This window comes from Kushneria sp. Sum13 (assembly GCF_052692355.1).
In genome coordinates this window covers 1889730-1947400 of record NZ_CP199847.1, presented here as the reverse complement: position 1 = coordinate 1947400, position 57671 = coordinate 1889730, and the positions used below count along the sequence as shown (strand labels likewise).

Genomic DNA, 57671 nt, shown 5'->3' with positions numbered 1-57671 from the left:
CAGTACCTTCCACATGCGGGTTTACTCCGGACAATTTTTTTAATTTTTTTGCCATCGCAGGTCATTGCTGCCGACACTGCCCGGGCTACGCATTATTACTCGCAAGAACGCAATGACATTGTGCCATTCGGATTAAGTTCAATGTCGTCAGAAGATTTTTTCAAACAGGTTTAACGCCCGAATCGTCACAACAGGATATAAAAAAGGGGCCGCCATCTCATGATGGCGGCCCCTTTTAAACAACGGCTGAAGCGGGGTATTTAATGCCGGAAATGGCGCATACCGGTAAAGACCATCGCCATGCCGGCCTCATCGGCGGCCTTGATGACTTCCTCATCGCGCATGGAACCACCCGGCTGAATTACCGCCGTAATGCCGGCTGCCGCGGCGTTATCGATGCCGTCACGAAACGGGAAGAAGGCATCCGATGCCATGACGCTGCCCTTGACCTCGAGACCTGCGTGCTCTGCCTTGATGCCTGCAATGCGTGCAGAGTTGACGCGGCTCATCTGCCCGGCACCCACACCTACGGTCTGGCCGTTGCGGGCATAGACAATGGCATTGGACTTGACGAATTTGGCAACCTTCCAGGCAAACAGCAGATCTTCAAGCTCTTCAGACGACGGCGCGCGCTGCGTCACCGTGCGAAGTTCCTGTTCAGTGACCATGCCATCATCGCGTGACTGCACAAGAAGGCCACCGGTGACGCGCTTGTAGTCAAAGCTCTCGCCACTGTTGTCAGGCCATGCGCCGCATTCCAGCAGACGCACGTTTTTCTTGTCGGCCACCGTCTGGCGTGCAGCGTCACTGATGGCCGGAGCAATGATGACTTCAACAAATTGACGCTCGACGATGGCGGCAGCCGTCTCATCATCGAGTTCGCGGTTAAAGGCAATGATGCCACCAAAGGCGGATTCGCTATCGGTAGCGAAAGCCAGTTCATAGGCACTTTTCAACTGACCGTCACGACTGATGCCGACGCCACAGGGATTGGCATGCTTGACGATGACACAGGCGGGCGCGTCAAAATTCTTGACGCATTCCAGTGCGGCGTCGGTGTCCGCCACGTTGTTATAGGACAGCTCCTTGCCCTGGAGTTGAACGGCGCTGGCAATACTGCCCGGTGCCGGCTCACGTTCGGTATAAAAGGCCGCCTGCTGGTGCGGATTTTCGCCGTAGCGCATCTGCTGACGCTTGTGGAACTGGGTCGACCAGGTGCGGGGCAGAGCAGGGGCTCCGGCATCACCGGTTTCGACGATGCCTCCCAGATAACTTGCGATGGCGGCATCGTAACCGGCGGTATGTTCAAAGGCCTTCACGGCCAGATCAAAGCGCAGGGCGCCATCGGTGCCACCTTCTGAGCCTTCCAGGGATTGCAGCACGCGAGTGTAGTCGGCTGGATCGACCACGATGGTGGTATAGGCGTGGTTCTTGGCGCAGGCACGCACCATGGTGGGACCACCGATATCGATATTTTCGATGGCGCGCTCCAGCGTGCACGCAGGGTCAGCCACGGTCTCCTCGAAGGGATAGAGGTTGACCACCACCATGTCGATCGGGGCAATGTCATGCTCTGCCATGACGGCATCATCCTGACCGCGACGGCCCAGAATGCCACCGTGGATGCGCGGGTGAAGGGTCTTGACCCGGCCATCCATGATTTCGGGGAACCCGGTATGTTCGGACACCTCGGTGACAGCAACGCCCTGCTCACTGAGAAGGCGCCATGTACCGCCGGTAGACAGGATCTCGACGCCAAGTGCTGCAAGGCGACGGGCGAAGTCCACAATGCCTTCCTTGTTGGAGACACTGATCAATACACGGCGAATCGGCAGGCAGGCGTTGGACATTGCAGTCTCGTCTTGATGAGTCATGAGGTTTCCGTGGCAGGCAGTTAAGCGTGTCGTGCGCAAACAGCGCATCAGGCTCAGATCAAATCGTACTGTTTCAGCTTCTTGCGCAGTGTTCCGCGATTGAGTCCCAGCATCTGTGAGGCCTGGGTCTGGTTGCCGCGGGTATGGCTCATGACCGAGCGCAGAAGCGGGGCTTCGACTTCGGCCATGACCATGTTGTAAAGGTCGGTTACGTTTTCACCATCAAGATGGGAAAAATAAAGCGACATGGCCTGGTCAACCGCCTCGCGCAGCGTCCGTGACTGTGACGGATGCTGGTGAAGCTGAATGGGGGTTTCACCCGGGTGATCAGACAATGGATGACTAGTCATGCGGCACGCGTTCCATCTATATGGGCGAACGGAGAATTTTCGGCGAAAAGCGCTTTCAGGTAGCGCTGCTGTTCATCGCAGTCTTCAAGGGTATTGAACTCGCGACGCCACTGTTCGCCCTGCTCTGCGCAGGCGAGGTACCATCCGATATGCTTGCGCGCGATGCGCACGCCCATGTGCTCGCCATAAAACGCATAAAGGGCTTCCAGATGGCCGGTCATGATGTCGGCGCGCTCAACGGCAGTCGGTGGTGGCAGAAGATTGCCGCTTTCAAGATAGTGCTCGATCTCGCGAAAGATCCAGGGATTGCCCTGTGCCGCACGGCCGACCATGACGGCATCGGCACCGGTATAGTCCAGCACCTGACGGGCCTTTTCGGGCCCGTCGATATCGCCATTGGCAAACACCGGTATGGAAAGCTCGGATTTGATCCGGGCGATGGTGTCGTACTCGGCCCGCCCCTGGTAGCGCTGCTCGCGGGTACGGCCATGAACGCTCAGTGCTGCAATGCCGGCGTTCTCGGCCATGCGCGCGATTGCCAGGGCATTACGGGTCTGGTCGCACCAGCCGGTACGAATCTTGAGCGTGACGGGAATGTCCACGGCGCTGACCACGCGTTCAAGAATATCGCCGACCAGGGCTTCATCGCGCATCAGGGCAGAACCCGCTGCCTTGTTGCAGACCTTCTTGGCCGGGCAGCCCATGTTGATGTCGATAATTTCAGCACCGTTATCGGCATTGACGCGAGCGGCGTCTGCCAGCATGTCAGCATCGCCGCCGGCAATCTGGACCGAACGCGGGCCGGGCTCGCCGCTGTGGTCCAGGCGCAGGCGTGACTTGGGCGTGTGCCACAGTCGCTTGTCGGCCGTCACCATCTCGGAAACCACCAGTCCTGCGCCCAGCGTCCTGCACAGCTGGCGAAAGGGGCGATCGGTGATTCCCGCCATGGGCGCAAGAATAACGCGCCCGGCCAGCCGGTGAGGGCCGATACAGGGCAGTCCGCTAACCATTGAAAGCTTTATCCGAAAAAGGGAGAGACATGATAGCGACCTGAGCGCCGATCTTGAAGGGCCAGGTCGCGTTGCTTCGCCGAAAGAACGGGCTTTAGCCGGCCTCACGCGGGCGATAGCCTTCCACACAAACCCAGCCCTCGCGCTCGCGGGGCTCGTTCATGTGAAGCCCCTGGTCGCGATAGGCCTCAACAATATCGTTGGCCTGGTGCGACAGAATGCCCGAGAGCGCCAGGCGTCCGCCTGCCACGACATATCCGGCAATCATGGGGGCAAGTTCCACCAGCGGCCCGGCCAGAATGTTGGCGACCACCACTTCAAAACGGTCGTCCGGAGCCTGTTCGGGCAGGTAGAGATCAAAATCCTGTTCAGCGATCTCATTGCGCCCGGCATTGTCCCGGCTGGCCAGCAGGGCCTGCGGATCAATATCGGTGCCTATGGCGTGGGCCGCGCCTAGCTTGAGCGCTGCGATGGCCAGGATGCCCGAGCCACAGCCGATATCAATCAGGCGCTTTTGTTCAAGCTCACCGGTCACGGCCAGCTCATCCAGCCACTGCAGGCACAGCGCCGTGGTTGGATGAGTACCGGTCCCAAAGGCCAGGCCCGGGTCGAGCATCAGATTGACCGCGTCGCTTTCCGGCGGATCAAACCAGCTGGGTACGATCCATAGGCGCTGGCCCATTTTCATGGGTTCAAAGCCGTCCATCCATTCGCGACTCCAGTCGCGATCTTCAAGCACTTCGTACTCGATCTCGGGGCAGGGCTCGTCACTGGCAACGCTTGCCCAGTGCTCGCGCACCCTTGCGATCATGTCGCTGACGCCTTCCAGATCGTCATAAAGCCCGGTCAAAACGGTCTGATTCCATAAGGGCGTGGTGCCGCGTTCGGGCTCAAATACCGGGTCGTCGACGGCGTCTTCAAGCGTAATGGCCTGAGCACCCTCGTCGGTCAGAAGCTCTTCGAGCAGTTCGGCGTGTTCCGGTGCGATGTGCGCCTTGAGTTGAAGCCAGGCCATAAGGCCTCCTGCAGGACGGGTGAGAGACAGTCATGACTGTCTAAAAGCATCAGGGGGCGATGCAATCGCCCCCTGATGGGTATCGTCGCTATCCGTGGGCGTTAGTGCAGGCCCAGTTTCTTTTCCAGATAGTGAATATTGACCCCGCCGCGCTGGAATTCGCTATCGCGGACCAGATCCTTTTGCAGATCGGTATTGGTCTTGATGCCTTCTACCAGCAGCTCGTCCAGCGCATTTTGCATGCGTGTCAGTGCGCTTTCACGGTTTTCACCCCAGGTGATCAGCTTGCCGATCAGGGAGTCGTAATTGGGGGGAACCGTATAGCCGGTATAAAGGTGCGAATCCATGCGCACACCCAGCCCGCCCGGGGCATGATAAAACGTGATCTTGCCGGGCGAGGGCATGAAAGTGCGAGAATCCTCGGCATTGATGCGACACTCAAAGGCGTGCCCATTGATGACCACATCTTCCTGTCGAATCGACAGGGGAATGCCGGAAGCAATCTTGAGCTGTTCCTTGACAATGTCGACGCCAGTGACCATCTCGGTGACCGGATGCTCCACCTGAACACGGGTGTTCATTTCGATGAAGAAAAACTCGCCGTTTTCATACAGGAACTCGAAGGTGCCGGCGCCGCGGTAGCCGATCTCGATGCATGCATCAACACAGGCCTTGAGCACGTTGGCACGCGCTGTTTCATCGATATGCGGGGCGGGGGCTTCCTCCAGCACTTTCTGATGGCGACGCTGCAGTGAACAGTCGCGGTCATAAAGGTGAATGGCATTGCCTTGACCATCGGCGAGTACCTGAACTTCGACGTGTCGAGGACGCTCGAGATACTTCTCCATGTAGACGACATCGCTGCCGAAGGCGGCATTGGCCTCCGATTTCGTCACCGCCACGGCCGAGACCAGCTGGGACTCTTCACGAACCACGCGCATGCCGCGACCGCCGCCGCCGGCTGCGGCCTTGATCATGACCGGGAAGCCGATGCGACGCCCGATTTCAAGAATTTCGGCATCGTCATCGGGCAGCGGGCCATCGGAACCCGGAACCGTGGGTACGCCAGCCTTTTTCATGGACTCGATGGCCGAGACCTTGTCCCCCATCAGGCGAATGACATCCGCCGTGGGGCCGACAAAGACAAACCCCGAGCGTTCGACCTGTTCGGCGAAATTGGCGTTCTCGGACAAAAAGCCATAACCCGGATGGATTGCCGTCGCATCGGTTACCTCGGCGGCTGAAATCAGCGCCGGGATGTTGAGATAGGACGCCGGGGAGGGGGCCGGGCCAATGCACACGGCTTCATCGGCAAGGCGCACATGAATCAGATCACGGTCAGCCTTTGAATGCACCGCCACCGTCTTGATACCGAGTTCCTTGCAGGCGCGCAGTATACGTAGTGCGATTTCGCCGCGATTGGCGATCAGTACCTTTTCCAGCATGCTGAAAATCCTGTCAGGCAATGATGATCATGGGCTGGTCAAATTCGACCGGCTCACCATCTTCAACAAGTACGGCATCGATCACGCCATCCTTGTCCGCTTCGATCTGGTTCATCATCTTCATGGCTTCAACGATGCAGATGGTGTCACCCTTTTTGACGCTCTGGCCGATCTCGACGAACGACTTGGCACCGGGTGCCGGTGAGCGATAGAAAGTGCCCACCATGGGCGAGAGTACCTGGTGACCGCTGGGTACGGCAGGAGCGGCTTCTTCGGTGGCAACCGGTGCGCTGCCGGGAGCGGCCTGCTGCGGCTGTGGCTGCTGGGGGTAATAGCCCATCGGTGCCTGAGGCATCATGATCTGGCCCTGCTGGCCGGGCAGATTGCGACTGATGCGGACGGACTCCTCGCCTTCCTGAATCTCGATTTCGCTGATGTTGGATTCTTCCAGCAGCTCGATGAGCTTCTTGACCTTGCGAATGTCCATGGCAGTACCTGTTGATAGATCGGGTCTCGTCTGGCACAGGACCCGGAAAGTAAACTCTGTTGTCAGGCAGCGTATGTGCCTTCAAACACCTCATGGTTAACCTGAAGGTCAACCGGCAAGATAGCGACATGATCTCAGACGATCACGTCGCCGCAAATGTGTTGGGGGAGTTTGCCGAAAAAAGCGAACGGTGTCCAGAAAGTCGCCAGATGATACGGGCGAAATTCGGTCAGCCGTTTTCTGCGACCTGCTTGAGCAGATTGCGCATTTGCTGGTGGCCGATTTCACCCTGCGTGCGCTGGGCGCGCATTTCCTGTCCCTTGCTGAAAAACAGCAGCGCCGGCGGACCAAAAAGGTGATAGCGCTTGAGCAGCGCGCGCGCCTCCGGACCGTTATCCGTGACATCCAGACGGATCATGGCAAATGCCTGCAGCTGCCGGCGTATCTCCGGGTCCCCCAGTACGTCGCGCTCAAAATGACGACAGCTGATACACCAGTCAGCATAGACGTCAATCATGACTGGTTTATCAGCATCGCTGATGACACGGTCAAACGCCTGGCGGGTCGTCACGGTAGTCATGTCGGGGGCGGCTGCGTCACTGCTGTCTGATGTGGCACTGCTGTCTAATGTGGCACGCTGACCTGCCAGCGGCATCCACGGATCATCATGACCCATGGCGGCCCCGATCAGACACAGCCCACCCCAGAGTAGAACCATCAGGGCCAGTGCCTGGCGAAGACGCGGCCAGAGCGCCGGTTCAGTGCGTGACAGTCCTCCCATTCCCGCCCCGGTCAGTACGGCCAGACTGCCCCAAAGCGCAAGCGACAGCGTTGAGGGCACCAGACGGTCAAGCAGCCACAGGGCAACGCCTGCCAGCGCCACGGCAAACAGCCGTCGAATGCTCTCCATCCAAGGGCCGCTGCGCGGCAGCCAGCCGGCGCCGAGCGTGGCGACCAGCATCAGGGGAATGCCCATGCCAATGCCAAGGGCCAATAGGGCCAGCATGCCGGCCAGTGGGTCTGCTCCCGCCGAGAGATAGACCAGAACGCCGGCCAGGGGCGCAGAAATGCATGGAGAGACGATCAGGGTCGAGAGCGCGCCTGCTAGCGCAGCCCCCGGCAGACCGGCCTGGCGAAGCCGGTCCTGCCAGGCGCCGATGCGCTGTTGAAAACGCCCACCGGTGGGAAGTTGCCAGACATCCAGCAGCCACAGGGCAAACAGAATGAACAGGGCGGCAAAGGGGATCAGCACCCATGGCGACTGCAGCCGTGCCTGCAGGTTGAGGCTGGCGCCGAAAATTCCCATTAGTGTGCCCAGCGCGGCATAGGTCAGCGACATACCCGCCACGTAGGCCGCTGACAGCATCAGGGCGCGGCGCTTGTTGGCGTTCTGGCCGACCACCAGGGTCGTCACGATGGGCAGCATCGGCAGGACGCAGGGGGTAAAGGCAAGCCCCAGCCCTGCGAGCAGGAAAATGCCCATCATGATCACAAGGCTGGACTGGCCGGGCAGCGTTGACACCTCTGCCCTGGGCCCTTGATCAGAGTTGGGCTTTTGATCAGAGGGCGCCGTGTCGGTGACTGGGACCGGACCGTTGGGCGTCCGCGCGCCGATAAAGCGCTCGGGCGTGGTGCCGGGCGCTGCCTCAAGATGACGTGTCTCGGGGGAGTAGCAAAGGCCGGCCTCGGCGCAGCCCTGAAAACTGATGCTAATCGGCACCGACGCATCGTCAGGCAGCGGGTCTTTCAGCGTCGCCGTGATTATCAGCGGGTGATGAAAGACCTCAACATCTCCCAGAAACTCATCATGAATGGGCTCGCCGCGTGGAATGTCGGCTGCGCTCAGCGCAATATCTGCCCGCTCACTCTGGAGATCAAAACGGTGGCGATAGAGATAGTAGGTTTCGGCACTATCAAATCCCACCTTGATCGTATTGCCTTCACGCCATGCTCTGTAGGTAAATGCCTGATCAACCGGCAGGAAGTCGCCGTTGCCCGAAGCATCGTCGGACGATGTCTGCCAGGGCGATGCAGAGGTCGTGGCGCTGTCCACACGACTGGCGCCTTCGACGGCAGCATCATCATTGGACGAGGAAAAGAAATTACTGGCCGGCGCTGTGCCTGACAGCATGGCTCCCAGCAGGGTGACCATTAAAAAAAACAGGGCGCGCGACATCATGAACTCCGCAGCGCTGGCATATCAAAATGCCGAGAGTGAAAGAAAAAAGTGCCTGAATAAAACATGTCGCGGCGCAACGGCGCCGCGACATGCAGGTATGAAGACATTTTTTCAGCGAAGGGGTTCGCCAATCAGTCTTTCAGAGGCCACGCGATCATGTTGGTGATCAGTGGTTGTCCTTCTGGTAGGCATCGATGGATTTTTCGATGGCCTTGATGGCAGCGGCCTTGTCGCCCCAGGTGTCGATCTTGACCCACTTGCCCTTTTCGAGATCCTTGTAGTTCTCGAAGAAGTGCGCAATCTGCTGGCGCAGCAGTTCGGGCAGGTCAGTAACTTCCTCGACATCGTCGTAGGCTGCAGAAAGCTTCTGATGCGGTACGCAGATGAGCTTGGCATCTTCGCCGGCTTCATCGGTCATGTGCAGGATGCCCACCGGACGTGCACGAATAACACAGCCAGGCTGCACCGGATAGGGCGTGACAACCAGGGCGTCCAGCGGATCCCCGTCATCGGCCAGCGTGTTGGGGATGAAGCCGTAGTTGGCCGGGTAGAACATCGGAGTCGGCATGAAGCGATCGACCAGCAGCGCGTCGAGATCCTTGTCGATTTCATACTTGATCGGCGTATGGTTGGCAGGAATTTCAATCGCCACGAACAGATCGTGGGGAACATCCTTGCCGGCGGGGATCTTGTCGAAACTCATCGATCGAGTCCTTGCGTTTGCGGGTTGAAAATTCGAGAGTGAAAATCGTGGAAAATTATACGAACCAGGCAGGACGATTACCAATCCGGTTGATCGGTAGCTCCCGATCCGCACAATACGACAAATCCGTTGCCTCGTAAAAAGGATGCCAGTGACGTGCAAAATGGCCTGTCTTTAAGTTTCGGACATGCGTTCGTGGCGCCTGATCAACGTCGTCATCGTTCATCGATGTCGGTCCAGATTCCCGATAACCCCCGCCAGCTCGAGATCAAGGGGGCCTGTGCGATCATCGCGGATTCTACCTGGCGTAACGCCATCGCCCGTCAGGCCGGCGATATTTCGGTTCGTGGCTTTCTGGCCGATTACTATTCCACACCTGATCACTGGGACATCAAGACGTCGGCAACACGAGTACTGCGGGCACTCAACGGCTGGTGTTACAGCCAGAGCCGCTACGTCCAGGGCGGCAGTTATATCAGTTCCCTGTCCGCCATTGTCTTCCGTGGCCGGGACAGTTTTCTGTTTCATATGGGCGATACCCTCGTTTTTCGCCTGCGTGGTGCCGAGTTCGAACAGCTTTCACGCGATCATGTCACGGATCTGGGCGGGTATCGCTATCCCTCCCGGGCGCTGGGCATGGACAATAACATTGATATCGATCACATGAGCCTGCAGCTCAAGACCGGAGATGTGTTTCTTTTTACCTCTCAGGCCGTGCGCGGGACGCTCACACCTACGGACTACGTGCACGCCATTCGCCAGCAGGATAACGATCTTGATGCGGCCTGCGAGCGCCTGGCCGGCATGGCGCGTGAGCGTGCCGGGGCCCGCGGCTATGGTGCCGATGCCTTCTGCTTTCAGCTGGTCCGGGTGGAAGGACTGCCCAGTGAAGACGCAGGCCTGCCCGAGCAGCTTCCCGGACAGCTGCCGATTCCGGCCGAGCTTGAGGCGGGGGATCGTATTGACGGATTTCTGATCGAATCGATTATCTCGAAAACGTCGCGCGCACACGTATACGCGGTCAGGGATGAGGCTTCGCTGCGACGAATGGTGATGAAGGTCCCCAGTCCCGAGATGTCATCGAGAAATCCGTACCTGGAGCACTTTCTGCTCCAGCAGTGGATTGGCGAACGGGTGCGCTCTCCCTTTGTGGTGCGCATCGTCACGCCTCCGCGCCCCCGGCGTCATCTTTACTATTTGATGCGCCCCGTCGAGGGGCAGCCGCTGGATCACTGGCTTGAACAGCATCCCGAGGCCGGTATCGAGCAGCGTCTTGATATTGCACGTCAGCTTGCTCGCGCCGTACATGCCCTGCATCGGCGTGACATTCTTCATCAGGCCATTCGTCCTGAAAACATCATGATTGATGAGCATGATCAGGTGGTACTGATTGATTTTGGCGCCTGTGCGCGCCGACTTGATGACGACAACAATGCTGCCCTGGCGCTGGCGCGCGATGGCCGCCTTGGCATGCACAGCGCCCCGGAATATGCCCTGGGGCTGGGCGTCAGTCGCCGCAGCGACCAGTATTCGCTCGCCTCGACCATCTATTGGCTGCTGACCAGCGCCATGCCTTATGCCGTGGCTCCCAATACGTTGAAAAATGAACAGGCGCTGTCGACGCTCACCTACCACCGCGCTCGTGATATCAATCCTCAGGTGCCGGCGGCGCTGGATGACGCCCTGCAGCGCGCATTATCACCGCGTCGAGCACTGCGCTTCAGACGCCTGTCCGAGCTGATTCAGGCATTGCGCTACGCCACAACGTTTACTGACGATGAGGACGATGACGCATCTTCCCTGCCGGCTGATAAAGCGTTGGAGACGCCGTCGCGGCAGAAGTCACTGCGTTTGTGGCAGGGCATTGCCGCGGCCCTGATGGTGGTGCTGGTGGTGGTCATGGTGATCAAATAGGCGCTTTTATGCCCGTGTGCATTAAAAACCCCGGCCACATCAAGTGACCGGGGGTTTTTGTTGCCATCGGTGTTAATACCGTATGGTCAGGCGCTGGCCTTAAAGGTGATATTCAGGCAGCTTTTTGGCGATACGCTCCAGCCGCAGGCTGGCCACCTTCGGCAGACCGTTTTCAAACGGCGGGAAGTCTTCACCCTGGATCAGGGGGCGAAGATAACGCCGGCCGGCATCATTGATGCCAAAGCCATCTTCACGGATGTATTCCGCCGGCATGAACTTTTCCTGATTGGCGACCTGCTCAAGCGGCGCATCAATGATCGACCAGCTGTATGGATCTTCGCTGTCACGCTGAATGGCAGGCATCACGGCATTTTTGCCTTCAAGGGCGCATTCAACGGCGCGCTGGCCCACGGCGTAGGCCTGCTCGACATCGACGGCGGAAGCCAGATGACGCGCGGCGCGCTGCAGGTAGTCGGCCACGGCCCAGTGATACTTGTAGCCCAGGTCCTGCTTGACCATGCCGGCCAGTGTTGGTGCGACACCACCGAGCTGGCGGTGGCCAAAGGCATCGGTGTTGCCGGCATCGGCCAGGAAGGTGCCGTCTTCATAGCGGGCGCCTTCGGAGACCACGACCACGCAGTAGCCATGCTTTTTGACTGCCGCGTCGATATGGTTCATCACGCGCTGGCGGTCAAAGGGCACTTCCGGCAGCAGGATCATGTGCGGCGGGCCATCGTTGGTTTCACTGGCCAGTGCGCCGGCAGCGGCGATCCAGCCCGCGTGACGTCCCATGGATTCCAGAATGAACACCTTGGTGGACGTTGAGCACATTGATGCAATATCCAGCGCCGCTTCACGCGTCGAGGTGGCAATGTACTTGGCGACCGAGCCAAAACCGGGAGAGTTGTCGGTAATCGGCAGGTCGTTATCAACGGTCTTGGCCACATGAATGGCCTGCAGGGGATACCCCATCTGCTCGGAAAGACGCGAGATCTTCAGGCAGGTGTCGGCACTGTCACCGCCACCGTTGTAGAAGAAATAACGAATGTCGTGTGCCTTGAAGACTTCAATGAGACGCTCGTACTGACTGCGATGGGTCTCGATATCCTTGAGCTTGTAACGACAGGAGCCGAAGGCGCCGCCCGGGGTATGTCTCAGTGCTGCGATGGCCTCGTCACTTTCCAGGCTGGTATCAATCAGATCCTCTGTCAATGCGCCGATGATGCCATTGTGTCCGGCATAGAGGGTGCCAATGCGATCGCTGTACTTGCGGCATGTCTGAATGACGCCGCAGGCACTGGCATTGATCACGGCCGTCACACCACCTGATTGTGCGTAAAAGGCGTTACTGGAGGTCATGAGCTTCCTGCTTCTTATGAATGAAGGTCGGCCAACGCCGTGAGGGCTGACCGAGCTGTCTCTCGGCAACGTGGCGCGCCTCTTGTGGGCAGCGCTGCTGTTGGTCGATCAGCGGATCGATGGCCGGCATCGGGCATCGCCCGTGGGGCGATCATATCCATTACCTGCAGGCCTGATCCAGTCAGAGATGCATCAATTGCAGGTGAACCGGAGCCTGACGTCGATTCACGGGCCATGCTAGGCTGATCCGGCTTTTGACGGAGAGCCCTATTTTTCATGCATATTCATATTCTCGGCATCTGTGGCACTTTCATGGGCAGCCTTGCGCTGCTGGCACGTGAACTCGGGCATCGGGTTACCGGGTCGGACAAGGGGATCTATCCCCCGATGAGCACACAGCTTGCCGCACACGGTATCGATGCCGGGCACGGTTTTGATGAGGCCAATCTCGATCCCCGTCCCGATCTGGTGATCATCGGCAACGCGATGTCTCGCGGTAACGTCGAGGTCGAGGCCGTTCTCAATCAGCGCATCCCCTACACCTCAGGACCTCAGTGGCTGGCCGATAACGTGCTGCGAAAGCGCCGCGTACTGGCAGTGGCCGGGACGCACGGCAAGACCACCACGGCCAGCATGCTGGCGTGGATCCTTGAGCAGGCCGGGTTGGCCCCGGGTTTTCTGATTGGTGGTATCCCGCGCAATCTGGGCGTTTCGGCGCGTGCCGGCTCGTCCGGCGATGTCTTCGTGATCGAGGCCGATGAGTACGATACGGCCTTTTTCGACAAGCGCTCCAAGTTCGTTCACTACCTGCCGGAAGTGGCCGTGCTCAATAATCTGGAGTTCGACCACGCCGATATCTTCACTGACCTGGCGGCCATCGAGCGACAGTTTCATCATCTGGTGCGGCTGGTGCCGGGCAATGGACAGCTGGTGGTGGCGGACAATGAGCCGGCATTGTCACGGGTGCTCGACATGGGGGTATGGTCACCGATTGCTCGCTTTGGGCGCACGGATCAGGCGCAGTGGCAGCTTGGGGATGGCGTTGATGATCAACAGTTTGTTGTCAGGGCGCCGGAGGGTGAAGTAGTGGTGCGCTGGGCCATGAGCGGTGAACACAATCGGCGCAATGCACTGGCAGCAATGGTCGCCGCCAGTGCTGTTGGTGTCACGCTTGAGCAGTCCGCTGCGGCACTGGCCACGTTTGCTTCTCCGCGCCGGCGTCAGGAGCTGCGCGGCTGCGTCAATGACATCCAGGTGATCGATGATTTTGCCCACCATCCGACAGCGATTGCCATGACGCTGGAAGGGCTCAGAGCAGTGACGCCCCGCGGGCGACTGATTGCTGTCATTGAGCCACGCTCCAATACCATGAAGCTTGGCACCATGAAGGCCCGTCTACCTGACAGCGTTGCCAGCGCCGATGAGGTCTACTGGTATCAACCGGCGACGCTGGGATGGTCCGTGCTTGAGGTAGCGCAGGCCTGCCCGGTGCCGGCCCATGCCGTGACCACCACCGAGCAGCTGATTGAGGCACTGGTGGAACAGGCGCGTCCGGAAGATCGAATTGTCATCATGAGCAACGGCGGCTTTGATAACGTCCATGAGCGCTTGTTGAATGCCCTTGAGCAGCGTTACGGGCAAACGGCAGACATCGATGGCTGAGAGGTTGGCGGGGCCATCTTCCTGTGGAAGATGGCCCCGTTGATGTTGATATAGCAGCAGGGGCAAACAGATCAATCAGAAGGCGGGCAGCCACACAATGCGCGCGATCACCAGCACGACGGAGGCCAGCGTCAGCAGTACCAGCTGGCGGCGATGGACGGCGCCTGCCAGATAGCGATGGGCAAAAAAGTGGTAGCTGATGCGGGTAGCCCCACAGACGATCAGTCCCAATAACGCACCGCCAATGAGATCACTGAGCCAGTGCACACCAAAGGTCAGGCGTGACAGGGCCACGACGCTTGCCGCCACGATGGCCACCCAGTACGGCCATCGTCTGGCGCGACTTGAAAGCCCTTCGGCAATAAACGCAGCACTCAATCCCCAGAAGACAACCGCTGTCGAGGCATGGGCACTCGGGTAAGAAAACGAGCCGATCAAATGTTCCGGCGTGTCCGGTCTGGCACGCCCAATCCATTGCTTGAGGGCCGTGTTGCTGAACGCCAGCAGGGCCAGTGCACCGCCCCAGTGGATCAGGGCCGCCAGTCGTTTTCGCCACAGTAGCCATGCAAGCCAGGGCAGCAGCATGGCGCCGATGCCTATGGCATCCCCGATACGATCCGCCACCGTTGAGGCTCGCATCAATGCCATGTTGTCAGGCCGTGAAAAGAAACTTCGCGCCGCAGTATCCAGTGCGAGCGGCTGCTGAAGACCGGCAACCAGCCACGTCCAGCCAATGAAGGCAACAATGCCTGCCAGCAGCAGCACGATGGAGGCCAGCGGGATTTCACCGCCGATTTTTCGCTGGCGAAGGCTCAGCCACAGTCGTCGCGTCGCGCTGTAACGCCGTGCCCGCATCAACAGGCCGCGATAAAGCCGGCTGTCACGATCCATGCGACGACGCAGCCATGACAGGGCAAAGCCGAGTACGACGAACATGAGCATCAATACCGATAGCCACTGTTCTGTCCCGGCTGGCAGGTGTACCAGCCGCTGCCAGCTGCGCCCCAGATAGTAACCGGGCAATAGATACGCCGGCGCCCAGAGCAACGCCGAAATCACATTGACGGTCAAAAAACGTGCCGGAGACATGTGCATCATGCCGGCCACCATGGGAATGATGGGGCGCACCGGTCCGACAAAGCGCCCAAACGCCACCGAAAGGGCGCCATGGCGAGTGAAAAAGCGCTCTCCCTGGTCGACCCACTGCGGGTAGCGGTTGAACGGCCACCAGCCACGAAGACGATCACGCTGGGTGCGACCGAGCCAGTAGCTGGCGCCATCGCCCAGCACGGCACCAATAAAGGCACTCACCATTAAAATAATGATGGAGACCTGGTCATGGCCTGCCAGTGATGCAGCGGCTGTCAGCATGACAACGCCTGGCATGACCAGACCAATCAGTGCCAGCGATTCGAGCAGGGCGACAATACCCACGATCAAAATCAAAACCGTCGGGTTATGGGCCCACTGATCAATCAGGGCAACGGGGTGCATCAAAAGCGACTCCACACGGTGGCTTGCCTTGCCCGGCGCAGTTTTTACTGCTGCCGGCAACTGGCTTATAGTAGCGATTCATAAGTATCGGATAGGCAAACGTAAAATCGTCGGCCAGTATAGTCAGCCGCTGTGCACTCCGATAGCGTCAGGAGTCGACGATAGATACGCGCGGCCGCGCATTTGGGATACAGGAGAACAGCGCAGATGACGTCTGAGGTGCAAACAAGGGATATCGATATCGCTGCGCACGTGGCACTGCTGGGGCAGCAGGCGCGCCAGGCGTCCGGGCTGCTGCGTCGCAGTACCACCGGGCAGCGAAATGCCGCGCTGGCCGCCATGGCTCTGGAGCTTTCGCATCAGCGCGACACGCTTTTGGAAGCCAATGCGCGCGATATGGCACGGGGCAAGGCAGAAGGGCTGTCAGAGGCGCTGATGGATCGCCTGCTGCTTACGCCTGCACGCATCGATGCCATGATTTCCGGGCTTGAAACCGTGGTCTCGCTGCCGGACCCGGTGGGCGGCATTGATGATCTGCGCACCCAGGACAATGGGCTGCGTATCGGCCGCATGCGCACGCCGCTCGGTGTGATCGGAATCATCTATGAGTCTCGCCCCAATGTGACGGTCGATGCCGCTGCGCTGTGTCTCAAGGCCGGTAACGCCGCTATCCTGCGCGGCGGGTCGGAGGCCTTTGAATCCAACTGTGCCATTGCTCGCTGTATCGCGTCAGGCCTTGAAAAGGCCGGATTGCCGGGCCACGCCGTGCAACTGATCGAGACCACCGATCGCAACGCGGTAGGCGCGTTGATCACGGCACGCGAGTATGTGGACGTGATCATTCCGCGAGGCGGAAAGTCACTGATCAAGCGTATCTCCGAGGAAGCCAGCATTCCGGTCATCAAACATCTGGAAGGGCTTTGTCATGTCTTTGTGGACCGCCATGCCTCGCTCGATATGGCCTTTGACATCGCCTTCAATGCCAAGTGCTTTCGCTATGGCATCTGCGGTGCCATGGAGACGCTGCTGGTGGATCAGGAGATCGCACAGGCCTTTGTGCCGGCCATGATTACGAAGTTTCAGGACGCCGGCGTTACGGTGCATGGCTGTGACAGGGTGCAGGCGCTAACCGATGTCGAGCCTGCCACGGAAGAAGACTGGTGGACCGAATACCTGGGGCCGGAGTTGTCCGTCAGGATTGTGGAAGACATGGACGCTGCCATCGAGCACATCAATCACTACGGCTCTCATCACACCGATGCCATTGTCAGTAACCACTTTGGGCATACTCAGCGTTTCATGCTGGAAGTGGACTCAAGCTCTGTCATGGTCAACGCCCCGACCTGCTTTGCTGATGGCGCGCAGTATGGTCTGGGCGCCGAAATCGGCATTTCTACCGACAAGTTGCACGTCAGAGGCCCGGTCGGACTCGAGGGACTGACCACGCGCAAATATATCGTGCTGGGCGATGGTCATGTCAGAACGTAATGCCCGTGTCGCCATGTTTGGCGGCACCTTCAATCCGGTTCATATCGCGCATCTGCGCGCGGCCGTCGAGCTTCGAGAAGCACTGTCGCTGGATATCGTCCATATGGTGCCGGCGCATCTGCCGCCACATCGCAGTGCGCCGGGGGTCAGCTCCGAGGATCGCCTGAGCATGCTGAAGCTGGCGCTGGCGGATACTCCGGGGCTGGTGGCGGATGATCGCGAGATTCACCGCGATGGACCGTCCTGGTCTCTGGATACGCTCAGGTCGCTGCGCGAGCAGTACGGTGATCAGGCGCGCCTTCTCATGGTGCTGGGGCGTGATGCCTTTTTGAAGCTGCATGAATGGCACGAGCCCGAGGCGCTTTTTGATCATGCCCACATTCTGGTCATCGGACGTCCGGAAAGTGATGAAGTGCAGCGCCCGGCGCTCGAGGCGCTGGTCGAGGCACGCCGTGTCGACAGCATTGACGCCCTCATGGCTGAGCCCTGTGGCCGGGTGCTGGATTACAATCAGACGACGGCCATGGCCATTTCCGCGACGGCCATTCGACAGGCGCTGGCCGCAGGGCGCAGCGTGCGATATCTGATGCCACTGGCCGTTGAGGCCTTTATTGCTCGCCACGAACTTTATCTCGAAACGTCAGAGTGAGGCCTGTAAAGGCCAAAAGCTTCAAATGTCTATGGTGCCTGCGCCTGACAGCGGTACAATGCGCTCTGAACCATTTATCTCCGAGGAGCTATGCAGACAGTACTTTCATCTCTGGTGGTTGACGCCCTGGAAGAGCTCAAGGGGCGTGATATCGCCGAGCTCGATGTTTCCAGACTGACCAGCGTGACCGATGTCATGGTGGTGGCCAGCGGTACTTCCAGCCGACACGTCAAGGCATTGGCGAACAATGTCGTAGAGCGCGCCAAGAATGAAGGCGTTCGCCCGCTGGGCATCGAAGGTGAGGCCGGCAGCGACTGGGTGCTGGTAGACCTGGGCGATGTGGTGGTCCACGTCATGATGCCCGAGGCCCGCAGACTCTATGATCTGGAAAGGCTCTGGAGCGAGCTGCCCAATGATCTGGGGCGCCATGAAGCCGTCGGTGAGCATCACTCTTGAAGTTGAGAATGCTTGCTGTCGGCACGCGAATGCCGGGCTGGGTCACGCAGGGCGTTGAGGAGTACCGCAAGCGCCTGCCGCGGGAAATGGCGCTTGAAATTGTTGAGCTGTCACCCGGCCCGCGTCAGAAAAGCGCTGATCCTGCCAGGGCAATACGCGTTGAAGGGGATCGCCTGCTGTCAAAAATCAGGGACAGTGAACTCGTCGTAGCGCTTGATGTCGAAGGCAAGCCATGGTCGACGCCGGCGCTCTCCGAGCGCATGGGCGAGTGGCAGATGTCCGGTAGTGATGTGTCACTGCTGATTGGCGGGCCGGACGGCCTTGATCAACGCTGCCTGGCACGCGCCGATCTTCGCTGGTCCCTGTCGCCGTTGACGCTGCCTCATCCGCTTGTACGCGTATTGCTGGCCGAGCAGCTTTATCGTGGCTGGACCCTGATGACAGGGCATCCCTATCATCGCTAACGGGGTCTGAGCGTGTATCGTCTTGCGCCCATTGGGCGACTTATCCGTTTATCGTTTTTGGGCAATATTGTCAATGCGCCCACGTCGCGCCACGCTTAAGGATTCCGAACAACAGGCACGCATCTTTCGACGCCGCAGCATTCTGGCGGCGTTGCTTGTGCTTATCATGTTTTCCGGCCTGATCGGGCGCATGGTATGGCTGCAGGTTGTTCAACACGACATCTTCATTACGCGCTCGGATAAGAACCGCATGCGCGTTGAACCGCTGCCGCCCAACCGCGGCCTGGTCTTTGATCGTAACCACAAGGTGCTGGCCGAAAACCGGCCGACCTATAATCTCACTCTGGTGCGTGAGCAGGCCGGTGATGTCGGCCAGACCATAGACCGCCTGATCACTATTCTGGGTCTTCCCGAGGATCAGCATGATGTGCTGACGCAGCGCTCGCGCGAGCGACTTCGCTCCTACGAGCCGGCGCTGCTGCTCAGCGATCTCAATGAAGATCAGATTGCCAAAATCGCGGTCAATCGGTATCGGCTTCCCGGGGTAGAGGTTGAGGCTCAGCTCATCCGCTACTACCCGGACGGGGAGTGGATGTCCCATGTGCTGGGCTATGTCGGGCGCATCAGTCAGGAAGATCAGCAGCGCATCGATACCAGCAATTACGCCGGCACGCACTTTATTGGCAAGACCGGTATCGAACGGTTTTATGAAGACGAGCTCCATGGTCATGCCGGAGTGAAGCGGGTCGAAACCAATGCCCGTGGCCGTGCGCTGCGCGAGATCGACAGAACGCCCCCGCAGCCTGGCAAGAACCTGACGCTGACGCTGGATTCCAAGCTGCAAAAGCTGGGACATGATCTTTTGAAGGGCAAGCGTGGGGCCATTGTCGCCATTGAGCCTGCCACTGGCGCTATCCTCGCCATGGTGTCAGAGCCCGGGTTTGACAATAACAAGTTCGTGACCGGCATCGATACGAAATCCTACGCCGCACTTCGTGATGATATAGATATGCCGCTGTATAACCGGGCATCTCGCGGGCAGTATCCGCCGGCCTCGACGGTCAAGCCCTATATGGCGTCAGCGGGTCTGGAATATGGCCTGATTCAGCCTTCCGATACGGTTTATGACCCGGGCTACTATCAGTTGCCCAATGACTCAAGGCGCTATCGCAACTGGTTGCGCTGGGGCCATGGCCGGGTCGACATGAAACGTGCCATCACGGTTTCCAACGACACCTATTTCTTTACGCTTGCCCACCGCATGGGCATCGACCGGCTTTCCGACTTCATGCACAAGTATGGATTCGGTGAAGATCACAGTCTGGATGTCTGGGGGGCGGGCAGTGGTCTGATGCCCAGTCGCGACTGGAAACGCGGTCGTTACAACCAGGTCTGGTATCCGGGGGAAACCCTGTCGGTAGGTATCGGGCAGGGCTACTGGCTGGCAACGCCCTTGCAGATGGCCACTGCAGTGGCCGTGATGGCCAACAATGGCAAATGGGTGCGCCCTCATCTGGCCATGCAGGTCGGCGACCAGGAGATTGCACCGCCTTTCAAGAATACTCCCGATGACATCAAGCTGGATAACCCGCACTGGTGGGATCTGATCCATGACGCCATGGAAAATGTCATGAGTGGCAGTGAAGGCTCGGGTCGCGCATCAGGGCGTAATCTTCAATATCGCATGGCCGGCAAGTCAGGCACGGCGCAGGTCTTTACGCTGGGTCAAAAGGAAAAGTACAACGCCTCCGAGCTTGAAGAGCGTTTGCATGACCATGCCCTGTTTACGGCGTTTGCGCCGGTGGATGACCCCAAAATCGCGGTGGCGGTCATTATTGAAAACGGCGGCGGTGGCAGCAGGGTGGCTGCCCCCATTGCGCGCGAAATGCTCGATGCCTGGATACTGCCGAGCATGAAGTCCAGCGAGGAAGCGCAGCGTCATGCCCGGCAAAATGAAAGTACCGCTCAGCAGATTGCGACGGGAGACTGACGATGATGATCGACTACTGGCAGCGGGTTTACCGTCGCAGCCGTCGGCAGTACCAGCGTCTGAGCTGGCGCACCCTGCATCTGGATCCCTGGCTGTTGCTGGCGCTGCTCACCATCGTTACCGGCGGTTTGATCGTGCTCTACAGCGCTGGCGGAGAGTCCACCTATCTGGTCGAAGCCCAGGCGCTTCGATTCTGTGCCGCCTTTTTAGTCATGCTGCTGATTGCGCAGTTTTCACCACGCACCATGCAGCGCCTTGCCTGGTTTTTCTACGTCGTGGTGACCCTGATGCTGGTGGCCGTGGATGTGATCGGCACCCATGCCATGGGGGCTCAGCGCTGGCTTACCATTCCCGGCGTCATACGCTTTCAGCCCTCCGAACTCATGAAGCTTGCCATGCCGATGACCATTGCTGCTTACCTGTCGCGGCGAGTGCTGCCGCCTGGATGGCTGGATCTGCTGGTCTGTTTGTTATTGATGGGCGTTCCGGTGGCATTGATTGCCAATCAGCCCGATCTGGGCACTTCCATGCTGGTGACGGCCTCTGCCGTTTTCGTGATTCTGCTGGCAGGGCTTTCCTGGCGCTTTATTGCCGTATGTGGCGGGCTGGGCATCGCTGCCATGCCACTTTTGTGGTTCAACATGCACCAATACCAGCGACAGCGGGTACTGACCTTTTTGAATCCGGAAAGCGATCCGCTGGGTGCCGGCTGGAACATTATTCAGTCCAAGACGGCCATCGGCTCGGGAGGCATCCATGGCAAGGGCTGGATGCAGGGCACGCAGTCGCAGCTTGAATTTCTGCCCGAGCGCCATACCGATTTTATCGTGGCGGTGCTGGGGGAAGAGTTCGGGCTGATTGGCATGGCCGTATTAATGAGCTGCTACCTGCTGTTGATATGGCGCGGCCTTTACATGGCCAATCAGGCACACGATACCTTCGGCCGATTGTTGGGCGGCAGCCTGATTCTGACCTTTTTTGTCTATGTGTTTGTCAACGTCGGCATGGTCAGCGGGGTGCTGCCGGTCGTTGGCGTGCCCTTGCCGCTGATCAGCTATGGCGGAACGGCCAGCGTGACCCTGATGGCCGGCTTCGGTATGCTGATGGCCGTTTTTACCCATCACAAGACCACGCCACGCTAGAGAGAGACGGGATGAAGTCGGATCGATGTCATTCAGGCAGGAGATGGCGCTGGGCCATGGCAATGCTGCTGGCGGTTTCGCCGCTGGTCAATGCAGCCGGTGAGTATGACCCGAGCACCAATGAACAGGCGCGCGCCATGGTCGACAGGCTGACGCAGTCCGGGCTTGATCGTCGGGAGCTGACCACAACGCTTGCAAGGGCCAGTCGTCAGCAAAAGATCATCGATGCGATTTCAAAACCCGCCGAGCACCATTTGCGCTGGGACCAGTATCGCAACATCTTCATCAAGCCCGAGCGTGTGGCCGGCGGGGTCGAATTTATCCGTGCCCATCGTGACGCCATGGCCCGTGCTGAGCAGGAATATGGTGTGCCGCGCGAAATCATCGCCGCCATTATCGGTGTGGAAACCTGGTATGGTCGCCATACCGGCAGCTATCGCGTGATCGATGCCCTGAGCACGCTGGCCTTTGACTACCCGCCGCGCAGTGATTTCTTCGGTCGTGAGCTGGAAGCCTTTTTGACCCTGACCGGTGAGCAGGGGCTCGACCCGATGGAGCTCAAGGGCTCCTATGCCGGGGCGATGGGGTTGCCACAGTTCATGCCCAGCAGCTACCAGGCCTATGCGGTCGATTTCGACAATGATGGCATCAAGGACCTGTGGAAGGAGCCGGTGGATGCCATCGGCAGTGTGGCCAATTATTTCGCCGAGCATGGCTGGCGCTCGGGGCAGCCGCTGACGGTGGCGGCACATCTGAAAGGGGCGGAAAAACCCGCAAACGTCGACTTCAATCAGGCAAAGCCGCCCTATATGCGCGTGGCTGATCTCGAAGCACAGGGGATTACGCCAGACATTGCCATTTCCGGTGACCAGGACGTGATTCCATTGGCGCTGGATTATGCCGATGGCCACAACGACTACCTGTTGGGGCTGCATAATTTCTACGTCATTACGCGCTACAACCATAGCCATCTTTATGCCATGGCCGTCACGACACTGGCCGAGCAGATTCAGGCGGCGCTTCAACGGGAGAGTTAGCGTGTCGGCCTTGAAAGCCTTGTTGCCCGAAAATGCCGGACATCTGATAGTGCTGATCGTCATGGCCACGCTTTTGGGAGGCTGTGCCAGCGGCAGTGGCGGGTCGGGCGGGCGATATGCCATGTCCCGCGATGCCTATCCTGACCGTCACACCGATGTCTCCAAAGTGCCTGATGCCGTGCCGCAGGTAGAGCCGCTGTCCCGCAGCGGCAATCAGTCCACCTATCAGGTGCTGGGCAAGCGCTACCACGTGCTCTCTTCGAGCGACGGATATAGTCAGACGGGGCGCGCATCCTTCTACGGTCAGAAATTTCAGGGCTACGATACGGCCAATGGTGAGCAATATGACATGTACACCATGTCGGCGGCGCACCGCACTCTGCCGTTGCCCACCTTCGTGCGTGTGACCAACCTGGCCAATGACCGCTCTGTCATTGTTCGAGTCAACGATCGCGGGCCGTTTCATGACGATCGTTTGATTGATCTCTCCTATGCAGCGGCGTCTCGACTGGATATGCTCGGCGATGGCACTGCCAGGGTGCGGGTGACCGCCATCGATCCGCGTCAATGGCAGGCCCGACATAACAATAATCAACAGGTTGCAGCGCGAACCGAGGCTTCTCCGGGAGCGTCAAAAGCGCAGACATCTGCCCGCAGAGAAGCTGATCTCTCTTCAGGGGAGACCTCCACGCCTGTGCCTGGCAGCAGCGATCATGGGAGCGCCGTCTATCTGCAGGTCGCTGCCCTGGGATCGGATGCGAGCGCTCAGGCGCTCAGGGACAAGCTCGAAACGCGTCTTTCAAGGCCGGTTCGGGTAACACGACATGCCGCCATGCATCGGGTACAGGTGGGCCCGCTCGATGATCCGATCATGGTGGAATCAGTCAGGTCCGAACTGCATGAAGCAGGCTATGACCAGCTACATCGGGTAACTGGCTCGGACTGAATACAAGCAAACAGAGAAAGGCAATATGACCCTTTTTGCAGTAAACGTATGCCGCTGGCGCCACCTTGTCGCGTTTTCCTCACTGGCACTGACGCTGACGGCGGCGCCCGCGATGGCATCCGATGGTCCGTCACCTTCCAGCTTTATTCCTTCGCCGCCTGCGCTTGCTGCGAAATCGTGGGTATTGATGGATGCCAAATCCGGCCGTGTACTGGTCGATCATGATGCCGACAAGCGTGTTCCGCCGGCCAGTCTGACCAAGATGATGACCGCCTACATCGCCGAAAGCGAAATTGAAAGCGGTAACATGTCGCCGACCGATGAAGTTCGCATCAGCAAGGAGGCCTGGCAGACCGGCGGCTCACGCATGTTCGTCAAGGTAAACAGCAATGTGCCGGTCAAGGACCTGATGCAGGGCATTGTGGTGCAGTCGGGCAATGATGCCACAGTGGCCATGGCAGAGCATATCGCCGGAAGTCAGTCCTCATTTGCCGACCTGATGAACGAGCATGTCCGCCAGATGGGCCTGCAGAACACGCATTTCATGAACCCGACCGGTCTGCCGGACCCCGAGCACTACTCGTCGGCGCATGACATGGCCATCATCGCTCGCCATATCATCAATGATTTTCCCGATCACTATTCACTGTATGCCGAAAAGTATTTCACCTGGAACGGCATCAAGCAGCCCAATCGCAATCTGCTGCTGTGGCGTGACAAGACAGTGGATGGTCTGAAAACCGGCCATACCGATGAGGCGGGCTACTGCCTGGTGGCCTCCGCGCAGCAAAGCGATACCCGCTTGATTGCCGCGGTCATGGGAACCAATTCGGAAGAGGCTCGCTCGCAGGAAACCCAGAAGCTTCTGAGCTATGGCTTTCGATACTTCCAGACCCAGAAAGTCTATGACGCCGGGCAGGAGCTCACACGTGCGCGCGTCTGGGGGGGCACGCAGGATGAAGGCGCCTTCGGTGTGGCCAACGATGTCTATCTGACGGCTTCCAAGCAGGATGAAGGCGGGCTGTCCAATCGCATCAATATCAACGGCGACCTGCAGGCGCCCATCGAGGCCGGCCAGCAGTACGGTACCGTTCAGATCGTGCAAAACGATGAGGTCATCGACGAGCAGCCGCTGGTCGCGCTGGAAAGCATCGAGCAGGGTGGCTTGTTCAAGCGTCTATGGGATGGTCTTCTGAAGTTTGTTCAGGGTCTGTTCTAAAGGCTGAAAATTGGACTGAGTCATGACCATGAGGGGGGATTCGGCTGACGAATCCCCCCTTTTTAAGTAAAATGTCAGGCAATCGGGCGAACGTTCAGCCTGCAATGATCAAGAGGTTTATCATGTCCAGGCCTTCATCCCAAAAGCCTGCCGCTATCCTGTCGTCTCCCGGTGATGCCAACAAGACGCAGGAGGCGCCCAAAATCGAGTTTCCCTGTGATTACGCCATCAAGATCGTGGGAAACAACGATGTCGAATTCGATCGTGACATGCTCGATATCGTGGAGCGTTTTTCGCCGGCGTTTGACCGTTCGAAAGTGACGCATCGCGATAGCCGCAATGGCAAGTACCGTTCCCTGCATGTCACCATCTACGCCACCGGCGAAGAACAGCTCAACGACCTGTTCGTGGCGCTCAAGGCGACCGGCCGTGTTCAGATGGTGCTTTGATCTCCAGCAACTGACAGGCGTTGTTGCCGGCGCTCCCAGAGGTAGGACCAATGAGTGATACAAGCCTGGATGATCAGCCCATTGGCGTATATCGTCTGGGTGTATGTGATTACACCGCCATCTGGGAGGCGATGCGTCGCTTTACCGATGAGCGGGATTCAACGACCCGGGATCAGATCTGGCTGGTGGAGCATTTTCCTGTCTTTACTCAGGGGCGTGCCGGCAAGCCTGAACATTTGCTGAGTTCAAGCGATATTCCGCTGGTACAAAGTGACCGCGGTGGACAGGTCACCTATCATGGGCCCGGTCAGCTGATCATGTACCCGCTGATTGATGTCAAAAGGCGACGCATCGGGGTGCGTGCCATGGTCAATGCCCTCGAAAATGCCGTCATTCGTGTGCTTGGCGAACACGGTATCCACGCCGGTTCGAAATCGGATGCGCCGGGTGTCTATGTCGATGGGGCCAAGATTGCCTCACTCGGGCTGCGTATTCGACGAGGCAGCAGCTTTCACGGTATTGCCTTCAATATCGATATGGATCTTTCACCCTTTGGCCATATCAACCCCTGCGGTTACGCAGGGCTCAGAATGACACAGCTTCGCGATCTTTTGTCGCAACCACCGGACATGGCGCGTGAAGCACAAGGATTGCTCGGAGCCTTTGCCGCTGAACTCGGCAACCCCGAGCTTCAGGAGATGGTGAGCGCACCCGGGGTGCTGACCCACATTTCTCGAGTAACAGGATCAAACTGATGACCGAGACGACTGCTACCACCCCCAAACAACGGGCCGAAAAAGGCGTCAAGCTGCGCGGCGCCGACAAGGTTTCCCGTATTCCGGTCAAGGTCATTCCGACCGAGACCCTGCCGACCAAGCCGAGCTGGCTCAAGGTGCGCATGCCCATCTCGAAAGAGGTGACCCGCATCAAGGAAACCCTGCGCCGTCACAAGCTGGTCACGGTCTGCGAAGAGGCGTCCTGCCCCAATCTTGGCGAGTGCTTCAATGGCGGTACGGCAACGTTCATGATCATGGGCGATATCTGCACGCGCCGCTGCCCCTTCTGTGATGTGGCGCACGGCCGTCCCAACGCGCTCAATGAAGACGAGCCGCGCGAACTGGCAGAAGCCATCGCAGAGATGCGTCTGAAGTATGTCGTGATCACTTCCGTGGATCGTGATGATCTGCGTGACGGTGGCGCGCAGCACTTTAACAACTGCATTGAAGAGATCAGAAAGCGCAGTCCCGATCTTGAAATCGAGGTGCTGGTCCCTGACTTCCGAGGTCGCATGGACAAGGCGATCGATATCATGCGCCAGGAGCCGCCGGATGTGTTCAATCACAACCTTGAAACGGTACCGTCGATGTATCGTCGCGTCCGTCCGGGTGCCGACTACCAGTGGTCGCTGGATCTTCTCAAGCGCTACAAGGAAGTCCGCCCGGAAGTGATGACCAAGTCAGGTCTGATGCTGGGTGTCGGTGAAACCGACGAAGAAGTGGTTGAGGTCATGCGTGATCTTCGTGCCCACAATGTCGACATGCTGACCCTGGGTCAGTACATGCAGCCGTCGCGCAATCACCTGCCGGTCGACCGCTGGGTGCACCCCGACACCTTCGCATGGTTTGCCGAGAAGGGTCGCGAGCTGGGCTTCAAGCATGTCGCGTCAGGTCCTCTGGTGCGTTCAAGCTATCATGCTGACAAGCAGGCACACGGTGAAAGGGTGTCCTGAGCCATCAGGGTCAAACACCTGTCATGAATCACCTGTTACGCCCGGCACTGCCGGGCGTTGTTGTATACGGAAAAGGTTGTATACGGGAAGGGTATATCCGGTAGTGGCATATCCTGTCTGGATGCCTGAAACTATTCCCTGATGTAACGGTCAGTAACCATAACGATCGTCAAGTAGAGGATGCCATGCTGATCAAGACACGAAAGCCTCACCACATTGGTGAAAACGAGGTCACATCAGAATCGGTCTATCATGCGCGCCGCCATTTCATGGCCGGGGTGGCAGGCCTTGGCATGGCAGCAGCGCTGCCGCGCAGCGCCTGGGCGGCCTCTCAATATGACGAGGTCGAGCAGGGCACTCGTCCCGAATGGTTTGCCTCGCGTCTCGAGAAGACGAAATGGAAGGCAGTGACACCCGGAGAAAACGACAAGCTCACCCCCTTCAATGATGCCACACACTACAATAATTTCTTCGAATTTGGCACCGGCAAGGATGATCCCTACAAGCACGCGAGCGAGATGACCACCGAGCCGTGGACCATCGAGATTGATGGGGAAGTGGCCAAACCCGGTACGCTGGACGTCAACCAGCTGCTGGGCGAACAACAGCTTGAAGAACGTATCTATCGTCTGCGCTGTGTCGAGGCCTGGTCGATGGTCATTCCATGGATGGGTGTGCCGCTGTCTGCCCTTCTCAAACGTGTCGAGCCCACCAGCGATGCGAAATATGTGCGCTTTCAGACGTTGATGCGACCGGAGGAGATGCCGGGGCAACGCTCACGCTTCGGGCTCATCCACTGGCCCTATCAGGAAGGGCTGCGCATGGATGAAGCCATGCACCCGCTGACGCTTTTGAGTGTGGGCATGTACGGGCGTGTGTTGCCCAATCAAAACGGTGCGCCCGTGCGCCTGGTGGTGCCCTGGAAATATGGTTTCAAAAGCATCAAGTCGATCGTGCGTATCTCGCTGGTCAAGGAGCAACCGCCCACGGCCTGGCCGACCATCAATGCCAATGAATACGGCTTTTACTCCAACGTGAATCCGGATGTGAATCATCCGCGCTGGAGTCAGGCGCGCGAGCGTCGTCTGCCCAATAGCCTGTTCAGTACCAACATGATCGATACGCAAATGTTCAACGGCTATGGAGACGAGGTGGCGTCCCTCTATAAAGGCATGGACCTGCGGAAGTACTTTTAATGCGACTCTGGCGATGTGCGGTATTTGTGGCAGCGCTGCTGCCTTTTCTCTGGTGGGCCGGACAGGTAGCGATGGGGCAGGCAGGCCCGGAACCCGGTCAATATCTGCTGCTCAATTTCGGTCAGTGTGCGCTGATACTGCTGCTGTTGACGCTGAGTCTGACACCGCTGATGAAGCTGACCCGCTGGAAGGGATTTGCGCTTATTCGTCGGCAAATGGGGCTATGGACCTTCAGCTACGGCGTTTTGCATCTGACCAGCTATCTGCTGTTCATTCTCGGCCTTGATTTCTCGGCACTGGGTGAGGATCTACAGCGCAGGCCCTATATCATTGTCGGATTTGCCGCGCTTTTAATGCTGCTGGCGCTGGCGGTGACCTCCAACCAATATTCGATGAAGCGCCTCGGCAAACGCTGGAAGTTTTTGCATCGACTGGTTTATATCGCGCTGATACTAGTGCTGTTGCACTTTTTCTGGGTGGTGCGTGCTGACATGACCCAGTGGAGTGGCTATGCGCTGGCCGGTATTGTCTTGATGCTGTTGCGCATCCCCGTGATCTCGCGCGCGCTTGGCAGGGTGCGACCCCGCAACGGTCGCGCGAAGGGCAGTGCGCCCAGAGTGTGATGCACCTTTTGAAAACGCCGGCCCCGAGCCGGCGTTTTCAAATCATAGATTTGCGTTAGTCCATGGCGGTCAGGACCAGCTTGCCGATGGTGTGTCCTTCTTCCAGCATCTGATGGGCGCGGGTCAGATTTTCGACACTGAGCGGGCCCACGATTTCCCCCAGCGTGCTGCGCAGTCTGCCTTCATCGAGCAGGCGCGCCAGAGTGGCCAGCGCAGCACCCTGTTGTTCGCGCTGTACATCATGCAAGGGGCGAGCAAACATGAACTCCCAGTGGAAGCTGGCCGCCTTGCCCTGCAGGGCATTGAGATCCACCTGCTGTTTCGTCTCGGCAATGGCCACGATCTCTCCCAGTGGCTTGATCAGGGACACCATGTTGTCCCAGTGCACGCCAATATCATGGCAGTTGAAGATGTAGTCGACCTCTTCAAGATCGAGCCGCTTGAGCTCGTTGACCAGATCGTGATGATCGATTACGTCATGCGCGCCCATTTCACGACACCACTGCACTGACTGTTCGCGCGAGGCCGTGGCTATCACGCGGATACCGGTCAGCTGACGGGCCAGCTGAATGGCGATCGACCCCACGCCACCGGCGCCATTGATGATCAATAGCGTCTGATCGCCATGGTCACCGCTGTCCTGTGCCAGACGCAGCTTGTCAAAAAGGGCCTCCCAGGCGGTGAGTGCCGTCAGCGGCATGGCGGCAATTTCCTCGATATCAAGCGATTGAGGCGCGCGGGCCACCAGACGAGAATCGATCAACTGGTACTGGGCGTTGCAGCCGGGTCGGTTAACCTCCCCCGAGTAATAGATGCGCTCACCGACGGAAAGCTCGCTGACGCGCTCGCCAACCGCTTCAACGATGCCCGTGGCGTCCCAGCCCAGAATGGTGGGCTGGCCAAGCTCGCCCAGGGCTCCGGCGCGAACCTTGGTATCCACCGGATTGACCGAAATGGCCTCGATGCGAACCAGAACGTCCTCACCTTCGGGCGCAGGCCGCTCGATCTCGATTTCTTCGAAGGCACCGGGTGCATTAATGTCGCTGGCACCGCGTGTGGCAATGGCTTTCATGGTTTCTCCCTTGATTAACGAACGCACACTGATGCGTCATCCACTAGAATATCAGCCATCAATCTGGACCATGATGACAGCCGATGCCAGTCGCTGTGCTTGTGGTGATACGGGCATGATGGAAAGCAAGAGAGATATGGCATGACACATGACTGGTTAGCCTTTGCAAAGGCCCTCAGATCCATTGCCCAGACCGGGCAGACCTATACCGACAACAAGTATGAGCTGGAGCGTTATTATCAGCTGGAGGCGTTGACCAACCAGATGTTTGCCGTGCTCGGCGATGTGCCCATCGAAAAAATCGAAAACCTGATCATTCCGGATCAGGGGTATGCCACGCCCAAGGTGGATGTCCGCGGGGCCGTTTTTGATGACAGTGGCCGCGTCCTGCTGGTCCGGGAAATGAAGGACGGGCTCTGGACGCTGCCCGGCGGCTGGGCCGACATCAACGAAGGCCCCAGTGCCAACGTGTTAAAAGAGATTTTCGAGGAGTCCGGGCACCGGGCAAGTCAGCCGCGCCTGGTCATGCTCAAGGATCGCAGCCTGCATCCTTATGCCTACTATTCGCCGGATCATATCTACAAGCTCTTTTATGTCTGTACCCATGAGGGCGGTGAGTTCGTGCCCAACAACGAGACAGATGCCGCGGCCTTTTTTGATCTTGACGATCTGCCGCCGCTGTCCGAGGGACGCACACTGCCCGCGGACATCCAAGAGTGCTGGGCCTTTGCCTCGTCCGGTGCGCCGGGAATCTACAGCGACTGATAATGGCCAAAATTGATCGGCTGCTTCATGCCGACTGGAGTCTGTCTCCTTCAAAACGCTGGTACGCCGAGGCCCGGCGCATGGATGGCCTGTGGCAGATCCATGATCCGGTTCGTATCGACAATATTCATGCCTGGCGTGACGACGTTCTGCTGTCGCCTTCACGGGGAGCAACGCTTGCCGGATTTGATTTCCCCATTGGCGTCCCGGGGCAGTGGGCCAGACAGGTGGAGGTGACCGATTTCAGGTCATGGCTCGACGCACTTGAATCACCGCGATGGCGGGATTTTTTTGACACGGCGGGCGCCTGTGACGACATCTCGCTGACTCGGCCCTTTTATCCCCGTCATGCCCGAAAGGGGGTCAGACAGTCGGATCTGACGCAGGCGCTCAATGTTGAAAGTTTTGACGCCCTGCGTCGAGAGTGCGAACGGGAGATGCCGGGTCGCAAGCCCTGTCCACTGTTCTGGACACTGGGGGCCAATCAGGTCGGCAAGGCCGCTCAGACCGGCTGGCGGGACGTGATTAGACCGGCTGTGGCGCAGGGGGCCGCGCTCTGGCCCTTTGATGGCGATCTGACGGCGCTGGGACAGACACGTCACTGCATTTTATGTGAAACCTGGCCCACGCTGGCGGCCCGTTTGGTAGGCGCCGAGCTGTCGGCGCGCCAGAGCAAACGACGGCAAGCCGATCGACTCGATGCCTGTCGGCGACTCATGAACAGCCAGCTGCCGGTTCAATGGCAGACGCAGGCGAAAGCATCGCTGCTGTCAGGGTTTGGCGAGCGGGCCGACGGTGAGGATGCATTTGATGCCCTGCTGGGCATCCTGATGATGGTGGCCGTGGTAGAGGGGCAGTTGCCGGTGTCATCGACCCTGTCGAGCGAGGCGCGTCATATCGAAGGGTGGATACTGGGCCTTTAGCACAACAGGTTTCAGGCACATTCTGCGCAGTGCCGGTGCCGGAAAATACTAAAGGCCTTCAAATGAAGGCCTTTTTTTGAGGCTGGAAAGCCATTTTAAAAATGCCGATCAGCCAATGTGTTCGCCGACCTGAACAATTTTCATGGCGTTGGTGCCGCCCTGAGCGCTGACGTGATCGCCGCGGGTCAGGATGACATAGTCACCCGGGTTGGCCAGTGCACGCTTTTGAAGTTCGGACACGGCGCGCTGGTTGACCTCGGCATTGGGCATGTCATCGGTATTGAACTCGATGGCAAACACACCGCGATAAAGCGCCATGCGACGCAGCGTGCGCGGATGCGATGACAGCGCAACGATCGGCAGGCCGGAGCGAATACGCGAGGCAATCAGAGGCGTATAACCGGTTTCGGTCAGACAGGCGATCGCGGCCACGCCTTCCAGATGGTTGGCGGCGTACATGGCCGACAGGGCCACGGTTTCATCGATGCGATGAAACTCATCGGCCATGCGGTGCTTGGATTCCTGGGCGGCACGTTCGCGCTCGGCACCCATGCAGCAGCGGTTCATGGCTTCAATGGTTTCAACCGGGAAGCTGCCGGCTGCCGTTTCGGCAGACAACATGACAGCGTCGGTGCCATCAAGGACCGCATTGGCCACATCGAAGACTTCGGCGCGGGTCGGCAGCGGCGACTCGATCATCGATTCCATCATCTGCGTGGCCGTGATGACCGCGCGATTGAGCGTACGAGCGCGGGCAATCATGCGCTTTTGAACGCCGATCAGCTGCGCATCGCCGATCTCTACGCCCAGATCGCCACGGGCGACCATGACGGCATCAGAGGCCATGATGATTTCATCGAGCGTGGCTTCGTTGGCCACGGCTTCAGCGCGTTCGACCTTGGCCACCAGCGCGATGTTTTTGCCGGCGTCGCCGAGCAGATCGCGTGCCAGCTGCATATCGGCGCCGGAGCGGGGGAAGGAAACCGCCAGGAAATCGACTTCCAGATCGATCGCGGTTTTCATGTCCTCGCGATCCTTGTCGGTCAATGCTGCTGCCGACAGGCCGCCGCCCTGCTTGTTGATGCCCTTGTTATTGGAGAGCTTGCCCCCCACCTTGACGGTGCATTCAATGCGCCCGCTGTCGACACGCTTGACTTCCAGTACGACGCGGCCGTCGTCCAGCAGCAGAACATCGCCGCCTTTAACGTCGTCGGCCAGTTCCCGGTAGTCACAGCCGACCTGGTGCTGGTTGCCTTCATCGCGGCCCAGATTGATATCGAGGACAAAGTCCTGACCGTTTTCAAGCTCGACCGAGCCGTTGGCGAAACGGGCAATACGAATTTTCGGACCCTGCAGGTCGCCCAGAATGGCTACGTTGCGCTTCTGGTTTTTGGCGGCTTCGCGCACGGCGACGACACGGCGACGGTGGTCTTCGGCGCTGCCATGGGAGAAGTTGATTCGAACGACATCAACGCCTGCGTGCACCATGGCGTCGAGAACGCCTTCCTTGTCACTGGCGGGGCCAAGGGTGGCGACAATCTTGGTGCGGCGAATCGGACCGGCAGTCGCTTTCGTCATGAAGCATTCTCCTGATGCGGTGGCTGAATGTATTCACTATACCTTCTTCACCCCTTTGGGTGCGACGGCTGTGCGTTAAAGTCCTGGAGACTCTGGCCCAGAGACCATGGCCAGGTGTTGACGGAACCCGGGGTAAAGTCTTGACGACGCCCTGAAAAATGTCGAGGTATTCGGTGGGACCTGGAAAGCTCACCTGATGTCGGCGATCAAGGGTCGTTGTCGTGCACCGTTTTTTAACCGGTGGCGCCATGGGTAAGGCCAGGGTAGGGTAGTCGCATTTTCAGGGTGTCTGAATCGGTCCGGATCAACGGGCGCTCACACACGCTGCTTTTCTGACATGACAGTGCCGGCAGGGCCGGCAAAAGAGACGGAGATCTATGGGCAAGTCACTGGTGATCGTCGAGTCGCCGGCCAAGGCCAAGACCATCAACAAGTACCTCGGCAACGATTTCATCGTGAAATCGAGTGTGGGTCATATTCGTGACCTGCCGACCAGTGGTAGTGGCAAAAATGCCACTGACCCCTCCGAGCGTGCGCGACAGGCGGCTGCCACGCGCAAGATGTCTGCTGAAGAAAAGGCGGTCTATAAAAAGCGCAAGAGTCATGATCAGCTGATTCGCCGCATGGGGGTTGACCCTGAAAATGACTGGCAGGCGAACTACGAAATCCTGCCGGGCAAGGAAAAGGTCGTTGACGAGCTCAAAAAGCTCGCCGAGAAGGCAGATGCCGTCTATCTCGCGACCGACCTTGACCGCGAAGGGGAGGCCATCGCCTGGCATTTGCGTGAGACCATCGGTGGCGATGAGTCACGCTATCGTCGAGTGGTGTTTAACGAAATCACCAAAAATGCCATTGCTCAGGCGTTTGAGACACCCGGTGAGCTCAAGCTTGATCGTGTGCATGCCCAGCAGGCCCGCCGGTTTCTGGACCGGGTCGTGGGGTTCATGGTCTCGCCACTGTTGTGGAACAAGGTTGCCCGGGGGCTTTCCGCCGGTCGCGTCCAGTCCGTGGCCGTCCGTCTGATCGTTGAGCGAGAGCGCGAAATTCGCGCCTTTACGCCCGAAGAGTTCTGGGACGTTCACGCCGATCTTGAAGCCGGCAGCGGCGACATCGTGCGCTTTGAAGTGGCACGCCATGGCGGTGAAAACTTCCGTCCGGTCAGTGAATCGCAGACCACCTCGCTGATTGCGCCGCTCAAGACGGCCGAGTACACCATTACCGGACGGGAGGATCGTCCGACTTCCAGCAAGCCCGGTGCGCCCTTTATAACGTCCACCCTGCAGCAGGCTGCCAGTGGCCGCCTCGGGTTTTCGGTCAAAAAGACCATGACCCTGGCGCAACGCCTGTATGAAGCAGGCTTCATTACCTACATGCGTACCGATTCGACCAACCTGTCGGCCGATGCCATTACCATGGCGCGTGACTACGTCGAAGCGGAAATGGGGAGCAACTATCTTCCCGAATCGCCCAACGTCTATTCCAGCAAGGCGGGTGCTCAGGAAGCCCACGAGGCGATCAGGCCGACCGATGTCAGCCGACGGGCGGATGACCTGGGCAGCATGGAACGTGATGCCGAGCGTCTTTATGAGTTGATCTGGCGCCAGTTTTTGGCCTGCCAGATGGTGCCGGCCCAGTACCTGTCGACCACTCTGAGCATCGAAGTCGAGAATTTCGAGCTGCGTGCCAAAGGGCGCGTGCTGCGCTTTGATGGCTATACCCGAGTGCTCAAGCCTTCTTCCAGAAAGGAAGAGGATCAGCAGCTGCCGGATCTGGGCAAGGGAGAGCGTCTTGAACTCAAAACGCTCGAACCAAAGCAGCATTTTACCAAGCCGACGGCGCGCTATACCGAAGCCAGCCTCGTCAAGGAGCTGGAAAAACGCGGCATCGGCCGGCCTTCGACCTATGCCGCGATCATCTCCACGATCCAGGAGCGTGGCTACGCCAAGCTGGACAGCCGCCGGTTCTACGCCGAGAAGCTCGGTGAGATCGTCACTGACCGACTGACGGAGTCCTTCCAAGACTTGCTGGACTATGGCTTCACGGCCCGCATGGAAGATGAGCTTGACCACGTCGCCGACGGCGAACGTGACTGGCGCGAGCTGCTGAACAGCTTCTACGGTGATTTTCGTGCCCGTCTCGAGCATGCCGAGGGTGAGGAAGGCATGCGCCCCAATCAGCCGGTCGAGACCGATATCCAGTGTCCGACCTGCGGGCGGCCGATGCAGATTCGTATTGCCTCGACCGGGGTCTTTCTGGGCTGTTCGGGCTACAACCTGCCGCCCAAGGAGCGCTGCAAGACCACCATCGATCTGCTGCCCGGTGATGAAGCCGTGCCCGCAGATGCCGATGACAATGCCGAAACCGATGCCCTGCGCGCCAAGCGCCGCAACCCGAATACGGGTACGGCGATGGACAGCTATCTCATCGATGAAACGCGCAAGATCCACATCAGCAATGATGATGACGGCTATTACGAAATCGAAGAGGGCCACTTTCGCATCAAGGGCTATGAAGGCCCGACCATTGAGTGCGACAAGTGCGGTTCGGAAATGCAGCTGCGTACGGGGCGTTTCGGTAAATACTTCGCCTGTACCAATGACGATTGCAAAAATACTCGCAAGCTTTTGAAAAGCGGCGAACCGGCTCCGCCCAAGATGGATCCGATTCCGATGCCGGAACTGACCTGTCAGAAAGTGGACGACCACTATGTGCTTCGTGATGGCGCCAGTGGTCTTTTCCTGGCGGCCAGCCAGTTCCCGAAAAATCGTGAAACGCGACCGCCGCTGGTCAGTGAAATCAGGCCTCATGCCGAAGTGCTGCCGGAGAAGTATCACTTTCTTTTGAAGGCACCGGACCATGATCCGGACGGTCATCCGGCGCAGATCCGGTTCTCGCGCAAGACCAAGAGTCAGTACGTGCTGACAGAAGCGGATGGCAAGGCCACTGGCTGGAAGGCGCTGTGGGAAGGAGATCGCTGGCAGGTCGAAGACAACCGGAAGAGTCCGGGCGCCAAAAAGGGCAGCAAGGGTGGGAAGCAGGCCTCATGAGTCATCAGGGTCGTACCAATCAGCTGCTGTATCAGGCCCTGCTGCTGCTGGAGCAGTCGCCGGGCAATGACGAGCATGCCGATGCCAGACGTCGGGCCCTCGAAGAGGGAGCGCTTTCAATGATTGAAATGGCACTTGAAAGCGCGATCAAGGAGATTGCCCATACCTGTCGCTGGCCCTCGATGCACTGGCGCACGGTGCTGGATCAGCCTCCGGCGCCGGTGGCTGAAATCGAGTTGTTGCGAGCGCTTGTGGCCCAGCCCGACAGTTGGCTGGCCCGTCTGATGCAGCTGCTGGACCGTCTCCATGATGAAGGCGGCGCGGCACAGCTTCGTCGCCATGACAACATGATTGCTTCCAGCCAGAGCGAGCCCCTTCAGCGGGAGCTGGCAAAGTGCCTTGATGATTTTCGGACACTGCTCCCAAGACTTCGTGAAACCAGTTATGAATGGTAATACCTTGTATTTGATAAACGTGACATTGTCGTCAGGTGCCCTTAACATTGCTTTAATGTTGTTCGCTGATCGGATCAGTGAGGTGGCACATGACTGAAGCGGCCGTATTTGAAATTGTTGAGCTGGAAGACGGGCAATTTGTGCTGCGGGCCGCCGACAGCGACGAGAAGAACGAGCCTCTGGCCAGCATTCGGTTTTCATCCCAGACTCTGGAGCTTTTACGCCATCATCGATTTGATGTTGCCCGTGAGATGCTGGATCACCTGATTTCGCGCTCTGTACTGGCCGATGAAGATGATGCTATTGATGCGCCCGAGCCTGCTGCCATTCACTGATCCGGTGTCGATGTATTAATCGCTCGATACCCGTCCATGTGCGGGTATCGGCGTTTCAGATCCTTGTATCTGAAAAACCGGAATGAATTTGTTATGTCACAGAGCCTGCAGGGCGATTTTGACTTCTGGTGGCAGGCACCGGGAGAATGGGTAGAGCCTCCCAATCAGCGAAAGGGCGGCCTCAGCGGTGTTCGGTTTGTAAGTCCTGACCCGCAGGGGCCGTCGTTTTACGTCAAGATTCAGCATGGCCATCTCTTTCACAGCCTGCGCTATCCGCTGGGTCGGCCCACGACAGTACGTGAATGGCAGGGGCTCAATCGATGTCGAAAGCTTGGCGTCAATGCGCCGGTTCCCGTCTTTTTCAGAGCCCGCAAAGGCAGCCAGGGCTGGCAGGCCGTGCTGGTGACCGAAGCACTACTTGGTTATGAGAGTCTGCAGGCCATGCTGTTGGCCAACCGATATACACTGGAACAGCGTGCTGTCATTTTTCAGGCACTGGCGGAAAATCTGATCAGGCTGCATCAAAGTGGCCGCAAGCATGGACACCTCTATCCCAAGGAAGTGCTGGTGCGCCTGGATGGTGATGGCAAGGCTCATACGGCCCTGGTAGATCTGGAAAAGTGCCAGCGCCGACCGTCGGCTCGCCTGGCGGCCATGCGTGATCTGACGCGTCTTTTTGGGGATGCACGTCCAATGGGGATGCGCGACGATGAGTGCCATCTGATGATGGATATCTATCAGCGTGCCGGAATGGCGCTGGACAGGGACCGGCTCATGTTACCGCGCGTGCGGTGACGCGCCTCTGGCGCATCACCGCATGGGGCAAGAGGAAGGTTTAAAGGCTGTTACCGTCACCACCGCGGATGACACCCACGCCAACGCCTTCAATGTCCAGACTCTGGCGCGTCAGATCAATCGTGATGGGTTCAAAGTCAGGGTTTTCAGCGATCAGGCTGACAATGCTGCCCTGTCGCTTGAAACGCTTGACCGTGACATCGTCTCCCAGTCGTGCCACCACAACCTGTCCGTCGCGGGCGTCATGAGTGCGATGAACGGCCAGAAGATCACCATCCAGAATGCCGGCATCACGCATGGAAAGACCGCGGACCCGAAGCAGGTAGTCGGCGCCCGGATTGAAAAAATCGGCAGGCATCGGGCAGTAACGTGAAATGTGCTCGGCAGCAAGAATCGGGCTCCCGGCGGCCACTTCGCCAATAACGGGCAGTCCTGCAGTGATGCTTTCCTGTTCCTGAGCAACCTGCACCTGAGCAGAAATACGAATGCCACGCGATGTTCCAGGGATCATCTCGATGACCCCTTTCTTGCGCAGGGCGCGCAGATGCTCTTCAGCAGCATTGGGCGAGCGAAATCCCAGTGCGCCGGCAATTTCGGCACGCGTAGGGGGGTAGCCGAGTTCACTGATGGTCCTGGCAATGAAATCGAATACGGCCTGTTGGCGTGCGGTCAACGGTCGTGTCATGTGCAGTGGCCATTGTTGATGTATACAGTATGTGATTGTATCCAGTCATCAGATCAATGCAAGCGCTTCGATACTGTCTCCCGTGCAGGTGCCAGCCGGCAATGGTGCTACCATCATGAGCTGGTCTGCACGTTTTCATTTCATGATAGAGAACTGATATTTTCCATGGTGCCATCCGATACCGTGACCCGAATCCTTGATGCGGCGGAAGTACTGTTTGCCGAACATGGCTTTTCCGAAACTTCCCTGCGCCGGATCACGGGTCGTGCCGAAGTCAATCTGGCCGCTGTCAATTATCACTTCGGCTCCAAGCAGGCCCTGATACAGGCGGTGTTTTTCCGATATCTGGACCCTTTCAGTGCAGATCTTCATCAGCGGCTGGATAGGCTGGAGGCAGACGAGGCAAAATCCTCGGATCTTGACAGGCTTCTCGATACGCTTTTTATCAGCGTGCTGGAAATGCCCTCTGAAAGCCATGATCTCAGAACCTTCATGAAGCTTCTGGGGCTCGCCTATTCGCAGGCTCAGCGCCATCTTCGTGAAGAGCTTCGCAGCCGTTATGGTGATATCTTTTCGCGATTTTTAAAGCTTCTCAGGCAGGCGACCCCGGAGCTGGCCGACGATGAACGCTTCTGGCGGCTGCATTTCATGCTGGGGTCGGTCATCTTTACCCTGTCCGGTCTCAATACGCTGCGCGATATCGCAGAGCATGACTATCATCAGCGCATCACCATCCGAGAGCTGGCTCAGCGGTTGAAACCGGTCGCCCTGCATGCCTTGCGTGCCCCGGTGACCGAGGTTAATACCAGTGGCATGCCGGCGTCCTGTCCGGACCACGAGACGATTTCCCATCCCAGAACAGGAACGCATTCATGATCGATTCCGGGGCTGAAACCTTTGGTGGCCCTCTCATGTGCGATATCGAGGGCACGCGTCTGAATGACGTGGAGCGAGGCTGGCTTTCCGACCCTTGCGTGGGGGGAATCATTCTCTTTGCGCGCAATGTCGAGTCGCCCGAGCAGATGCGAAAGCTGTGTGATGATATTCGACGCTGCCGTTCGAACATCGTGATTGCCATTGATCAGGAGGGTGGGCGTGTTCAGCGTCTTCGCAATGGCGTCACTACGCTGCCGCCGATGGCGCAGCTGGGGCAGTACTATCGTCGCCTGCCCGATGAGGCGCTGTTGCTTGCCCGGGATACCGGCTGGCTGCTGGCCATGGAAATGGCGGCCTGCGGCGCTGATTTTTCCTTTGCGCCGGTACTGGATCTGGACGATGCCCGTTGCCCGGCCATCGGTAATCGTGCCTTCTCCGATGATCCGCATCATGTCACCGCGCTGGCCGGTGCCTTTATTGAAGGGTTTGAAGAGGCCGGGATGGCCAGTGTCGGAAAGCACTTTCCGGGTCATGGCGGGGTCACGCTCGATTCACATCTTGTGATGCCGGAAGATACCCGAACGCTGGAAGCACTCGAGTCACACGACCTGATTCCCTTTCGTTCGCTGTCTGATCGCCTGACCGGCATCATGCCGGCGCACGTGCGTTTTACCCAGGTCGATGATCGTCCCGCCGGCTTCTCAAAGCGCTGGCTGGAATATCTTCGTCACGACATCGGTTTTGAGGGCGTGATTGTCTCCGACGATCTTTCCATGGAAGGCGCAGCGATGGCCGGGGGCCCCGGTGAGCGTGTCATGGCGGCGCTGGAGGCCGGCTGTGACCTGACCCTTTTATGCAACGACCCTGAAGCCGCTGCCCGTGCTCGCGACAGGCTGGCCCGGCATGAGATGGCGCCGGCAGCCCGTCAGCGTCTGGGCAGGCTTCATTTCAGCGGCGAGCGTTTGACGCTTGAAGCGCTCAGGGCGCTGCCGCGCTGGCAGCGCACATATGACAGCCTTCAGCAGATCGACACACGGTCTGACTAACGACCAAACGCACCCATGACCTGAAAGGTCCCTCTTTATGGAAGCCACTGCACTCTGGCAGGACCTGCTCACCGATATGCGCGACCGCATGGATCAGCTGACCGGCCTGCCTGGCTGGGCCGCCATGCTGATCGGTCTGGCGTTTTTGACCGTAGTGGTCGATATCGTGTCGGCAATACTGCTGCGTCGGCTGGAGCGCCGTCTGCGTGATAGCCCAAGGCGCTGGGATGATGCCCTGGTGCATGGCTTTCGGATGCCCTTTCGGGTGTGGCTCTGGAGCGGTGCGTTATGCATGATCCTGACCCTGGTGGCTCGGGAAATCGAGTTCGAAGGGTTCAGTCGCTATATGGCCCTGGCGTTTGGCATGATCACCCTGGTATTGGTGTTCTGGGGCGAAACCCGGCTGATGCAGCGTCTCGAGCAGCGACTGGTCTTTCCGCCCGGCAGCTCGAAGTCGACCCCTGTGGATCAGACCACGGCCTCGGCGGTGACCAAGATTGTCGGGGCTATCACGCTGATCGTCGTCCTGCTGCTGGCCATGCAGATGCTGGGGGTCAACATGTCCAGCATTCTGGCGGTCGGCGGTGCCGGTGGTTTGCTGGTGGGCTTTGCCGCGCGCGATGTCATGGCCAATTTCTTCGGGGGAATGGTCATTCACCTGGACAAGCCTTTTCAGGTAGGGCACTGGATTCGCTCGCCCGATCGGGAAATAGAGGGCGTGGTTGAAGATATCGGCTGGCGTCTGACCCGTATTCGTACCTTTGCCGGGCCGCCCATCTATGTGCCCAATGCAGCGTTCAGTCGGATTACCATCGAGACGCCTTCCCGCATGCAGGCACGCCTTCTCTGGGAGAACGTTGGCATCCGTTATCAGGATGCCGATGCCATTGAGGCGATCACCGGCGACATACGTGAGATGCTCGACCAGGATGACGAGATCAACAGCGATGAGCTGATCACGGTGACGTTCAATCAGTATGGCGACTATTCGCTTAATCTGATGATCTACGCATTGAGCAGTGTCACTGACTGGCAGCGTTATAACGAGACTCGCCAGCGCATATTGCTCGCCGTGCGCGACATCATCTATCGACATGGCGCAGAGCTGGCCCTGCCTGCTTCAAGAATTTATGTTCCCGATGAGGTGCGCCTCGGTCAGAGGGCGCAGCAGGAAGACCTTGAGTCTGAAAGGGATTCCCGGCAGGATAGCGCCCCTCAAAATTCCCGGTCGACCTCCAGAAGCCGTTCGGGGAAGCAAAACAAGGGGCAGCCTGCCCCATTTGATACCGAACACAACAGTGAGTCAGATGGCGATGCCTGAACAGCATGATGGTCACCTCGAGATAGCCCAGTATCACAACGATATGAAGGTTTTGATGGATGAGGCAGATTGCCTGATCGATCTTCCTGCGGTTGAAAGGGCGCTGGATGACATGGCCGAGCGACTGACAAAGTCTCTCTCTGACAGCATGCCGGTGTTCTATTGCGTGATGAATGGCGGTCTGATTACGACCGGCCATCTGCTGACCCGTCTGGGCTTTCCGCTGGAAGTGGATTATCTCCACGCGACGCGCTATCGCGGTGGTCTGCGCGGTGGTGAGCTGTTCTGGCGTGTCTCCCCTGAAGTGCCCATGGCAGGGCGTCACGTGGTGATCGTGGATGACATTCTGGATGAGGGGGCAACCCTTGCCGCCATTCTCGAATATTGCCATCAGGCAGGGGCGGCCAGTGTGTCATCGGCCGTGCTGGTCGAGAAGATGCACGATCGCAAGGCGGTTCCTGACCTCAAGGCGGACTATTGTGGCCTGGAAGTCGAGGACCGTTATGTCTTCGGTTTCGGTATGGATTACAAGGGCTACTGGCGTAACGCCCCGGGCATCTTTGCCCCGCGCGGTCTCTAACCTCGGCGGACAAGCCTCTCAAGTGTCAGAGCACTAGAGCACTCGATTCCGGCATGCGAAGTAGCGCGCTGCAGACATGACGCCCAAAGGGCCGGGCATCAGGGCCGGCCCTTTTTCGTATGCGTCAGTCACACCCTGTGCCCGACTGACATAGTGAGTGCATCATGACTTCTGGTTGAAATGCTCCAGCAGGGATTCGACAGCGGAAAAGCGGGTCTCGGCCTTCTCCATGGGCTTTTCAAAGCGCAGAGTGTCAGCACCATCAAGGCGGTACTGGTCGGGCGCTTTCTGCATCATCTTGACCAGCGTCATCGGGTCAACCGATGTGTCGGCACCGAACTGTATACGGCCACGCTTGTCGCCTGCCTCCAGTCGTGTAATCCCCAGACGCTCGGCCTTGAAGCGAAGGGTAGCCTGGCGGAAGAGATGCTTGACCGGCTCCGGCAGCATCCCGAAGCGGTCGATCATTTCGACCTGCAGTTCACGTAGCTCGCCATCATTTTTGGCATTGCTGATCCGCTTGTACATGACCAGACGCTGCTGAACGTCATGCATGTACTCTTCGGGGATCAGTGCCGGCAGTCCCAGACTGATGTCCACGCCTTCCGACATGGGTGCTTCGATGTTGGGCGTCTTGCCACTTCGAATGGCATTGACGGCGCGGTCGAGCATTTCCATGTAAAGGCTGTAGCCGATCGTCTCGATCTGACCGCTTTGCTCTTCGCCCAGCAGTTCCCCGGCCCCGCGAATTTCCAGATCGTGGCTGGCAAGCGTAAAGCCTGCGCCCAGATCTTCTGCCTGAGTAATGGCCTCCAGGCGCTTGGTCGCATCGGTGGTGATCTGTTTGGGCGGCGGGGTGAGCAGGTAGGCGTAGGCCTGATGGTGTGAACGACCCACACGACCGCGCAACTGGTGGAGCTGGGCCAGGCCGAACTTGTCGGCACGCTCGATGATGATGGTGTTGGCGCTGGGCACATCGATGCCGGTTTCAATGATGGTGGAGCACACCAGCACGTTGAAACGCTTGTGATAGAAGTCCGACATTGCACGCTCCAGGGCGCGCTCGGCCATCTGGCCATGGGCGACGCCCACTCGGGCATCCGGCACCAGTTCGCGCACCTTTTCAGCCGTGGCTTCGATCGATTTGACCTCATTGTGCAGGTAGTAGACCTGACCCCCTCGCAGCAGTTCGCGCAGCACGGCCTCCTTGAGAACGGCCTGATTGCGCTGCTGCACGAAGGTCTTGACCGACAGCCGGCGCGCCGGGGGCGTGGCAATGATGGACAGGTCTCGCATGCCACTCATGGCCATCGACAGCGTTCGCGGGATTGGTGTGGCGGTCAGGGTCAGAATGTCGACCTCGGCACGAAGCGTCTTGAGCTTTTCCTTTTGATGCACACCGAAGCGATGTTCCTCATCAATGATGACCAGCCCCAGATTGGCAAACTCAAGTTCCTTGCCCAGCAACTTGTGCGTACCAATGACGATATCGATGCGGCCATCATTGAGACGTTCCAGCGTCTGGGACTGCAGTTTGCCGCCCTGAAAGCGCGACAGGATATCGATATTGATGGCCGAGTCAGCAAAACGGTCACGGAAGTTGTCAAAATGCTGCTGGGCCAGCAGCGTTGTCGGCACCAGCACGGCCACCTGGCGGCCGGACTGGACGGCCAGAAAGGCCGCTCGCATCGCCACTTCCGTCTTGCCAAAGCCGACATCACCGCAGACCACGCGGTCCATCGGTTGTGACGAGGTCATGTCATGGATGACGGCGTCAATGGCCATGCGCTGATCCGGCGTTTCCTCAAACGGGAACGTGGCCGCAAAGCGCGCGTATTCCTGCCCGGGCGGCTCGCAGGCAAAACCTTCACGCGCCTCGCGTCGGGCATAGACATCCAGCAGCTCGGCCGCTGTATCGCGAACCTTCTCGGCTGCCTTGCGTCGCGCCTTTTCCCACTGATCGCTGCCCAGCTTGTGCAGGGGGGCGCTTTCATCACTGGCACCGGCGTAGCGCGAAATCATGTGAAGGCTGTCGACCGGCACATAAAGACGTGCGCCACTGGCGTATTCCAGCGTCAGAAATTCAGCCGGCATGCCGCCGGCGTGCAGGGTTTCAAGGCCCAGATAGCGACCGACGCCGTGCGCCTTGTGAACGACCGGTGCGCCTTCCCTGAGTTCGGAAAGATGGCGTATGGCCAGCTCGTTGTCGTCCGTGGCACGGCTGCGCCGCCGGCTCTGACGTACGATCTCGCCATACAGCTCGGTTTCGGTCAGTACCAGCAGTTTTTCGCTTTCAAGCCAGAGGCCGCGCTCAAGGCCGCCCTCAACGAGCGCATGAGTCTGGCGGGCCTCGAGAAAGCTTTGCCAGCTGTCCGTATCCCCTAAAGAAAGGTTCAAGGGCGCCAGAGCCTCGTGCAGGGCTTCCTGCCGGCCCCTCGATTCCGCCACGAACAGCACACGAAGATCATCATGGCTTTTGAGAAACTGTTCCAGCGACGCCAGCGGTTTGGCGGCACGCGCGTCGATGGCAATCTCCGGCAGCGCCGCACCTTCCACGAGGGCGCCTTCCTCATCGGTGCGCCACTGAAGTCGCGGGTAGCGGTTGATCTGTCCGAAGAGCTCGGCCACCGGTACAAAGGCCTTTACCGGGGGCAGTAGCGGTCGAGTGGGATCCACCCCAAGATTTTCAAAACGTCCGGTGATGGACTGCCAGTGGCTTTCGGCCGCTTCAAAGCTGCCCGGCATCAAGGCGCAGCGCAGTTGATCGCCAATATGGTCAAAAAGCGTTGCCGTGTGCTCGAAAAACAGCGGCAGATACTGCTCAAGCCCCGGAGAGGGGATGCCCTGCAGCGCATCCAGATAGAGCGGACAATGACGCGGATCAACATCAAAAAGTGTCTCAAAGCCTTCGCGAAAACGGGCAATGGCGTCCTGCGTCAGGGGGTATTCGTGCGCCGGCAGGAGCTCGATGCGCTCGGTACGATCGCTGGAGCGCTGTGTGTCCGGGTCGAAATGACGCAGTGTGTCGATCTCGTCATCAAACAGGTCAATGCGAAGTGGCTGCTCGCTGCCGACCGGGTAAAGATCGATCAAGGCGCCACGAAAGGCGTATTCCCCGGGTTCATAGACGGTTTCAACGGCGCGATATCCGGCACGATGAAGCTGACCGCGAAAATGCTCACGGTTCAGCGACATGCCCTTTTCCAGATGCAGGGCCTGGACAGCGACATAATCAGTTGGCGGCAGGCGCTGCATAAGGGTGTTGATGGGCGCCAGAATGACCGCCTGGTACTGATGGTGAAGCTGTCTCAGGGTGCGAAGCCGTTCAGAGACGATGTCCTGATGCGGTGAAAAGCTGTCATAGGGCAGGGTTTCCCAGTCGGGAAAGACCAATACTTCCTGATCGCTGAAAAAGCGCAGCGCCAGTGCCATGCGCTGGGCGCTGGCCGAATCCGGCGTGATGACGAGCAGCGGGGTCTTTTCGGCGCTGGCCAGATGAGCCATGGCAAGCGCATCAGCGCTGCCCTCGGGCAGTCGCCAGCGTGTGTTTTCCCGGGCAGAGGCAAGTGCTGGGGGCGAAAGAGGGCTGATGGTGTGGCTATGCGATGGCATGGTTCACTTCAGATCGATGGGCACAATGACAAAATGCGGACAGTATCGTCGATATGAAAGAGGTTTGCCTTGAAGTCTGTCATTCCCGGTACATTTGAGTTGGCTATTGTGCCGTATCACGTCCTGTCGTGGCGGCGCTCATGATGTGGTTTCGGGTATCGATAAAACGCTTGTGACCAGTCATGGTGCCGCACGGGACGCTTGTCAACCGATCCTTTGGTGTAGTCGGGCTACATGTTTGCGACTACACAACCATTGTGACAAGGCGATGCTCTTTTGATAATGCCGCCACCTTAAGATTGCAGCTGCCGAGAGAGTGCCCACGATACCGCAATGGATATCACCTAAAAAAAGGGCAGGCGCTGCAGGTTTTCGATCACTGCAAGGAAACCTGACGTGAGTATGGAAAAAGAAGAAATGTGTCTGCAGCAGTGGCAGGCACAGGAAGCACTGGCCGAAGAGATGATCCCGCTGCTGGGGCGTCTCTATCGGACCTGTCAGGTGGTGCCGTTGATGTATGGCCGCTCCATGGTTAATCAGTCGGTCATTCAGTTATTGAAGCATCATCGCTACGCTCGTCATGCTGAAAACGTCGAGCTGGAGGTTGGCGATACCTTTGCGCTGCTCAAACGACTGATTGAGCTTGAGCCCGGCCCTGCCCATATCGATATCGGCAAGCTGGCCGTGGCTTACAAGCGTAGCGGCGAACGCGATGTGATGGGCTTTTTAAGAAAAGCGCTTGATCCCATCGTGGGCCAGCAGGACAAGGGTGCTCCAGCGCAGTCGCGCGATGTGGTGCTTTATGGCTTTGGCCGTATCGGCCGGTTGCTTGCCAGGCTGCTGATCGAGCGCATCGGTGGCGGGCGAACGCTGCGATTGCGTGCAGTTGTCGTGCGCGGAGACAGTTCCGATCTGGAAAAGCGGGCCAGCCTGCTGCGTCGTGACTCCATTCACGGGCCTTTTCCGGGAACGCTGACGCTGGATCACGAAAACGATGCCATTATCGCCAACGGCAACTATATCCAGTTCATTCGCGCGGAATCTCCGGACAGCATCGATTACACGGCCTACGGGATCGATAACGCCATTGTGGTGGATAACACCGGCAACTGGCGCGACCGGGAAGGGCTGGAAAGGCATCTGTCCTCGAAAGGTGTGGCGCGCGTACTGCTGACGGCGCCGGGCAAGGGCGATATCAAGAATATCGTCTACGGCATCAATGAGCAGGACGCCGATGAGGATGAGCAGATCCTGTCGGCGGCGTCATGTACCACCAATGCCATTGTGCCGGTGCTGAAATGCCTGTCGGATCGTTATGGCATTGAGCGTGGTCATGTCGAAACGGTTCATGCCTATACCAACGATCAGAACCTGACCGACAATTATCACAAGGCCGAGCGTCGTGGACGCAGCGCGCCAATGAATATGGTGTTGACCGAAACGGGGGCTGCAAAAGCGGTGACCAGAGCACTGCCGGAGCTTGCCGGCAAGCTGACCGGCAATGCCATTCGAGTGCCCATTCCGAACGTTTCCATGGCCATTTTGAATCTCACGCTTGAAACGGCGTGTGATCGGGAAGCCCTGAACGGCTATCTGCGCGAGATGTCGATCGATTCGAAACTGCGTCGTCAGATCGATTTTGTTGACTCGCCTGAAGTGGTGTCGTCGGATTTCGTGGGTAACCGTCACGGTGGCATCGTGGATGGCAAGGCCACCATTGTTGACGGCAAAAACATCGTGCTGTATGTATGGTATGACAATGAGTTTGGCTATAGCGCTCAGGTGATTCGACTGGTGCAGCATATGGCACATGCGCGACTCCCTTCCTTTCCTTCGCCAAACTGAAATGATTGCATTTCCTCCTGGACTTTGGTCCAGGAGTCCCTCGAGTCCAACGTGAATCCCTTGTAACTCATGTGGTTTTTCACGTTCCGGCTCCTTATAATACGGCTGGTTTTTAAACCGTGTTAAATCATGTCCGCTCCTGCGGATCACCGAAACATCTCATCTGATTGATCATCACCCAAGGGGATCACCGGTAATAACGGTTGCTATCAATAGCTTGCGTCAAACGGTTATCAAACCCTGCATGACTGCATCAGATTCGACTACTGGGCGAGACTATGATCGAAGTCAAACGAGGCCTGGATCTCCCCATCGCGGGTTCACCTTCCCAGACCATCGATAATGGTCAGCCGGTGAAGCATGTGGCTGTTCTTGGCCCTGATTACATCGGCATGCGGCCAACCATGGAAGTCCGCGAGGGAGACCGGGTATCGCTTGGTCAGTTACTTTTTACTGACAAGAAAACCGAAGGCGTTCGCTATGTAGCGCCGGCTGCTGGTGAGGTGGTCGCCATTAACCGTGGCGAGAAGCGCCGTCTTTTGTCGGTGGTCATTCGGGTGGATGACAGCGGCGATACCGATGAAACAGCCTTTGAACGTCATGCGCCTGATCGTCTCGATGCTCTGGAACGCCAGAGCGTTGTTGATCAGCTGACAGCTGCCGGGCTGTGGACCAGCTTTCGCAAGCGCCCCTTTTCGCGTGTGCCGTCGGTGTCCGAGCATCCGCTCAATATTTTCGTAACCGCCATTGATACGCATCCTCTGAGTGCTGATCCCGAGGCTATCATTGCCGAGCGCAGCGAAGATTTCATCAATGGCCTGAAGGTTATCCGCAAGCTCACGCAGGGGCAGGTGTATGTCTGCACTGCACCCGCCGCCAACGTGCCTGGAGCCGAGCTTGAAGGGATTAAGCAAGAGAGTTTTGCCGGCCCTCATCCGGCAGGCCTGGCCGGTACTCACATCCATTATCTGTCACCGGTAGGGATTAGTCGTCAGGTGTGGCACCTGAACTATCAGGATGTCATGGCCATCGGTACGCTGTTCACTGAAGGTCGTCTGGATACGCGCCGTGTGATTGCCCTGGGTGGCCCGGCAGCCACGAAGCCGCGTCTGGTGCGCACGCGTCTGGGTGCAAGCCTTGACGAGCTGCTTGCCGGTGAAGTCGAGCGTGATCAGGATGTTCGCGTGATTTCGGGATCGGTGTTTGGCGGTAATACGGCTCGGGATCAAACGGCCTATCTCGGTCGTTACCATCTTCAGGTGTCCCTGATCGAGGAAGGCCACAAGCGGGCCCTGCTTGGCTGGCTGTCATTGGGGCTTGATCGGCATTCCGCGACCGGCATTTATCTGTCACGCCTGACGCGACCGGCTTCCTTTCGGCCCAATACCAATACCAACGGTTCCGAGCGTGCCATGGTGCCGATCGGCTCCTACGAACAGATCATGCCTCTGGATATCCTGCCGACCCAGCTTTTACGCTCGCTGATCGTTGGGGATATAGAAGTGGCCATGCAGCTGGGTTGTCTGGAACTTGACGAGGAAGATCTGGCGCTTTGCACCTACGTCTGTCCCGGCAAGTATGAGTATGGCCCGATCCTGCGCGACAATCTGACAACGATCGAGAAAGAGGTCTGATGATGGGGATTCGTCGTTTACTGGATAATATCGAGCCCCATTTTCATGAGGGCGGTAAATACCAGCGTTTCTATGCACTGTATGAAGCGGTAGATACCATTTTTTATGCGCCGGGTCATGTGACCGGCTCGACTTCTCATGTGCGTGACGGTATCGATCTCAAACGCATCATGATCACGGTCTGGATGTGTACCTTCCCGGCCATGTTCTTCGGGATGTATAACGTCGGGCTTCAGGCCAACGTGGCCATTGCCGACAACTATGGCGCGCTGGCCGGCTGGCGTGAAGCGGTCGTCATGGCACTGGCCGGCGGGCATGACCCCGGAAGTATCTGGGGCAATTTCGTGCTCGGGGCGACATGGTTTGTTCCCATCTACGCCGTGACGTTTATCGTGGGCGGTTTCTGGGAAGTCCTGTTTGCCATTCGTCGTGGCCATGAAGTCAACGAAGGCTTTTTTGTCACCTCCGTGCTGTTTGCGCTGATTCTGCCGGCCACCGTGCCGCTGTGGCAGGTCGCACTGGGTATCACCTTTGGTGTGGTCATCGGCAAGGAAGTGTTTGGGGGTACCGGCAAGAACTTCCTGAACCCGGCCCTGACCGGGCGCGCCTTCCTCTACTTCGCCTATCCGGCACAGATGTCGGGCGACTCCGTATGGGTCCCTGCAGATGGCTATACGGGGGCCACGGCGCTTTCCACCGCAGCGCAGGGCGGAATGGATCAGCTGGTTGCCCAAACCCCTTGGCTCAACGCCTTTTTGGGCTTTATTCAGGGCAGTATCGGTGAAACCTCCACGCTGATGATTCTGCTGGGTGGCCTGATCATGATCTGGACCCGAGTGGCCTCCTGGCGCATCATTCTGGGTGTCTTTCTGGGCATGGTGGCCACGGCCACGCTCTTTAATCTTATCGGTTCCGATACCAACCCGATGTTTGCTCTGCCCTGGTACTGGCATCTGGTTATCGGCGGCTTTGCCTTTGGCATGATCTTCATGGCCACCGACCCTGTCTCCGCTTCCATGACCAATACAGGCAAGCTGATCTTCGGCGCACTGATCGGGTTCATGACGGTGCTAATCAGGGTCGCCAATCCGGCCTTTCCAGAAGGCATCATGCTGGCCATCCTGTTCGCCAATCTTTTCGCACCGCTGATCGACCACTTTATCGTTCAGGCCAATATCAAACGTCGGCAGAAGCGTCTTATGCCGTCAAGGGATAAGGAGGTTGCCTGATGGCCAATAATGATTCGATCAAGAAGACGCTGACGGTGGCGTTGTCGCTGTGCGTGGTCTGCTCCGTGGTAGTGTCCACGGCGGCCGTGGCGCTCAGGCCTACCCAGCAGCAAAATCAGGAGCTTGATCGCAAGACCAACATTTTGCAGGTCGCCAACCTGATGGAACCGGGCAAAAGCGTTGAACAGCAGTTTGGTGAGATCACCCAGCGGGTAGTGGATCTTCGCAGCGGCAAGTATGCCGATGACATTGATCCTGACCGCTTTGATCAGATTGCCTCCACTCAGGATCCGGCCATGTCGAGGACCCTGAGCGGTCCTCAGGACAGGGCCGGACTGGGTGGCCGCGTTGAAAATTACGCGACGGTGTATCTGGTGGGCGATCCCGACAAGCCTGACGAGATCATCCTGCCGGTACGCGGGCAGGGGCTTTGGTCGCTGATGCTGGGGTATCTGGCGCTTGAAGGCGATGGCAATACGGTCGTGGGTCTATCGTTTTATGATCAGGGCGAAACGCCGGGGCTGGGAGGCGAGGTCGATAATCCCCGCTGGAAATCGCTCTGGCCGGGCAAGGAAATTTACCCTGAAGACAGTACCGAACCCGCTATCCGACTCGTCAAGGGCGGTGTTGGCAGCAATACGCCTGATGCCGAACACAAGGTGGATGCGCTTTCCGGTGCCACCCTGACCAGCACAGGTGTCACCAACCTGCTGCAGTTCTGGATGGGCGACGAAGGTTTTGCCAACTATCTGGCACGCTTTCGTGACACTTCACAAGGAGCTTGATCATGGCAAAAACTGATACGGCCAGAGGTCTGCTGATAACTCCCATTTTTCAGAATAACCCCATTGCGCTGCAGATCCTGGGGATCTGTAGTGCGCTGGCGGTCACCAACTCCATGAGCACTTCTCTGGTCATGGGGCTGGCGGTGATTGCGGTGACGGCATTTTCGAACATGTTCGTTTCGTTGATTCGCAATCACATGCCGTCATCGATTCGTATCATCATCCAGATGACCATCATCGCATCGCTGGTCATCGTGGTGGATCAGCTGTTGAGAGCGTTCGCCTACGATCTCTCCAAGCAGCTGTCGGTGTTTGTCGGCCTGATCATTACCAACTGTATCGTAATGGGTCGTGCTGAAGCCTATGCCATGCAAAATGGCCCTGTCCTCAGCTTTCTGGATGGTGTTGGCAACGGTCTTGGGTACACCTTTATCCTGCTGGCCGTCGGGTTTTTCCGTGAGCTGCTGGGCTCGGGCTCGGTGTTTGGCATGACCATCATGCCGACCATTAACAATGGTGGCTGGTATGTGCCCAACGGTCTCATGTTGTTGCCGCCCTCGGCCTTTTTCGTGATTGGTCTGCTGATCTGGGCGATCAGAAGCCTTAGCCCTCAGCAGGTCGAGACCAGCGAATTCAGGATCACGACCAATACCAAACCGCACACTGCACAGGGGAGCGTGTAATGTTTGAACATTACCTGAGCCTTTTCATCAAGGCCGTATTTGTTGAAAACATGGCGCTGGCGTTCTTTCTGGGCATGTGTACGTTTCTGGCCGTGTCCAAAAAGGTGTCCTCGGCCATCGGCCTCGGTGTGGCGGTCATCGTTGTTCTGACCATCACCGTACCGGCCAATAACCTGATCCTTAATTACCTGCTCAAGGCGGGCGCACTGTCATGGACAGGCGTTGAGGGTGCGGAAAACATTGATCTGTCGTTTCTGGGGCTTCTGAGCTACATCGGCGTCATTGCTGCCATCGTTCAGATCCTTGAGATGTTTCTCGACAAGTTTGTGCCGGCTCTCTACAACACGCTGGGCATCTATCTGCCGCTGATTACGGTGAACTGCGCCATCATGGGTGCCGCTCTTTTCATGGTGCAGCGTGATTACGCCTTTGGCGAGTCGGTCGTCTACGGGCTGGGCGCCGGCGTTGGCTGGGCACTGGCCATCGCGGCTCTGGCGGGCATTCGGGAAAAACTCAAGTACAGCGATGTACCGGCCGGGCTTCAGGGACTGGGCATTACCTTCCTGACGGTTGGCCTGATGTCACTGGGCTTCATGTCGTTTTCCGGCGTTCAGCTGTAAGCGGCGGATCATCGACTGAGCAAGGAAACGAGTCATGGTAGATACTTCTGTCATCATCGTTGGCGTGGTCATGTTCACGCTGATTATTCTGGGCCTTGTGGCCATTATCCTTACCGCCCGCAGCCGATTGGTCAGCAGCGGTGAGGTGACCATTGAAATCAATGGTGATCCTGAAAGCACCATCAAGACCCAGGCCGGGGGCAAGCTTTTGCAGACCCTCGCCGGGCAGGGCATTTTCCTGTCCTCCGCCTGCGGCGGCGGCGGGTCCTGCGCTCAGTGCAAGTGTCGCGTGCAGGAAGGTGGCGGGTCGATTCTCGCGACCGAAGAGAGCCATTTCACCATGGGTGAAAAGAAGGAAGGGTGGCGTCTCTCCTGTCAGGTACCGGTCAAGCAGGACATGAAAATCGAGGTGCCCGAAGACGTCTTCGGCGTCAAGAAGTGGGAGTGCACCGTTGTTGATAATGACAACGTGGCCACCTTCATCAAGGAGCTGACGCTGCGTCTGCCGGAAGGCGAGAATGTCGCCTTTCGCGCCGGTGGCTACATGCAGCTCGAAGCGCCGCCGTATGAAGTGGACTTCAGCAAATTCGATATTGCCGAAGAGTACCGGGGGGACTGGGACCGGTTTGGCTTTTTCAATCTGAAAACCAAAACGACCGAGCCGGTGATCCGTGCCTACTCGATGGCCAACTATCCGGAAGAGAAGGGTACGCTCAAGTTCAATATTCGTATTGCAACGCCGCCGCCCAACTCGAGTCATCAGCCGGGTCTCATGTCGAGCTGGGTCTTCAGCCTCAAGCCGGGCGACAAGGTCACGGTTTATGGTCCCTTCGGCGAGTTTTTTGCCAAGGATACTGATGCCGAGATGATCTTTATCGGTGGCGGTGCGGGCATGGCGCCCATGCGCAGCCATATTTTCGATCAGCTCAAGCGTCTGGGGACCGATCGAAAGATCTCTTTCTGGTATGGCGCTCGCTCGGTTCGCGAATCGTTTTATAACGATGAATATGATCGTCTACAGGAAGAAAACCCCAACTTTGAGTGGCATCTGGCCCTGTCGGATCCGCAGCCCGAAGACAACTGGACTGGCAAGACAGGCTTTATCCATAATGTCCTGTATGAAAACTATCTGAAGGACCATCCGGCGCCTGAAGACTGTGAGTACTACATGTGTGGGCCGCCGATGATGAACGCCTCGGTCGTCAAGATGCTCCTGGATATGGGCGTCGAGCCGGAAAACATCCTGCTGGATGATTTCGGCGGCTGATCTGGCGCTTTTTTGACGGCACCGGTAACCCCGGTGCCGTTTTTGGTTCAGGGCTATCCCATCGATTGTTTTACCGGCATTGGTACTTGTACACCCATGGCGGTTAAAATGGGGGCAACGGTCACTCGCGGGTCGATGAGGACTGATAACGAACAGGAGCAATCCATGCTGTTATGGTTAATGGTTCTGGCGGTCATGCTGATTGTCGTGGGCGTCATGTCGGTAGGCGTACTGTTGGGGCGCAAGCCCATCAGCGGTTCATGCGGTGGTCTTAATAACCTGGGGCTCAAGCAGGGATGTGACATCTGTGGCGGCAAGGATGAGGTCTGTGAAGAGCAGCAGCGCAAGGAAAAGCTGCGGCGCGTCACTTACCGACCCGAGCTGGCGCTTGATGCAAGTCGCAAGCCTGGAGCATAGCGAATAATGCCCACCTATCAGTATGACGTTGTGGTTCTGGGAGCAGGTCCTGCCGGTGAAAGCGCTGCAGTCAACGCCGCCAAACATGACAAGCGCGTAGCCATTGTCGAGCTGCAGTCCTCCGTGGGAGGGAACTGTACTCACAAGGGCACGATTCCTTCCAAGACCCTGCGACACGCGGTCAAGCAGGTCGTTCAGTTCAATAATAATCCCATGTTCAGGGATCTGGGCGAGCCTCGCTGGGTCTCCTTTCCTCGCATGCTTGAGCGCTCCCGGCGCGTCATCGAGGATCAGGTGGCCATGCGTACGCGTTTTTATGCCCGCAACCGCATCGATGTCTTCTTTGGTACCGCTTCCTTTGCCGATCCTCACACCATTCATGTGTCTGATGGGCATGGGTCCAGAGAATCACTGGTAGCTGACAATATTGTCATTGCCACCGGTTCGCGTCCTTATCGACCCGCGGATATCAATTTCAGACATCCCCGCATTTATTGCTCTGACACCATTCTTGGCCTGTCGCATACGCCCCGGCGCATCATGATCTATGGGGCCGGCGTTATCGGCTGCGAGTATGCCTCGATCTTTTCCAACCTTGGTGTCAAGGTAGACCTTATCGACACTCGTGATCGACTGCTGTCGTTTCTGGATGATGAAATCAGTGACGCACTGTCCTATCACCTGCGCCACAGCGGCGTGCAGATTCGCCATAACGAGGAATATTCCCGCGTCGAAGGGGATGAGACAGGCGTGACCCTGCACCTCAAGTCAGGCAAGAAGATGCGCGCCGATGCCTTTATGTGGGCCAATGGCCGCACAGGGAATACCGATACGCTCAAGCTTGAAAACGCAGGGCTTGAATCCAATTCCCGCGGACAGCTTCAGGTGGATACGAGTTATCGCACTCGGGTCGAGCATATCTACGGCGCCGGTGATGTCATTGGCTGGCCAAGCCTTGCCAGTGCTGCCTATGACCAGGGGCGTTCGGCCTCCGGTGATGCGCTGAGCAAGAACTCGCGTTTTGTGGACGATATCCCCACGGGGATTTACACCATTCCCGAGATCAGCTCGCTGGGCAAGACCGAGCGGGAACTGACAGATGCGCGAACGCCCTATGAAGTGGGGCAGGCCTTTTTCAAGGACACCGCGCGCGCGCAGATTACCGGCGACACGGTCGGCGTGCTCAAGATCCTGTTTAATCCGAAAACGCTCGAGATCTATGGCATTCATTGCTTTGGTGATCAGGCGTCCGAGATCCTTCATATCGGGCAGGCGATCATGAACCAGCCGGGAGAGTCGAACACGCTGGCCTATTTCGTGAACACCACCTTCAACTATCCGACCATGGCGGAAGCCTACCGTATTGCGGCGCATAACGGACTCAACCGTCTACACTAGCGGCATATGGAATTTTGTGAAAAACGCCGACCATTGAGTCGGCGTTTTTATAGGCCCTACGTTCATACAGGAGGCGACAGCCTTGTCTCGCAAGAAAAGTAACGCTGATACAAGAGACCTGACGCTGCATTTCAACCACGACATGCTGGTGGTGCATCGTCGCTATGAAGTCATCAGTATCATCAATGACATATTGATCGGCATCTGGTTTCTGGCAGGCAGTATCTGCTTTTTCTATTCATCGCTGATGATGATCGGCACCTGGCTGTTTGTGATTGGCAGTGCGCAAATGCTGATCAGGCCGGTCATCCGACTGAGCCGACACTTTCATTTGCAGCGAATGCCACAGTCCAGCGGCGATTTTTAGGCGTTATCAAAAGCGATAACGATAAATGCGCAGGCTGGGAATGAACGGCTCGCTTTCAAGTTTTGAGTCCCCCCGCAGGGCGCGCGTTCGTTTCCCGGGCGGGTTGGGTGCCGGCTGATTGATCTGAGGTAGCCGGTTATCCGGGGCTGGTACAAAAAGCGGCAGAGCCACATTCATGGCGCGTCGGGTATGTCCATCTTCCAGTGGTTCACGAAAAAACAGGTTGGCGCGCATCAGCGGTGCCTGAGTCTGTACCTGTGCCAGCATTTCCCCGTCGGGGAGCGAAGCCAGCAGTCGATACTGGATCTGAACATGCGCCGCTTCGTTGTTCAATCTGGCCAGTTTGGCTTCTACCTCGGCGACACTCATGCGCTTTATCGATCGCCCACTGGAATACCAAGCCAGCCGAATGCGGGAGACCGGGGCATCGGCGATGGGGAGGCGTCGCCAGCACTGCTTGAGATGCAGACGTGCCATGCCGCTGCCCTTGAGATGATCATGCAAGACGGGGTGGCGAAAGGGCAGTGTGGCCTTGAGTTCGGCAATCATGGCAGGGTGCTGTTTTCGGGCCACGCCAAGTTGCCGTGCGAAAGCATCCTTGCATTGATTCACGTTTAGCGCGTGTTCCATCAGCTCGTCATTGGCGATCACAACGCCGACGTGATCACGCGTTGCGCGCCCATCCTGGCCATCCTGATACCAATAGTCGGTCAGTGCCCGCATCAACCAGTCGATATCGGCTTCACCGTCAAAGCGCCACATGGCAGGAGGATGCTGTCTGGCCGATGTCATCAGGGCTTCTGTGGCCTCGACAAGCTCATCAAAGGCCTTTTCAAGCTCTGCCATCAATTGATATTGCAGTGACATGGCCGTCTCCCTTTCTGCCTTGTTGAATATACCGTTATCTTTTAGCACGAACCTGTGCTGGCAACAATACAGGTGGATCATCAGCAGGGGATGTCACGAACTGCTGATGACCCGATCACCAGACTAGCGGTCCAGATAGCGCTCGGTAATCTCTGCGTAGGCATCGATACGGCGGTCACGAAGATAGGGCCAGATGCGGCGCACCTGTTCACTACGTGTGGGAGACAGCGTGACCAGCAGCTCCTCGGTCTCTTCGCCGGCCAGTGCCAGAATTTCTCCCTGAGCGCCGGCAATGAAGCTCCCTCCCCAGAAATCGATACCGCTGCCCACCTGGCTGGGGTCTTCCTCGTGGCCTACCCGATTGGCTGCCAGTACCGGAATGCCGTTGGCCACGGCATGGGAGCGCTGTATCAGCGTCCAGGCATCCTTCTGACGCTGCTTTTCATCCGACTCGTCGCGCGGGTCCCAGCCAATGGCCGTGGGATAAAGCAGCATGTCGGCACCCGCCAAAGCCATCAGGCGAGCGGCTTCGGGATACCACTGGTCCCAGCAGACCAGCACGCCCAGACGACCCACAGAGGTATCGATG

The 57671-nt window shown here is 58.1% G+C and carries 53 protein-coding genes (2 of these 53 cut by a window edge); 36 read left to right on the top strand and 17 right to left on the bottom strand.

The genetic code is table 11. The features are described 5' to 3' along the window. The 9 genes from ACUN8C_RS09190 to ppa form a co-directional block, all read right to left on the bottom strand. Positions 1–15, bottom strand: the 5' end (the start) of a protein-coding gene (locus ACUN8C_RS09190) for a hypothetical protein (RefSeq protein ID WP_165814180.1). The gene continues 135 nt to the left of window position 1, outside the view; 15 of the gene's 150 nt are visible here — the first part of the coding sequence; its start codon is at positions 13–15; its stop codon lies beyond the left edge, outside the window. A gap of 245 nt (positions 16–260) precedes the next feature. After that, positions 261–1874, bottom strand: a complete 1614-nt coding sequence (gene purH, locus ACUN8C_RS09185; protein WP_445618937.1) for a bifunctional phosphoribosylaminoimidazolecarboxamide formyltransferase/IMP cyclohydrolase — start codon at positions 1872–1874, stop codon at positions 261–263. A 53-nt stretch (positions 1875–1927) separates the two neighbouring features. Then, a complete protein-coding gene (gene fis, locus ACUN8C_RS09180) occupies positions 1928–2224 on the bottom strand; it encodes a DNA-binding transcriptional regulator Fis (protein WP_243409142.1) in 297 nt (98 codons plus the stop codon). Beyond that, a complete protein-coding gene (gene dusB, locus ACUN8C_RS09175; protein WP_445618936.1) occupies positions 2221–3234 on the bottom strand; it encodes a tRNA dihydrouridine synthase DusB in 1014 nt (337 codons plus the stop codon). Before dusB ends, fis begins: the two co-directional genes overlap by 4 nt. A gap of 94 nt (positions 3235–3328) precedes the next feature. Continuing rightward, positions 3329–4249, bottom strand: coding sequence for a 50S ribosomal protein L11 methyltransferase (prmA, locus tag ACUN8C_RS09170; RefSeq protein WP_445618935.1), 921 nt, complete (start codon positions 4247–4249; stop codon positions 3329–3331). Positions 4250–4350: 101 nt separating this feature from the next. Continuing rightward, positions 4351–5694, bottom strand: a complete 1344-nt coding sequence (accC, locus tag ACUN8C_RS09165; protein WP_445618934.1) for an acetyl-CoA carboxylase biotin carboxylase subunit — start codon at positions 5692–5694, stop codon at positions 4351–4353. Positions 5695–5707: 13 nt separating this feature from the next. Then, on the bottom strand, positions 5708–6181 hold the full coding sequence (accB, locus tag ACUN8C_RS09160; protein ID WP_445618933.1) for an acetyl-CoA carboxylase biotin carboxyl carrier protein: 474 nt from the start codon (positions 6179–6181) through the stop codon (positions 5708–5710). Positions 6182–6410: 229 nt separating this feature from the next. Continuing rightward, positions 6411–8360 (bottom strand): protein-disulfide reductase DsbD, encoded by a 1950-nt coding sequence (dsbD, locus tag ACUN8C_RS09155; RefSeq protein WP_445618932.1) that lies wholly within the window; start codon positions 8358–8360, stop codon positions 6411–6413. A 166-nt stretch (positions 8361–8526) separates the two neighbouring features. Next, positions 8527–9063: an inorganic diphosphatase gene (gene ppa / locus ACUN8C_RS09150; RefSeq protein ID WP_108842117.1), complete on the bottom strand. Its 537-nt coding sequence runs from the start codon at positions 9061–9063 to the stop codon at positions 8527–8529. A 228-nt stretch (positions 9064–9291) separates the two neighbouring features. Between ppa and ACUN8C_RS09145 the strand changes: the two genes are divergently transcribed. Continuing rightward, positions 9292–10977 (top strand): protein kinase domain-containing protein, encoded by a 1686-nt coding sequence (locus tag ACUN8C_RS09145; protein ID WP_445621848.1) that lies wholly within the window; start codon positions 9292–9294, stop codon positions 10975–10977. A 99-nt stretch (positions 10978–11076) separates the two neighbouring features. Here the strand turns inward: ACUN8C_RS09145 and ACUN8C_RS09140 are convergent, their stop codons facing one another. Then, complete coding sequence (locus ACUN8C_RS09140; protein WP_108842115.1) at positions 11077–12336, bottom strand: 6-phosphofructokinase; 1260 nt, start codon at positions 12334–12336, stop codon at positions 11077–11079. A 276-nt stretch (positions 12337–12612) separates the two neighbouring features. On the opposite strand from ACUN8C_RS09140, the gene mpl reads away from it, so the two are divergent. Next, positions 12613–13998, top strand: coding sequence for a UDP-N-acetylmuramate:L-alanyl-gamma-D-glutamyl-meso-diaminopimelate ligase (mpl, locus tag ACUN8C_RS09135; RefSeq protein ID WP_445618931.1), 1386 nt, complete (start codon positions 12613–12615; stop codon positions 13996–13998). 75 nt (positions 13999–14073) lie between these two features. Here the strand turns inward: mpl and ACUN8C_RS09130 are convergent, their stop codons facing one another. Continuing rightward, positions 14074–15492 carry a bifunctional DedA family/phosphatase PAP2 family protein gene (locus ACUN8C_RS09130; RefSeq protein ID WP_445618930.1) on the bottom strand — a complete coding sequence of 473 codons (1419 nt, stop codon included), beginning with the start codon at positions 15490–15492 and terminating at the stop codon, positions 14074–14076. A 207-nt stretch (positions 15493–15699) separates the two neighbouring features. Here ACUN8C_RS09130 and ACUN8C_RS09125 point away from each other — a divergent pair, with 207 nt between their 5' ends. From ACUN8C_RS09125 to msrQ, 14 genes are all read left to right on the top strand, one after another. Next, entirely contained in the window at positions 15700–16980 is a 1281-nt protein-coding gene (locus tag ACUN8C_RS09125) for a glutamate-5-semialdehyde dehydrogenase (protein WP_445618929.1), read from the top strand. Continuing rightward, on the top strand, positions 16967–17629 hold the full coding sequence (gene nadD / locus ACUN8C_RS09120; RefSeq protein WP_445618928.1) for a nicotinate-nucleotide adenylyltransferase: 663 nt from the start codon (positions 16967–16969) through the stop codon (positions 17627–17629). Before ACUN8C_RS09125 ends, nadD begins: the two co-directional genes overlap by 14 nt. A 90-nt stretch (positions 17630–17719) precedes the next feature. Then, complete coding sequence (rsfS, locus tag ACUN8C_RS09115) at positions 17720–18085, top strand: ribosome silencing factor (protein ID WP_108842111.1); 366 nt, start codon at positions 17720–17722, stop codon at positions 18083–18085. Continuing rightward, positions 18082–18549: a 23S rRNA (pseudouridine(1915)-N(3))-methyltransferase RlmH gene (gene rlmH, locus ACUN8C_RS09110; RefSeq protein WP_108842110.1), complete on the top strand. Its 468-nt coding sequence runs from the start codon at positions 18082–18084 to the stop codon at positions 18547–18549. The genes rsfS and rlmH overlap by 4 nt, the downstream gene beginning before the upstream one ends. A gap of 73 nt (positions 18550–18622) precedes the next feature. Beyond that, positions 18623–20539 carry a penicillin-binding protein 2 gene (gene mrdA, locus ACUN8C_RS09105; RefSeq protein WP_445618927.1) on the top strand — a complete coding sequence of 639 codons (1917 nt, stop codon included), beginning with the start codon at positions 18623–18625 and terminating at the stop codon, positions 20537–20539. A 5-nt stretch (positions 20540–20544) separates the two neighbouring features. Continuing rightward, positions 20545–21681: a rod shape-determining protein RodA gene (gene rodA / locus ACUN8C_RS09100; RefSeq protein ID WP_445621847.1), complete on the top strand. Its 1137-nt coding sequence runs from the start codon at positions 20545–20547 to the stop codon at positions 21679–21681. 56 nt (positions 21682–21737) lie between these two features. Then, positions 21738–22718 (top strand): lytic murein transglycosylase B, encoded by a 981-nt coding sequence (gene mltB / locus ACUN8C_RS09095; RefSeq protein WP_445618926.1) that lies wholly within the window; start codon positions 21738–21740, stop codon positions 22716–22718. Between the two features lies 1 nt (position 22719). After that, on the top strand, positions 22720–23664 hold the full coding sequence (locus ACUN8C_RS09090) for a septal ring lytic transglycosylase RlpA family protein (RefSeq protein ID WP_445618925.1): 945 nt from the start codon (positions 22720–22722) through the stop codon (positions 23662–23664). Between the two features lie 25 nt (positions 23665–23689). After that, positions 23690–24883 carry a D-alanyl-D-alanine carboxypeptidase family protein gene (locus ACUN8C_RS09085; protein WP_445618924.1) on the top strand — a complete coding sequence of 398 codons (1194 nt, stop codon included), beginning with the start codon at positions 23690–23692 and terminating at the stop codon, positions 24881–24883. A gap of 122 nt (positions 24884–25005) precedes the next feature. Next, complete coding sequence (locus ACUN8C_RS09080) at positions 25006–25332, top strand: HP0495 family protein (RefSeq protein WP_108842105.1); 327 nt, start codon at positions 25006–25008, stop codon at positions 25330–25332. Positions 25333–25382: 50 nt separating this feature from the next. Continuing rightward, the gene (lipB, locus tag ACUN8C_RS09075; protein WP_445618923.1) at positions 25383–26087 is read left to right on the top strand and encodes a lipoyl(octanoyl) transferase LipB; all 705 of its coding nucleotides are present in this window, start codon (positions 25383–25385) and stop codon (positions 26085–26087) included. Next, on the top strand, positions 26087–27061 hold the full coding sequence (lipA, locus tag ACUN8C_RS09070; protein WP_108842103.1) for a lipoyl synthase: 975 nt from the start codon (positions 26087–26089) through the stop codon (positions 27059–27061). The genes lipB and lipA overlap by 1 nt, the downstream gene beginning before the upstream one ends. A 185-nt stretch (positions 27062–27246) precedes the next feature. After that, a complete protein-coding gene (gene msrP, locus ACUN8C_RS09065; protein ID WP_445618922.1) occupies positions 27247–28257 on the top strand; it encodes a protein-methionine-sulfoxide reductase catalytic subunit MsrP in 1011 nt (336 codons plus the stop codon). Next, positions 28257–28880, top strand: a complete 624-nt coding sequence (msrQ, locus tag ACUN8C_RS09060; protein WP_445618921.1) for a protein-methionine-sulfoxide reductase heme-binding subunit MsrQ — start codon at positions 28257–28259, stop codon at positions 28878–28880. Before msrP ends, msrQ begins: the two co-directional genes overlap by 1 nt. Before the next feature lie 55 nt (positions 28881–28935). On the opposite strand, the gene ACUN8C_RS09055 is transcribed toward msrQ, so the two are convergent. Further along, entirely contained in the window at positions 28936–29952 is a 1017-nt protein-coding gene (locus ACUN8C_RS09055; RefSeq protein ID WP_445618920.1) for a zinc-binding alcohol dehydrogenase family protein, read from the bottom strand. A 141-nt stretch (positions 29953–30093) separates the two neighbouring features. Between ACUN8C_RS09055 and ACUN8C_RS09050 the strand changes: the two genes are divergently transcribed. After that, positions 30094–30717 (top strand): NUDIX hydrolase, encoded by a 624-nt coding sequence (locus ACUN8C_RS09050; protein ID WP_445618919.1) that lies wholly within the window; start codon positions 30094–30096, stop codon positions 30715–30717. Positions 30718–30719: 2 nt separating this feature from the next. Further along, positions 30720–31640 carry a hypothetical protein gene (locus ACUN8C_RS09045; protein ID WP_445618918.1) on the top strand — a complete coding sequence of 307 codons (921 nt, stop codon included), beginning with the start codon at positions 30720–30722 and terminating at the stop codon, positions 31638–31640. A gap of 108 nt (positions 31641–31748) precedes the next feature. Here ACUN8C_RS09045 and pyk read toward each other — a convergent pair whose 3' ends face one another. Continuing rightward, positions 31749–33218: a pyruvate kinase gene (gene pyk / locus ACUN8C_RS09040; protein ID WP_445618917.1), complete on the bottom strand. Its 1470-nt coding sequence runs from the start codon at positions 33216–33218 to the stop codon at positions 31749–31751. A gap of 377 nt (positions 33219–33595) precedes the next feature. Here pyk and topA point away from each other — a divergent pair, with 377 nt between their 5' ends. The 4 genes from topA (at position 33596) to ACUN8C_RS09020 (ending at position 37850) form a co-directional block, all read left to right on the top strand. After that, positions 33596–36265: a type I DNA topoisomerase gene (gene topA, locus ACUN8C_RS09035; protein ID WP_445618916.1), complete on the top strand. Its 2670-nt coding sequence runs from the start codon at positions 33596–33598 to the stop codon at positions 36263–36265. Further along, entirely contained in the window at positions 36262–36720 is a 459-nt protein-coding gene (locus ACUN8C_RS09030; RefSeq protein WP_445618915.1) for a DUF6586 family protein, read from the top strand. Before topA ends, ACUN8C_RS09030 begins: the two co-directional genes overlap by 4 nt. Positions 36721–36809: 89 nt before the next feature. Next, a complete protein-coding gene (locus tag ACUN8C_RS09025) occupies positions 36810–37055 on the top strand; it encodes a hypothetical protein (protein WP_445618914.1) in 246 nt (81 codons plus the stop codon). Between the two features lie 93 nt (positions 37056–37148). Further along, a complete protein-coding gene (locus ACUN8C_RS09020) occupies positions 37149–37850 on the top strand; it encodes a lipopolysaccharide kinase InaA family protein (RefSeq protein ID WP_445618913.1) in 702 nt (233 codons plus the stop codon). 40 nt (positions 37851–37890) lie between these two features. On the opposite strand, the gene lexA is transcribed toward ACUN8C_RS09020, so the two are convergent. Beyond that, complete coding sequence (gene lexA, locus ACUN8C_RS09015) at positions 37891–38535, bottom strand: transcriptional repressor LexA (protein WP_445618912.1); 645 nt, start codon at positions 38533–38535, stop codon at positions 37891–37893. A gap of 165 nt (positions 38536–38700) precedes the next feature. Here lexA and ACUN8C_RS09010 point away from each other — a divergent pair, with 165 nt between their 5' ends. The 4 genes from ACUN8C_RS09010 to ACUN8C_RS08995 are packed head-to-tail and all read left to right on the top strand — an operon-like array spanning position 38701 to position 42358. Next, positions 38701–39411: a TetR/AcrR family transcriptional regulator gene (locus ACUN8C_RS09010; protein ID WP_445618911.1), complete on the top strand. Its 711-nt coding sequence runs from the start codon at positions 38701–38703 to the stop codon at positions 39409–39411. Beyond that, on the top strand, positions 39408–40457 hold the full coding sequence (gene nagZ / locus ACUN8C_RS09005; RefSeq protein WP_445618910.1) for a beta-N-acetylhexosaminidase: 1050 nt from the start codon (positions 39408–39410) through the stop codon (positions 40455–40457). The genes ACUN8C_RS09010 and nagZ overlap by 4 nt, the downstream gene beginning before the upstream one ends. Before the next feature lie 37 nt (positions 40458–40494). After that, on the top strand, positions 40495–41778 hold the full coding sequence (locus ACUN8C_RS09000; protein ID WP_445618909.1) for a mechanosensitive ion channel family protein: 1284 nt from the start codon (positions 40495–40497) through the stop codon (positions 41776–41778). Then, positions 41771–42358, top strand: coding sequence for a hypoxanthine-guanine phosphoribosyltransferase (locus ACUN8C_RS08995; RefSeq protein ID WP_445618908.1), 588 nt, complete (start codon positions 41771–41773; stop codon positions 42356–42358). The genes ACUN8C_RS09000 and ACUN8C_RS08995 overlap by 8 nt, the downstream gene beginning before the upstream one ends. 162 nt (positions 42359–42520) lie before the next feature. Here ACUN8C_RS08995 and mfd read toward each other — a convergent pair whose 3' ends face one another. Continuing rightward, a complete protein-coding gene (gene mfd, locus ACUN8C_RS08990; protein WP_445618907.1) occupies positions 42521–45970 on the bottom strand; it encodes a transcription-repair coupling factor in 3450 nt (1149 codons plus the stop codon). A 396-nt stretch (positions 45971–46366) separates the two neighbouring features. Between mfd and ACUN8C_RS08985 the strand changes: the two genes are divergently transcribed. From ACUN8C_RS08985 to ACUN8C_RS08940, 10 genes are all read left to right on the top strand, one after another. Further along, on the top strand, positions 46367–47815 hold the full coding sequence (locus ACUN8C_RS08985) for a glyceraldehyde-3-phosphate dehydrogenase (RefSeq protein ID WP_445618906.1): 1449 nt from the start codon (positions 46367–46369) through the stop codon (positions 47813–47815). Positions 47816–48093: 278 nt separating this feature from the next. Continuing rightward, positions 48094–49449, top strand: a complete 1356-nt coding sequence (locus ACUN8C_RS08980) for a Na(+)-translocating NADH-quinone reductase subunit A (protein ID WP_445618905.1) — start codon at positions 48094–48096, stop codon at positions 49447–49449. Continuing rightward, positions 49449–50678, top strand: coding sequence for an NADH:ubiquinone reductase (Na(+)-transporting) subunit B (locus ACUN8C_RS08975; protein WP_445618904.1), 1230 nt, complete (start codon positions 49449–49451; stop codon positions 50676–50678). The genes ACUN8C_RS08980 and ACUN8C_RS08975 overlap by 1 nt, the downstream gene beginning before the upstream one ends. Further along, entirely contained in the window at positions 50678–51463 is a 786-nt protein-coding gene (locus ACUN8C_RS08970) for a Na(+)-translocating NADH-quinone reductase subunit C (RefSeq protein WP_439330941.1), read from the top strand. The genes ACUN8C_RS08975 and ACUN8C_RS08970 overlap by 1 nt, the downstream gene beginning before the upstream one ends. Before the next feature lie 2 nt (positions 51464–51465). Further along, positions 51466–52146, top strand: coding sequence for an NADH:ubiquinone reductase (Na(+)-transporting) subunit D (locus ACUN8C_RS08965; RefSeq protein ID WP_108842083.1), 681 nt, complete (start codon positions 51466–51468; stop codon positions 52144–52146). Then, the gene (gene nqrE, locus ACUN8C_RS08960) at positions 52146–52766 is read left to right on the top strand and encodes an NADH:ubiquinone reductase (Na(+)-transporting) subunit E (RefSeq protein WP_108842082.1); all 621 of its coding nucleotides are present in this window, start codon (positions 52146–52148) and stop codon (positions 52764–52766) included. Before ACUN8C_RS08965 ends, nqrE begins: the two co-directional genes overlap by 1 nt. Positions 52767–52800: 34 nt before the next feature. Further along, a complete protein-coding gene (gene nqrF, locus ACUN8C_RS08955; RefSeq protein WP_108842081.1) occupies positions 52801–54033 on the top strand; it encodes an NADH:ubiquinone reductase (Na(+)-transporting) subunit F in 1233 nt (410 codons plus the stop codon). 165 nt (positions 54034–54198) lie between these two features. Then, positions 54199–54450 (top strand): (Na+)-NQR maturation NqrM, encoded by a 252-nt coding sequence (nqrM, locus tag ACUN8C_RS08950; RefSeq protein ID WP_445618903.1) that lies wholly within the window; start codon positions 54199–54201, stop codon positions 54448–54450. Positions 54451–54456: 6 nt separating this feature from the next. Beyond that, positions 54457–55848: a Si-specific NAD(P)(+) transhydrogenase gene (gene sthA / locus ACUN8C_RS08945; protein WP_108842080.1), complete on the top strand. Its 1392-nt coding sequence runs from the start codon at positions 54457–54459 to the stop codon at positions 55846–55848. 82 nt (positions 55849–55930) lie between these two features. Further along, positions 55931–56215 (top strand): YrhK family protein, encoded by a 285-nt coding sequence (locus ACUN8C_RS08940; RefSeq protein ID WP_445618902.1) that lies wholly within the window; start codon positions 55931–55933, stop codon positions 56213–56215. A gap of 6 nt (positions 56216–56221) precedes the next feature. Here ACUN8C_RS08940 and ACUN8C_RS08935 read toward each other — a convergent pair whose 3' ends face one another. Continuing rightward, positions 56222–57082: a DNA replication terminus site-binding protein gene (locus ACUN8C_RS08935; RefSeq protein ID WP_445618901.1), complete on the bottom strand. Its 861-nt coding sequence runs from the start codon at positions 57080–57082 to the stop codon at positions 56222–56224. A gap of 123 nt (positions 57083–57205) precedes the next feature. After that, positions 57206–57671: the 3' portion of a carbon-nitrogen hydrolase gene (locus ACUN8C_RS08930; RefSeq protein WP_445618900.1), read on the bottom strand. 434 nt of this gene lie beyond the right edge of the window; the window shows 466 of its 900 coding nt (coding positions 435–900); the start codon falls outside the window, past its right edge; it ends in the stop codon at positions 57206–57208.

Excerpts from the sequence above, each read along its gene's own strand:
- purH (WP_445618937.1), bottom strand. The coding sequence starts at position 1,874 with ATGACTCATCAAGACGAGACTGCAATGTCCAACGCCTGCCTGCCGATT.
- fis (WP_243409142.1), bottom strand. The coding sequence starts at position 2,224 with ATGACTAGTCATCCATTGTCTGATCACCCGGGTGAAACCCCCATTCAG.
- dusB (WP_445618936.1), bottom strand. The coding sequence starts at position 3,234 with ATGGTTAGCGGACTGCCCTGTATCGGCCCTCACCGGCTGGCCGGGCGC.
- prmA (WP_445618935.1), bottom strand. The coding sequence starts at position 4,249 with ATGGCCTGGCTTCAACTCAAGGCGCACATCGCACCGGAACACGCCGAA.
- accC (WP_445618934.1), bottom strand. The coding sequence starts at position 5,694 with ATGCTGGAAAAGGTACTGATCGCCAATCGCGGCGAAATCGCACTACGT.
- accB (WP_445618933.1), bottom strand. The coding sequence starts at position 6,181 with ATGGACATTCGCAAGGTCAAGAAGCTCATCGAGCTGCTGGAAGAATCC.
- dsbD (WP_445618932.1), bottom strand. The coding sequence starts at position 8,360 with ATGATGTCGCGCGCCCTGTTTTTTTTAATGGTCACCCTGCTGGGAGCC.
- ppa (WP_108842117.1), bottom strand. The coding sequence starts at position 9,063 with ATGAGTTTCGACAAGATCCCCGCCGGCAAGGATGTTCCCCACGATCTG.
- ACUN8C_RS09145 (WP_445621848.1), top strand. The coding sequence starts at position 9,292 with ATGTCGGTCCAGATTCCCGATAACCCCCGCCAGCTCGAGATCAAGGGG.
- ACUN8C_RS09140 (WP_108842115.1), bottom strand. The coding sequence starts at position 12,336 with ATGACCTCCAGTAACGCCTTTTACGCACAATCAGGTGGTGTGACGGCC.
- mpl (WP_445618931.1), top strand. The coding sequence starts at position 12,613 with ATGCATATTCATATTCTCGGCATCTGTGGCACTTTCATGGGCAGCCTT.
- ACUN8C_RS09130 (WP_445618930.1), bottom strand. The coding sequence starts at position 15,492 with ATGCACCCCGTTGCCCTGATTGATCAGTGGGCCCATAACCCGACGGTT.
- ACUN8C_RS09125 (WP_445618929.1), top strand. The coding sequence starts at position 15,700 with ATGACGTCTGAGGTGCAAACAAGGGATATCGATATCGCTGCGCACGTG.
- nadD (WP_445618928.1), top strand. The coding sequence starts at position 16,967 with ATGTCAGAACGTAATGCCCGTGTCGCCATGTTTGGCGGCACCTTCAAT.
- rsfS (WP_108842111.1), top strand. The coding sequence starts at position 17,720 with ATGCAGACAGTACTTTCATCTCTGGTGGTTGACGCCCTGGAAGAGCTC.
- mrdA (WP_445618927.1), top strand. The coding sequence starts at position 18,623 with ATGCGCCCACGTCGCGCCACGCTTAAGGATTCCGAACAACAGGCACGC.
- rodA (WP_445621847.1), top strand. The coding sequence starts at position 20,545 with ATGATCGACTACTGGCAGCGGGTTTACCGTCGCAGCCGTCGGCAGTAC.
- mltB (WP_445618926.1), top strand. The coding sequence starts at position 21,738 with ATGGCAATGCTGCTGGCGGTTTCGCCGCTGGTCAATGCAGCCGGTGAG.
- ACUN8C_RS09085 (WP_445618924.1), top strand. The coding sequence starts at position 23,690 with ATGACCCTTTTTGCAGTAAACGTATGCCGCTGGCGCCACCTTGTCGCG.
- ACUN8C_RS09080 (WP_108842105.1), top strand. The coding sequence starts at position 25,006 with ATGTCCAGGCCTTCATCCCAAAAGCCTGCCGCTATCCTGTCGTCTCCC.
- lipB (WP_445618923.1), top strand. The coding sequence starts at position 25,383 with ATGAGTGATACAAGCCTGGATGATCAGCCCATTGGCGTATATCGTCTG.
- lipA (WP_108842103.1), top strand. The coding sequence starts at position 26,087 with ATGACCGAGACGACTGCTACCACCCCCAAACAACGGGCCGAAAAAGGC.
- msrP (WP_445618922.1), top strand. The coding sequence starts at position 27,247 with ATGCTGATCAAGACACGAAAGCCTCACCACATTGGTGAAAACGAGGTC.
- msrQ (WP_445618921.1), top strand. The coding sequence starts at position 28,257 with ATGCGACTCTGGCGATGTGCGGTATTTGTGGCAGCGCTGCTGCCTTTT.
- ACUN8C_RS09055 (WP_445618920.1), bottom strand. The coding sequence starts at position 29,952 with ATGAAAGCCATTGCCACACGCGGTGCCAGCGACATTAATGCACCCGGT.
- ACUN8C_RS09050 (WP_445618919.1), top strand. The coding sequence starts at position 30,094 with ATGACACATGACTGGTTAGCCTTTGCAAAGGCCCTCAGATCCATTGCC.
- ACUN8C_RS09045 (WP_445618918.1), top strand. The coding sequence starts at position 30,720 with ATGGCCAAAATTGATCGGCTGCTTCATGCCGACTGGAGTCTGTCTCCT.
- pyk (WP_445618917.1), bottom strand. The coding sequence starts at position 33,218 with ATGACGAAAGCGACTGCCGGTCCGATTCGCCGCACCAAGATTGTCGCC.
- topA (WP_445618916.1), top strand. The coding sequence starts at position 33,596 with ATGGGCAAGTCACTGGTGATCGTCGAGTCGCCGGCCAAGGCCAAGACC.
- ACUN8C_RS09030 (WP_445618915.1), top strand. The coding sequence starts at position 36,262 with ATGAGTCATCAGGGTCGTACCAATCAGCTGCTGTATCAGGCCCTGCTG.
- ACUN8C_RS09025 (WP_445618914.1), top strand. The coding sequence starts at position 36,810 with ATGACTGAAGCGGCCGTATTTGAAATTGTTGAGCTGGAAGACGGGCAA.
- ACUN8C_RS09020 (WP_445618913.1), top strand. The coding sequence starts at position 37,149 with ATGTCACAGAGCCTGCAGGGCGATTTTGACTTCTGGTGGCAGGCACCG.
- lexA (WP_445618912.1), bottom strand. The coding sequence starts at position 38,535 with ATGACACGACCGTTGACCGCACGCCAACAGGCCGTATTCGATTTCATT.
- ACUN8C_RS09010 (WP_445618911.1), top strand. The coding sequence starts at position 38,701 with ATGGTGCCATCCGATACCGTGACCCGAATCCTTGATGCGGCGGAAGTA.
- nagZ (WP_445618910.1), top strand. The coding sequence starts at position 39,408 with ATGATCGATTCCGGGGCTGAAACCTTTGGTGGCCCTCTCATGTGCGAT.
- ACUN8C_RS09000 (WP_445618909.1), top strand. The coding sequence starts at position 40,495 with ATGGAAGCCACTGCACTCTGGCAGGACCTGCTCACCGATATGCGCGAC.
- ACUN8C_RS08995 (WP_445618908.1), top strand. The coding sequence starts at position 41,771 with ATGCCTGAACAGCATGATGGTCACCTCGAGATAGCCCAGTATCACAAC.
- mfd (WP_445618907.1), bottom strand. The coding sequence starts at position 45,970 with ATGCCATCGCATAGCCACACCATCAGCCCTCTTTCGCCCCCAGCACTT.
- ACUN8C_RS08980 (WP_445618905.1), top strand. The coding sequence starts at position 48,094 with ATGATCGAAGTCAAACGAGGCCTGGATCTCCCCATCGCGGGTTCACCT.
- ACUN8C_RS08975 (WP_445618904.1), top strand. The coding sequence starts at position 49,449 with ATGATGGGGATTCGTCGTTTACTGGATAATATCGAGCCCCATTTTCAT.
- ACUN8C_RS08970 (WP_439330941.1), top strand. The coding sequence starts at position 50,678 with ATGGCCAATAATGATTCGATCAAGAAGACGCTGACGGTGGCGTTGTCG.
- ACUN8C_RS08965 (WP_108842083.1), top strand. The coding sequence starts at position 51,466 with ATGGCAAAAACTGATACGGCCAGAGGTCTGCTGATAACTCCCATTTTT.
- nqrE (WP_108842082.1), top strand. The coding sequence starts at position 52,146 with ATGTTTGAACATTACCTGAGCCTTTTCATCAAGGCCGTATTTGTTGAA.
- nqrF (WP_108842081.1), top strand. The coding sequence starts at position 52,801 with ATGGTAGATACTTCTGTCATCATCGTTGGCGTGGTCATGTTCACGCTG.
- nqrM (WP_445618903.1), top strand. The coding sequence starts at position 54,199 with ATGCTGTTATGGTTAATGGTTCTGGCGGTCATGCTGATTGTCGTGGGC.
- sthA (WP_108842080.1), top strand. The coding sequence starts at position 54,457 with ATGCCCACCTATCAGTATGACGTTGTGGTTCTGGGAGCAGGTCCTGCC.
- ACUN8C_RS08935 (WP_445618901.1), bottom strand. The coding sequence starts at position 57,082 with ATGTCACTGCAATATCAATTGATGGCAGAGCTTGAAAAGGCCTTTGAT.